The organism is Ponticaulis sp., from assembly GCF_029210165.1.
In the GTDB taxonomy this organism is placed as follows: Bacteria; Pseudomonadota; Alphaproteobacteria; order Caulobacterales; family Hyphomonadaceae; genus Ponticaulis.
Window position 1 is genome coordinate 26,502 of record NZ_JARGNT010000001.1, and the last position, 55,839, is coordinate 82,340.

General features: G+C 55.0%; 62 protein-coding genes and 1 tRNA gene (1 of these 63 cut by a window edge). 28 read left to right on the plus strand and 35 right to left on the minus strand.

All coding sequences use genetic code 11. The features are described from left to right. Nucleotides 1–461: cold-shock protein (locus P1U45_RS16620; protein WP_366144954.1), on the plus strand; the 461-nt coding region annotated here is incomplete at its 5' end. A gap of 77 nt (nt 462–538) precedes the next feature. Here the strand turns inward: P1U45_RS16620 and P1U45_RS00140 are convergent. The 3 genes from P1U45_RS00140 to P1U45_RS00150 form a co-directional block, all read right to left on the minus strand. Beyond that, nucleotides 539–1,267 (minus strand): RDD family protein, encoded by a 729-nt coding sequence (locus tag P1U45_RS00140; RefSeq protein ID WP_301056929.1) that lies wholly within the window; start codon nt 1,265–1,267, stop codon nt 539–541. 100 nt (nt 1,268–1,367) lie between these two features. Beyond that, nucleotides 1,368–2,003: a class I SAM-dependent methyltransferase gene (locus P1U45_RS00145; RefSeq protein WP_301056930.1), complete on the minus strand. Its 636-nt coding sequence runs from the start codon at nt 2,001–2,003 to the stop codon at nt 1,368–1,370. 36 nt (nt 2,004–2,039) lie between these two features. Beyond that, on the minus strand, nt 2,040–3,653 hold the full coding sequence (locus P1U45_RS00150; RefSeq protein ID WP_301056931.1) for an ABC-F family ATP-binding cassette domain-containing protein: 1,614 nt from the start codon (nt 3,651–3,653) through the stop codon (nt 2,040–2,042). A gap of 327 nt (nt 3,654–3,980) precedes the next feature. On the opposite strand from P1U45_RS00150, the gene P1U45_RS00155 reads away from it, so the two are divergent. The 3 genes from P1U45_RS00155 (at nt 3,981) to P1U45_RS00165 (ending at nt 5,860) form a co-directional block, all read left to right on the plus strand. Beyond that, nucleotides 3,981–4,421 carry a hypothetical protein gene (locus P1U45_RS00155; RefSeq protein ID WP_301056932.1) on the plus strand — a complete coding sequence of 147 codons (441 nt, stop codon included), beginning with the start codon at nt 3,981–3,983 and terminating at the stop codon, nt 4,419–4,421. 107 nt (nt 4,422–4,528) lie between these two features. After that, nucleotides 4,529–5,467 (plus strand): LysR family transcriptional regulator, encoded by a 939-nt coding sequence (locus P1U45_RS00160; RefSeq protein ID WP_301056933.1) that lies wholly within the window; start codon nt 4,529–4,531, stop codon nt 5,465–5,467. An 87-nt stretch (nt 5,468–5,554) separates the two neighbouring features. Beyond that, entirely contained in the window at nt 5,555–5,860 is a 306-nt protein-coding gene (locus P1U45_RS00165; protein ID WP_293607184.1) for a hypothetical protein, read from the plus strand. Between the two features lie 43 nt (nt 5,861–5,903). Here P1U45_RS00165 and P1U45_RS00170 read toward each other — a convergent pair whose 3' ends face one another. From P1U45_RS00170 to P1U45_RS00190, 5 genes are all read right to left on the minus strand, one after another. After that, nucleotides 5,904–6,509, minus strand: coding sequence for a hypothetical protein (locus tag P1U45_RS00170; protein WP_301056934.1), 606 nt, complete (start codon nt 6,507–6,509; stop codon nt 5,904–5,906). Nucleotides 6,510–6,597: 88 nt separating this feature from the next. Further along, a complete protein-coding gene (locus P1U45_RS00175) occupies nt 6,598–7,116 on the minus strand; it encodes a hypothetical protein (RefSeq protein WP_301056935.1) in 519 nt (172 codons plus the stop codon). Further along, entirely contained in the window at nt 7,100–7,453 is a 354-nt protein-coding gene (locus P1U45_RS00180) for a DUF1428 domain-containing protein (RefSeq protein ID WP_301056936.1), read from the minus strand. The genes P1U45_RS00175 and P1U45_RS00180 overlap by 17 nt, the downstream gene beginning before the upstream one ends. Nucleotides 7,454–7,533: 80 nt before the next feature. Continuing rightward, complete coding sequence (locus P1U45_RS00185; protein ID WP_293617111.1) at nt 7,534–8,037, minus strand: YbjN domain-containing protein; 504 nt, start codon at nt 8,035–8,037, stop codon at nt 7,534–7,536. Between the two features lie 120 nt (nt 8,038–8,157). After that, nucleotides 8,158–8,403, minus strand: coding sequence for an accessory factor UbiK family protein (locus tag P1U45_RS00190; protein WP_293608858.1), 246 nt, complete (start codon nt 8,401–8,403; stop codon nt 8,158–8,160). Between the two features lie 91 nt (nt 8,404–8,494). Here P1U45_RS00190 and lgt point away from each other — a divergent pair, with 91 nt between their 5' ends. The 3 genes from lgt (at nt 8,495) to P1U45_RS00205 (ending at nt 12,312) form a co-directional block, all read left to right on the plus strand. Beyond that, nucleotides 8,495–9,517 (plus strand): prolipoprotein diacylglyceryl transferase, encoded by a 1,023-nt coding sequence (gene lgt / locus P1U45_RS00195; protein WP_301056937.1) that lies wholly within the window; start codon nt 8,495–8,497, stop codon nt 9,515–9,517. A gap of 4 nt (nt 9,518–9,521) precedes the next feature. Continuing rightward, the gene (locus P1U45_RS00200; protein ID WP_301056938.1) at nt 9,522–10,589 is read left to right on the plus strand and encodes an SAM-dependent methyltransferase; all 1,068 of its coding nucleotides are present in this window, start codon (nt 9,522–9,524) and stop codon (nt 10,587–10,589) included. A 115-nt stretch (nt 10,590–10,704) separates the two neighbouring features. After that, nucleotides 10,705–12,312: a SulP family inorganic anion transporter gene (locus tag P1U45_RS00205; protein ID WP_301056939.1), complete on the plus strand. Its 1,608-nt coding sequence runs from the start codon at nt 10,705–10,707 to the stop codon at nt 12,310–12,312. Nucleotides 12,313–12,367: 55 nt separating this feature from the next. Here P1U45_RS00205 and P1U45_RS00210 read toward each other — a convergent pair whose 3' ends face one another. Then, on the minus strand, nt 12,368–12,679 hold the full coding sequence (locus P1U45_RS00210) for a hypothetical protein (protein WP_301056940.1): 312 nt from the start codon (nt 12,677–12,679) through the stop codon (nt 12,368–12,370). 158 nt (nt 12,680–12,837) lie between these two features. On the opposite strand from P1U45_RS00210, the gene pgeF reads away from it, so the two are divergent. The 6 genes from pgeF (at nt 12,838) to pth (ending at nt 17,372) form a co-directional block, all read left to right on the plus strand. Continuing rightward, nucleotides 12,838–13,629, plus strand: coding sequence for a peptidoglycan editing factor PgeF (gene pgeF / locus P1U45_RS00215; RefSeq protein WP_301056941.1), 792 nt, complete (start codon nt 12,838–12,840; stop codon nt 13,627–13,629). 99 nt (nt 13,630–13,728) lie between these two features. Then, on the plus strand, nt 13,729–14,661 hold the full coding sequence (locus P1U45_RS00220) for a ribose-phosphate pyrophosphokinase (protein WP_022695960.1): 933 nt from the start codon (nt 13,729–13,731) through the stop codon (nt 14,659–14,661). Nucleotides 14,662–14,686: 25 nt separating this feature from the next. Next, nucleotides 14,687–15,262, plus strand: a complete 576-nt coding sequence (locus tag P1U45_RS00225; RefSeq protein WP_301056942.1) for a GNAT family N-acetyltransferase — start codon at nt 14,687–14,689, stop codon at nt 15,260–15,262. A 51-nt stretch (nt 15,263–15,313) separates the two neighbouring features. Beyond that, nucleotides 15,314–15,889 (plus strand): NnrU family protein, encoded by a 576-nt coding sequence (locus tag P1U45_RS00230; protein ID WP_301056943.1) that lies wholly within the window; start codon nt 15,314–15,316, stop codon nt 15,887–15,889. A 122-nt stretch (nt 15,890–16,011) separates the two neighbouring features. Beyond that, on the plus strand, nt 16,012–16,632 hold the full coding sequence (locus tag P1U45_RS00235) for a 50S ribosomal protein L25/general stress protein Ctc (protein WP_293608866.1): 621 nt from the start codon (nt 16,012–16,014) through the stop codon (nt 16,630–16,632). Nucleotides 16,633–16,763: 131 nt separating this feature from the next. Beyond that, complete coding sequence (pth, locus tag P1U45_RS00240) at nt 16,764–17,372, plus strand: aminoacyl-tRNA hydrolase (RefSeq protein ID WP_301056944.1); 609 nt, start codon at nt 16,764–16,766, stop codon at nt 17,370–17,372. 420 nt (nt 17,373–17,792) lie between these two features. Here pth and P1U45_RS00245 read toward each other — a convergent pair. Both P1U45_RS00245 and P1U45_RS00250 read right to left on the minus strand, forming a co-directional pair. Next, nucleotides 17,793–17,868: transfer RNA gene (locus P1U45_RS00245), tRNA-Ala, on the minus strand. Nucleotides 17,869–17,949: 81 nt separating this feature from the next. Then, a complete protein-coding gene (locus P1U45_RS00250) occupies nt 17,950–18,453 on the minus strand; it encodes an FYDLN acid domain-containing protein (protein ID WP_301056945.1) in 504 nt (167 codons plus the stop codon). 107 nt (nt 18,454–18,560) lie between these two features. On the opposite strand from P1U45_RS00250, the gene aroA reads away from it, so the two are divergent. Continuing rightward, nucleotides 18,561–19,880, plus strand: a complete 1,320-nt coding sequence (gene aroA, locus P1U45_RS00255; RefSeq protein WP_301056946.1) for a 3-phosphoshikimate 1-carboxyvinyltransferase — start codon at nt 18,561–18,563, stop codon at nt 19,878–19,880. 48 nt (nt 19,881–19,928) lie between these two features. Here the strand turns inward: aroA and P1U45_RS00260 are convergent, their stop codons facing one another. Next, nucleotides 19,929–20,723 (minus strand): crotonase/enoyl-CoA hydratase family protein, encoded by a 795-nt coding sequence (locus P1U45_RS00260; protein ID WP_301056947.1) that lies wholly within the window; start codon nt 20,721–20,723, stop codon nt 19,929–19,931. 194 nt (nt 20,724–20,917) lie between these two features. Here P1U45_RS00260 and P1U45_RS00265 point away from each other — a divergent pair, with 194 nt between their 5' ends. Next, a complete protein-coding gene (locus P1U45_RS00265) occupies nt 20,918–22,318 on the plus strand; it encodes a S41 family peptidase (RefSeq protein ID WP_301056948.1) in 1,401 nt (466 codons plus the stop codon). An 11-nt stretch (nt 22,319–22,329) separates the two neighbouring features. Here the strand turns inward: P1U45_RS00265 and P1U45_RS00270 are convergent, their stop codons facing one another. Beyond that, nucleotides 22,330–22,983, minus strand: a complete 654-nt coding sequence (locus P1U45_RS00270; RefSeq protein ID WP_301056949.1) for a hypothetical protein — start codon at nt 22,981–22,983, stop codon at nt 22,330–22,332. 170 nt (nt 22,984–23,153) lie between these two features. Between P1U45_RS00270 and P1U45_RS00275 the strand changes: the two genes are divergently transcribed. The 6 genes from P1U45_RS00275 to P1U45_RS00300 all read left to right on the plus strand — a co-directional run bounded on the left by P1U45_RS00275 (nt 23,154) and on the right by P1U45_RS00300 (nt 28,481). Further along, complete coding sequence (locus P1U45_RS00275) at nt 23,154–23,459, plus strand: hypothetical protein (protein WP_301056950.1); 306 nt, start codon at nt 23,154–23,156, stop codon at nt 23,457–23,459. 99 nt (nt 23,460–23,558) lie between these two features. Next, a complete protein-coding gene (gene cmk, locus P1U45_RS00280; RefSeq protein WP_301056951.1) occupies nt 23,559–24,707 on the plus strand; it encodes a (d)CMP kinase in 1,149 nt (382 codons plus the stop codon). A 133-nt stretch (nt 24,708–24,840) separates the two neighbouring features. Next, nucleotides 24,841–26,532, plus strand: a complete 1,692-nt coding sequence (rpsA, locus tag P1U45_RS00285; protein WP_293608874.1) for a 30S ribosomal protein S1 — start codon at nt 24,841–24,843, stop codon at nt 26,530–26,532. 84 nt (nt 26,533–26,616) lie between these two features. Next, the gene (locus tag P1U45_RS00290) at nt 26,617–26,916 is read left to right on the plus strand and encodes an integration host factor subunit beta (protein WP_293607241.1); all 300 of its coding nucleotides are present in this window, start codon (nt 26,617–26,619) and stop codon (nt 26,914–26,916) included. A gap of 364 nt (nt 26,917–27,280) precedes the next feature. After that, on the plus strand, nt 27,281–27,982 hold the full coding sequence (locus P1U45_RS00295) for a Crp/Fnr family transcriptional regulator (RefSeq protein ID WP_301056952.1): 702 nt from the start codon (nt 27,281–27,283) through the stop codon (nt 27,980–27,982). A gap of 121 nt (nt 27,983–28,103) precedes the next feature. Then, complete coding sequence (locus P1U45_RS00300; RefSeq protein WP_301056953.1) at nt 28,104–28,481, plus strand: hypothetical protein; 378 nt, start codon at nt 28,104–28,106, stop codon at nt 28,479–28,481. Here the strand turns inward: P1U45_RS00300 and P1U45_RS00305 are convergent. From P1U45_RS00305 to P1U45_RS00350, 10 genes are all read right to left on the minus strand, one after another. After that, complete coding sequence (locus tag P1U45_RS00305; RefSeq protein WP_293607238.1) at nt 28,478–29,284, minus strand: response regulator transcription factor; 807 nt, start codon at nt 29,282–29,284, stop codon at nt 28,478–28,480. The two genes, P1U45_RS00300 and P1U45_RS00305, sit on opposite strands and share 4 nt — an antisense overlap. Beyond that, nucleotides 29,281–30,099 (minus strand): histidine kinase dimerization/phospho-acceptor domain-containing protein, encoded by an 819-nt coding sequence (locus P1U45_RS00310; RefSeq protein WP_301056954.1) that lies wholly within the window; start codon nt 30,097–30,099, stop codon nt 29,281–29,283. Before P1U45_RS00310 ends, P1U45_RS00305 begins: the two co-directional genes overlap by 4 nt. Nucleotides 30,100–30,102: 3 nt before the next feature. Then, nucleotides 30,103–33,108 carry a PAS domain-containing sensor histidine kinase gene (locus P1U45_RS00315; protein ID WP_301056955.1) on the minus strand — a complete coding sequence of 1,002 codons (3,006 nt, stop codon included), beginning with the start codon at nt 33,106–33,108 and terminating at the stop codon, nt 30,103–30,105. 127 nt (nt 33,109–33,235) lie between these two features. Then, nucleotides 33,236–33,706, minus strand: coding sequence for a PTS sugar transporter subunit IIA (locus P1U45_RS00320; protein WP_301056956.1), 471 nt, complete (start codon nt 33,704–33,706; stop codon nt 33,236–33,238). 38 nt (nt 33,707–33,744) lie between these two features. Continuing rightward, nucleotides 33,745–34,329 carry a ribosome-associated translation inhibitor RaiA gene (gene raiA, locus P1U45_RS00325; RefSeq protein ID WP_301056957.1) on the minus strand — a complete coding sequence of 195 codons (585 nt, stop codon included), beginning with the start codon at nt 34,327–34,329 and terminating at the stop codon, nt 33,745–33,747. A 270-nt stretch (nt 34,330–34,599) separates the two neighbouring features. Continuing rightward, the gene (gene rpoN, locus P1U45_RS00330) at nt 34,600–36,099 is read right to left on the minus strand and encodes an RNA polymerase factor sigma-54 (RefSeq protein ID WP_301056958.1); all 1,500 of its coding nucleotides are present in this window, start codon (nt 36,097–36,099) and stop codon (nt 34,600–34,602) included. 10 nt (nt 36,100–36,109) lie between these two features. Continuing rightward, nucleotides 36,110–36,844, minus strand: a complete 735-nt coding sequence (lptB, locus tag P1U45_RS00335) for an LPS export ABC transporter ATP-binding protein (RefSeq protein ID WP_293607232.1) — start codon at nt 36,842–36,844, stop codon at nt 36,110–36,112. 108 nt (nt 36,845–36,952) lie between these two features. Beyond that, nucleotides 36,953–37,483, minus strand: a complete 531-nt coding sequence (gene lptA / locus P1U45_RS00340) for a lipopolysaccharide transport periplasmic protein LptA (protein ID WP_301056959.1) — start codon at nt 37,481–37,483, stop codon at nt 36,953–36,955. A 2-nt stretch (nt 37,484–37,485) separates the two neighbouring features. After that, complete coding sequence (gene lptC / locus P1U45_RS00345) at nt 37,486–38,127, minus strand: LPS export ABC transporter periplasmic protein LptC (protein WP_293607230.1); 642 nt, start codon at nt 38,125–38,127, stop codon at nt 37,486–37,488. Nucleotides 38,128–38,286: 159 nt separating this feature from the next. Continuing rightward, nucleotides 38,287–38,904 (minus strand): ribonuclease D, encoded by a 618-nt coding sequence (locus P1U45_RS00350; protein ID WP_301056960.1) that lies wholly within the window; start codon nt 38,902–38,904, stop codon nt 38,287–38,289. Nucleotides 38,905–39,076: 172 nt separating this feature from the next. Between P1U45_RS00350 and P1U45_RS00355 the strand changes: the two genes are divergently transcribed. After that, on the plus strand, nt 39,077–40,309 hold the full coding sequence (locus tag P1U45_RS00355; protein ID WP_301056961.1) for a hypothetical protein: 1,233 nt from the start codon (nt 39,077–39,079) through the stop codon (nt 40,307–40,309). A 2-nt stretch (nt 40,310–40,311) separates the two neighbouring features. Here P1U45_RS00355 and P1U45_RS00360 read toward each other — a convergent pair whose 3' ends face one another. Next, complete coding sequence (locus tag P1U45_RS00360) at nt 40,312–41,061, minus strand: metallophosphoesterase (protein ID WP_301056962.1); 750 nt, start codon at nt 41,059–41,061, stop codon at nt 40,312–40,314. Between the two features lie 50 nt (nt 41,062–41,111). Then, nucleotides 41,112–41,255 (minus strand): DUF2256 domain-containing protein, encoded by a 144-nt coding sequence (locus P1U45_RS00365; protein WP_301056963.1) that lies wholly within the window; start codon nt 41,253–41,255, stop codon nt 41,112–41,114. A 106-nt stretch (nt 41,256–41,361) separates the two neighbouring features. Here P1U45_RS00365 and rmuC point away from each other — a divergent pair, with 106 nt between their 5' ends. From rmuC to truA, 6 genes are all read left to right on the plus strand, one after another. After that, nucleotides 41,362–42,900 (plus strand): DNA recombination protein RmuC, encoded by a 1,539-nt coding sequence (gene rmuC / locus P1U45_RS00370; RefSeq protein WP_301056964.1) that lies wholly within the window; start codon nt 41,362–41,364, stop codon nt 42,898–42,900. A 31-nt stretch (nt 42,901–42,931) separates the two neighbouring features. Next, the gene (gene def, locus P1U45_RS00375; protein WP_293617081.1) at nt 42,932–43,456 is read left to right on the plus strand and encodes a peptide deformylase; all 525 of its coding nucleotides are present in this window, start codon (nt 42,932–42,934) and stop codon (nt 43,454–43,456) included. A 4-nt stretch (nt 43,457–43,460) separates the two neighbouring features. Then, a complete protein-coding gene (locus P1U45_RS00380) occupies nt 43,461–43,649 on the plus strand; it encodes a hypothetical protein (protein WP_301056965.1) in 189 nt (62 codons plus the stop codon). A 4-nt stretch (nt 43,650–43,653) separates the two neighbouring features. Beyond that, complete coding sequence (gene fmt, locus P1U45_RS00385; protein ID WP_301056966.1) at nt 43,654–44,583, plus strand: methionyl-tRNA formyltransferase; 930 nt, start codon at nt 43,654–43,656, stop codon at nt 44,581–44,583. Next, the gene (locus P1U45_RS00390; RefSeq protein ID WP_301056967.1) at nt 44,583–45,086 is read left to right on the plus strand and encodes an N-acetyltransferase; all 504 of its coding nucleotides are present in this window, start codon (nt 44,583–44,585) and stop codon (nt 45,084–45,086) included. The genes fmt and P1U45_RS00390 overlap by 1 nt, the downstream gene beginning before the upstream one ends. Nucleotides 45,087–45,184: 98 nt before the next feature. Next, on the plus strand, nt 45,185–45,922 hold the full coding sequence (gene truA / locus P1U45_RS00395) for a tRNA pseudouridine(38-40) synthase TruA (protein ID WP_301056968.1): 738 nt from the start codon (nt 45,185–45,187) through the stop codon (nt 45,920–45,922). Here the strand turns inward: truA and P1U45_RS00400 are convergent. The 10 genes from P1U45_RS00400 to rnpA all read right to left on the minus strand — a co-directional run. Further along, a complete protein-coding gene (locus tag P1U45_RS00400; RefSeq protein ID WP_293607219.1) occupies nt 45,916–46,437 on the minus strand; it encodes a hypothetical protein in 522 nt (173 codons plus the stop codon). The two genes, truA and P1U45_RS00400, sit on opposite strands and share 7 nt — an antisense overlap. A 135-nt stretch (nt 46,438–46,572) precedes the next feature. Further along, nucleotides 46,573–48,384, minus strand: coding sequence for a WD40 repeat domain-containing protein (locus tag P1U45_RS00405; RefSeq protein WP_301056969.1), 1,812 nt, complete (start codon nt 48,382–48,384; stop codon nt 46,573–46,575). A 223-nt stretch (nt 48,385–48,607) separates the two neighbouring features. Further along, nucleotides 48,608–49,753 carry a succinyl-diaminopimelate desuccinylase gene (dapE, locus tag P1U45_RS00410; RefSeq protein ID WP_301056970.1) on the minus strand — a complete coding sequence of 382 codons (1,146 nt, stop codon included), beginning with the start codon at nt 49,751–49,753 and terminating at the stop codon, nt 48,608–48,610. Continuing rightward, nucleotides 49,746–50,576: a 2,3,4,5-tetrahydropyridine-2,6-dicarboxylate N-succinyltransferase gene (dapD, locus tag P1U45_RS00415; RefSeq protein ID WP_022695919.1), complete on the minus strand. Its 831-nt coding sequence runs from the start codon at nt 50,574–50,576 to the stop codon at nt 49,746–49,748. Before dapD ends, dapE begins: the two co-directional genes overlap by 8 nt. Nucleotides 50,577–50,599: 23 nt before the next feature. Next, nucleotides 50,600–51,304 (minus strand): pyrimidine 5'-nucleotidase, encoded by a 705-nt coding sequence (locus P1U45_RS00420; protein ID WP_301056971.1) that lies wholly within the window; start codon nt 51,302–51,304, stop codon nt 50,600–50,602. After that, the gene (locus P1U45_RS00425; RefSeq protein ID WP_301056972.1) at nt 51,301–52,353 is read right to left on the minus strand and encodes a DUF1036 domain-containing protein; all 1,053 of its coding nucleotides are present in this window, start codon (nt 52,351–52,353) and stop codon (nt 51,301–51,303) included. The genes P1U45_RS00420 and P1U45_RS00425 overlap by 4 nt, the downstream gene beginning before the upstream one ends. Beyond that, nucleotides 52,313–53,221, minus strand: coding sequence for an acetylglutamate kinase (gene argB, locus P1U45_RS00430; protein ID WP_022695917.1), 909 nt, complete (start codon nt 53,219–53,221; stop codon nt 52,313–52,315). The genes P1U45_RS00425 and argB overlap by 41 nt, the downstream gene beginning before the upstream one ends. A gap of 15 nt (nt 53,222–53,236) precedes the next feature. Beyond that, nucleotides 53,237–53,872 carry a ribosome biogenesis GTP-binding protein YihA/YsxC gene (gene yihA / locus P1U45_RS00435; protein WP_293607213.1) on the minus strand — a complete coding sequence of 212 codons (636 nt, stop codon included), beginning with the start codon at nt 53,870–53,872 and terminating at the stop codon, nt 53,237–53,239. Continuing rightward, nucleotides 53,869–55,680, minus strand: coding sequence for a membrane protein insertase YidC (gene yidC, locus P1U45_RS00440; protein WP_301056973.1), 1,812 nt, complete (start codon nt 55,678–55,680; stop codon nt 53,869–53,871). The genes yihA and yidC overlap by 4 nt, the downstream gene beginning before the upstream one ends. A 45-nt stretch (nt 55,681–55,725) precedes the next feature. Continuing rightward, nucleotides 55,726–55,839, minus strand: the 3' end of a protein-coding gene (rnpA, locus tag P1U45_RS00445) for a ribonuclease P protein component (protein WP_301056974.1). The gene runs 234 nt beyond the window's last position; only the last 114 of its 348 coding nucleotides appear in the window; its start codon lies beyond the right edge, outside the window; it ends in the stop codon at nt 55,726–55,728.

The window sequence follows — 55,839 nt, forward strand, 5'->3', positions numbered from 1 at the left end:
GCGGCGGCGGCGGTGGATACCGTGGCGGCGGCGGTGGCGGCGGCTATCGCGGCGGCGGTGATCGTGACGGCGGCGGCGGCGGTGGATACCGTGGCGGCGGCGGTGGCGGCGGCTATCGCGGCGGTGGTGATCGTCCAGGCGGCGGTGGTTTCCGTGGCGGCGGTGATCGTCCTCCTCGTCAGCCAATGCAGATCGAAAAAGAAGGTCTCACAGGCACGGTTAAGTTCTTCAATCAGGAACGTGGCTTCGGCTTCATCACACCTGACGAAGGCGGCGACGACGTGTTTGTACACATTTCTTCCGTCGAGCGTTCCGGTCTGCCGGGTGTTGAAGACGGCATGAAGCTGATCTTCGACCTCGCAGCTGATGCGCGTGGCAAAGGCCCGAAAGCTGTGAACCTGAAACCGATTGATGGCGCAGCTGATGCTGGCGAAGAACCATCTTCCGGTGAAGAAGAATAGATCCGGCTTTCCAACCGAATAAAGAAAAGGCCTGCTCAGACGAGCAGGCCTTTTTTCTTTGAGAGCGGGAGTTTGCCTCAGGCAAAAACCTGAGAGAATGTCTCGCCTGGCGCAGTGCCCTTCGTGCAGACAAGCGTTCCGCCCATCATATCGTGAAGGCCTTTCTTCTGCGGATTGAATGCAAGCATCCAGTATCCGATGGAGAACGGGATCACATTCAGAACGAGGCGCCCTAATGTGTTGCGCATGATGACGCCGCCAAGAGATGGCTTCCCCATCTGCTTATTAGTTACAACCAAACCACACATCATTTTCCCGAAGGTCGCCTGTAGCGAGGACGATTCAAGCGCGATTGAATAGATGCCGCGCAGCACTGAATACATCAGCAGGTATTTCCAGATCACCAGCTCACCCGCAGCACTTCCGGCGACCTGACCGACGACCTTTCCACCCGGACCAACCATTGGTGCGTCCATCTCAGCAACGAATGCAGGCCATGCGATCATCGCAAATGGCAGACCGACAATGAGGCTGTCGATCAGGTACGAGACAATCCTGATCCAGGCGACCGGCTTGTCTCCGTATTTCTCAGATCCTTTTGAAGCAGAGGCGCCGCCCGTTAAGTCCAGCGAGCCTGATGGCCTTTCGGACTTTATACCTAGCTGTGCTTCCAGAAAGGCCATTGCTGACGGCGAAAGCTCTTCCTCGCGACTCATGCGAGCCGCCTTTGGACGCCCGCCACCCTGAAATCCGGATGTACGCTTTCCGAAATGTGAGCGCGCTTGCGCACTACCAAACTGACTCATCCCATCTCCCCAAGGAATTTTTCCCGCAAGAAGTTAAGACAGAATACAATTTTTAAATGCTGATCGTGTTTAGAAGAATTTTCAGCAAAATTCTGAGGCTCTAGTCGGGCGACTTTCGACACACAATGAAGCATGAGCCCTTTGCAGGTTGCCAGAAGCGGTCAATCCGAAAGCCAGTCTCATCAAGCTTTTGTTCAAGCTGGTCAGTTGAAAAATGGGTTGTAGACGGCGCTTTACCGATTGCGCGCATAACTGGAATAGCGAACTGCGTCACAGCACCGTAATCTGAAAGGCAAGGCGTGCTTTGAATGAACACGCCACCCGGCTTCAACAGATCATGGATTTTAGCGATGACCGCCCAGGGGTCTTCACACAGGTGGAGCAGGTTAAGCGCGAGCACAGCATCAAAAGACTCGTCTTCCGCTTCGAAATCCTCAACGCTTGTATGCTGGAACGTTATGTTCTCAATGCCGCCAGCATCCGCTTTGAGTCGACCGTGTTCCAACATGGCGGGCGATAAGTCAGTCGCCAGAATGTGCTGAACAAAGGGCGCGTGCAATAAGGCTGTCGAACCAGTACCGCAACCGAACTCCAGCGCCTTCATCTCCGGGTTCAGATATGCCTGCGTCAGTGTGACCTTTTCCTGATACACCGCTTCGTCATCAATTTTTTTCGCGGCATAACGGTCTGCGATTTTATCCCAAAACCGCTGGTCACGCGTACTCTCAGCCTGCATTGTCAGATCCACTCCCCTAAAAACAATACGGATATGTTATTGTTTTTCGATATTATCGTCAATCGATAATTTCTTGAGATTTATACCTTGTTTACAGCCAATGGCCTTCAGGAAGCGATCATCATGACTTACCGCCAGAATGCCGCCTTTGAAGCCCGCCAGAGCATGCTCGAGAATCTCGATTGAGTCGATATCCAGATGATTAGTGGGTTCATCCAGAATAAGCAGATGAGGCACTTCTTTGCCTCCCGTCATCATTGCAAGACCGGCCCGCATCCGTTCGCCGCCACTCAGGCTCCCCGGCAGACGATGGGCATCGGAGTTCCTGAACGCGTATCGCGCGAGCAAGGCGTGCGCATCGTTCACCGTTATGGCGGAATGCACTTCAAGCAGCTGATCGATCAGCGACACATGCGGTTTCAGTATGGATACATGCTGGTCCAGCATAGCAATGCGTATGTCACCGAGTTCGATTTGTGGGGGGATTTCAGCGTCCACTGCCCCGAGTATTGTGCGCAGAAGCGTAGATTTACCCGCCCCGTTTTCACCGCGCACGACCAGCCTGGCTGGTCCTCGCATTTCAAAAGACACAGGTTCAGAAATCGGCCGGCCCCTCACGCTGGCTTGAAGCTCTGCAACCGAAAGCAGCCTCTTATCAGCCCCAACCTTCGGATCAGGCAGGTCTATCGTAAGCGGGGTCAGTATCTCGATCTGTTTTCGTGCCGTCTCAAGGTCGGCTTCAGCCTCATCGCGCTGGCGGGCAGCCAGACCGGCATCACGCGCCGCCGTACCCTCTGCCCGCTCTTTCTGAGCATCCAGAAACAGCTTGGACTGAGACCTCGACCGACGGGCGGCTTTTCCAACCGCCTCTCGACGCGCCTTGCGTTCGGCCTGTTGCTGAATGCCGCGATTGGTCTGAGCAAGCTTCTTACCTGCGCGCTCGACATCACTTTGCGCACGTTCTAACTCTGCAGCGCGCGCGGCTTCGAACGCGCTCCATCCCCCCGCATGTATGCTCACACCCACAGGCGAGAGATGGATGATACGATCCATGCCCTCCAGCAATTGCCGGTCATGACTGGCAATAATCGCGCCGCGTTTCCAATCCGCCAGGAAAGCGGCAACAAGGTCTCGCCCCGCAGCATCGAGATTATTGGTCGGCTCGTCTAACAACAGGATATCGGGCTGATCGAGGATAAGCCGCGCGAGGTTTACCCGCGTTGCCTCCCCTCCGCTGAGCGTACTGGTTGATCGGGTGAGCGGCTGATCGCTCAGCCCGACCTGATCAAGCGCGAGGTCCAGTCGCGCCGGCAGGGTCCAGTCAGCATTAGCAAAATCATCCTCAGTGCCCTGACCGCTTTCAATACGGGTCAGGCATGCGAGTGCGCTTTCGACACCTAATAGTCCGGCAAGACTAGTGGCATGCCCTTTCGGCGTCTGGTGCAGAATACCGACGCGCCCGGACACGGCGATATGCCCTTGCGAGGGCACAACCTCGCCCGACACCATACGAAACAGGGTCGACTTGCCAGAGCCGTTCCGGCCGACAAGGCCAATGCGCTCGGAACCAAGAGAAAAAGAAAGATAGGAAAACAGGCGATGGCCGTCGGGCGCGACGGCAAAAACAGCCTGCAATGTAAGGAAAGACATGCGTGAACACTATGCAATTGTGGGAAGGATTTATGGTGCTTCCTAGTTGTTCACGTGTGCCTCCAACAGTTGGTATGCCGTTCAAATATATCGAAAAACGGAAAACATCAACCCTTAAATTTATATGGGTATTTGCGAGAGACGTGAAATAGCGTATGGCACGGTTATGAGTACGCACCGCGCCACACAACAGATCCAGACAGGAAAGTCGCTTTCTTCTGCGAAGGTGCGCGCGTGTGTGATTGCGGAGCTGATCTAGCTCCAACTTCCCTCCCCGCCTTTCCGGCGGGTCTTTGTCAGGTTCGTCGGCCCAACAGGACCACTGACATGTACACATCCGAAAAAGACATTCTTCATATTGCGCATGGCCTTCGCGATCGAACGCTGCCCAAGCCAGATTGGACGCATGAAGCCCATTTTGCTGCTGCGGTCTGGCTGATCCGCTCTCCCCTCCATGATGCAGAGCGCGACATGCCTGACATGATCCGGCGCTATAATCTGGCCTGCGGTGTCGCAAATACTGACACTGAAGGCTATCACGAGACGATCACCCTCGCCTCGATCCGCATGGCATCTCTCGCGCTAACAGGCTTCGAGGCGCTAAGTCTTTATAAGGCTGTGAACCATGTACTGAAGTCAGGTCTCGGCCGGTCCGACTGGATTTTTCGATACTGGTCCAGACCGGTTCTGTTTACACCAGAGGCACGCAAAAGCTGGGTCGAACCTGACGTTGAGGCATTGCCAGTTTACGCAGCAGGCCCCAAATAAAGACGCGAATTGTTATTTGTGACGATTTGACTACGCTGTGAAACTTTGTAACAGGCACGAGTCCTGATAATCTTTTCAGTTGTATACTTTTTTGGAAGCACTCTCAGATGAATCTTGCAGGCGTTGATCTCAATCTCCTCGTCGTATTTGACGCACTCATGGTTGAGCGGAACACGACACGGGCCGGTGAACGCATTGGTATGTCACAGCCAGCTGTTTCCAAAGCACTGAACCGCCTGCGCCATCTCTGCAAAGATGACCTCTTCATTCGCTGCGCTGAAGGCATGAAACCAACGCCGCGCGCCATCGAACTGGCCATGCCGGTACAACAGGCTCTGCAGGAACTGTCCAACGCGCTAGAGCCTAACGTGTTTGATCCAGCAACTGATGCTCGCGTCTTCCGCATTCTCACAAACGACCTCATCACCCGTCTGATGATGCCTGCCGTCATGGAACGCCTCGACAAGATCGCGCCGAGCATCGAGCTGCACCTCTTCCCGGATGTGTCCAACGCACTCAACCGAGTCGAGAAGAACGAAGTCGACATGGCGCTGATTACGCACGGTCCTCTTAGCGATCCGTTTGAGTCGGAAGTCCTGATCGAGGCGAGTGAAAGCGTTGTGCTGATGCGCGAAGGCCATCCGCTGAGCGAGGGCGAACTGACCCTCGACCGTCTGACAGACGCCCGCCACGTTGTGGTGACACGCGCCGACACAGACGACAGCGTGATCGACAGCTATTATGAGCGCTACAATATTCCGCGCCGTATCGGCATCACGATCACCCAGGTGATTGCGGGCCCGGCGATTGTTGCAGCATCCGACCTCGTCATGCTGGTGCCGCGTCGTCTCGCGGCCTACCAGGCAAGCTTCCAGAATGTTGTCTATCGCGAAGTACCAAAAGAAATGCCGAGCTTCGATCTCAATGTGAGCATGATCTGGCATAACCGCCTGACTGCTAACCCGGCTCACCGCTGGCTGCGTGAGCTGTTGAGCGATGTGGCCAAGGAACACCCTAAATATTCCAGCAGAGAATACTCTCAATAAAATCTATTCATTAGACGAATAATGGGGCGTCGCCTAGTTTGATCATGTGGCCAACGAGACCACGGAAATCATTCAGGAGATGTTCTCATGAAAACGAAACTTGCTTGTGTTGCTATCGCCCTTACTGCTCTCGCACCTGTAGCTGTTGCTCAAGACGCAACACCAGTCCGTGCAGAATTCAAGTTCGAGTCTAACCTCTCCACCGAAGACAATTACGAAGCGATTGAGACGCGCGCAAACACAGTTTGCCGTAACGCTGCTCGTCGTTCCGACACTTTCGCACCAACGGATACAGCTGAAACAGTTGCTAACTGCCGTTCAGAACTCGTTGACGCAGCAGTCGCTGCACTCGGCGTAACTGAACTGAGCGACATGCACGAAGCTCGTTCGTAACACCTTTTCCTCAGCGTCCCGATTTGGGGCGCTTCCTCCCTACCTAAACAGCCGCTGAGAAATCAGCGGCTTTCTTTTTGCCGAAAGGTCCGAAGCTGAAAGAGCTGAAACGCTCCACCCAGCCATCGATATCGCGAAGGTCGCGATCAAGCTGAGCCATTGTGCGCGTAAAATCTTCGCCCTCTTCCTTGCGCCAGGCCTGTTCGGCCCGGAACAGAATACCACTCAGTACAACCGATTTCGGCTTCAGGAAGACATCCTGCTTCTCACCAGCCAGCGTCAGTATCCATCGAGCCGATTTCACACGTCGCTTTGCGGCTTTCGCGCGCTTGAGCGGGTTCATCAGCCAGCTATCCTGCCACGCCATTGCGCCGTCACGGTGATCCTCCATCGCCTCGAAGCGAAGCATGGCGATATCAAACAGGCGTTCGCGCAGGCTCTCTGTCTCATCAACGGGTTCAGAGGCGCAGGCGCGATCCAGATAATCGACAATCAGCGCGTTGAAGTGCGGCAGGTTCAGAAAGTCACTGACAGGCCGGTCCATGCGGTCAGCAAGCTTTGGGAGCGTGATCTCAGAGAACGCCATCTCTCCGGCAAGCGACAAAACAGCCTTTGCAGCATCATCGTGAAAAGCAGTGTCCTGGGTCATATTCGGCCTCCTGAGGGATAGAGCGTATCACACATTAAATGAGATGCGCGCCTGACGGGAAATATCAAGCGCTCTACCCTGCGCTATTTCAGCCCTGCCCTTGTGCCCGAACGCCGCGCCAGACAAGCGCAATGAGCGCCGTCAGCGCGATCAGGGCTGCTAGCGCATAGAGCCCGAACTTCAGTAAAGTCACAGCCGTTTTGATGCCGACAAGACCATCCGTTCCCAACAGCATGAATGTCTGAATGATATTTTCCAGAATGTCTGAAGCAAAAGCCGCGCGAGGTACCCAGATCAATATCCTCGCCTTTGAAGGCAATCCGCGAACGATCAGCCCGCCAAACAGGCCCCAATAGAACAGCGGGTATGGCAGATCGAGCAACCAGCTCGCCCAGATATGAACTTCCTTCTGGCCTGGCGTCATTGCAGCAAGCGCCGCGCGAACCTCTTCCGGCGCGATCAGCGTATCAAGGAAGACAAACTCCCAATGGGCCGCGACCGGCAGGAAGGCATACCCAACCAGAAGAACGCCAAGCGCGCAGATAATCAGATATAGAGCGCGCGTTCGCAGTAGCGTCGCTTTCGAACCGTCAGGCGCGTTTGTCATAGATTGTCTCAAAGCCGCCGAAGATGAGACGCGTTCCGTCAAACGGCATTGGCACGTTTTCCATCTCAGGGTCTTCCATCATCAGGGCTTCAGCTTTGTCGGCTTCTTCTTTTGACACCCATTCAGCCCACGAGAAGACAACCACCTCGCCGTCTTCCTTCTTCACGGCGAGTGGAAATGAAGTGTTTTTGCCGTCCGGCACGCTGGCGCCCCAGTTTTCGACAACCCGCGTTGCGCCGTATTTCAGCATGAGCGCGCCCATAATTTCGGCCGCCTTCATGTACTCATCCTTAGCGCCCTCAGGCACAGGAATTACGTAACCCGTAACGTAAGACATGGCTTTCCCTCCCACCAATCTGGACGAAGGGTACACCAAAAATGAGGCTGATTATATGGGGCGCGACGCGCGGCTGCGGATCAGGCTTCGCCGATTGTCTCGAACATTGCCATGTCCATGGCGTCAATGGCGCTCTTACCTGCCCAGATGACATAGTTCATGGATGGCACAAACTTTTCGGCTGAAGCGCAGGCCGCGTCGATAACCGCAGAGATTTCAGTCGCTTCCGGCCCGATACGTCCCGTCATGGAAATCGCGTGCCGGAAGGTCACCAGATCATCGCCCGGCCAGTAATCAAAATGGCCGAGAGACATTTTGTCATTGATGAGAATGACCAGATCAGCCAGCTCTTCACGGCGCGATGGCGTCGGCTTCACGTCCAGTGTCAGCGAGAACTGGAGAGACTGATGTGGCTCACGGATCGAGAAAACAGCGCCCATATCACCCCATCGCGTCGGCACAATGCAATGCACTGTGTTGCGTGAATCGCGCTCATAGGACCAGTCCGCGTCTTCGAGAACGCGTTCCACCTGTTCCATGGAGTTTTCGGCGATATCACCTTGAGATGAAGCGTTTAAAGGCATGTTTCCCCTTGAATATAAAAGACCCCTGTCAGCCCCGACTAACACGAGTCAGCCCGCCCTACCAAAGGGGTAAGGCAGTAAGTTGTGAGTTTTCTGGGACCTGTGTTGCGTGAGACGCAGTCAGTCTTTGCCGGATTCCAGCTCGGCAACGCGCTTTTCAAGCGCCTCAACACGCGCCAGCGCGGACTGTGCGAGAGCTTTCAACGCTTCAACCTCATCACGGCGTGCAAGATCCATTTCAGCAACAAATTTGTCGCCTTGTGCGCGCATGGCTGTTTTGGCTTCTTCGCCTGCAGACTGCGCGGCATCCATCATTCCTGTCATGACTTTCGCCATGTCATCTAGGAGTGGATTTCCATGTGTCATTCGATTACTCCTTCAGGCAGCAAACGCGGTTTACCGCGAATTGTTCGAGTTGGCTATGTGACCTCTCAACAAGGTCAGGAAAAGGGGACAAATGACCGCCGCTTTCAATTTTCCGGAACTTTATCCGGCCGTCATATCGATTCCTCAGTTTTCGATAGGCGGGCTGACACTCGGACCGATCAATATTCTCTGGTACGCGATGGCCTATGTTCTGGGTCTTGTGCTGGGTTGGCGCTATGCGGTGGCGCTGGTCAAACGCCCTCGCCTGTTCGGCGGCACATCTCCCGCCAGCGTAGAAGTCATTGACGACTTTCTCTTCTGGGCAACGGTGGGCGTTATTCTCGGCGGTCGCTTCGGTTATATTTTGTTCTATCAGCTCCCATACCAGTTTGATGCACTGGCCGCAGACCCGCTCATGATCCTGCGCGTCTGGGATGGCGGCATGGCTTTCCATGGCGGGCTGATCGGCGTGGGCCTTGCCACATGGCATGTCTGCCGCACGCATAAAATTCCGCTTCTGCGCATGACAGACATTGCAGCAGCGGCAACGCCAATCGGCCTTTTGCTTGGCCGCTGCGCGAATTTCATCAATGCCGAGCTCTACGGCCGGCCAACCGAATCCGGTTGGGGCGTGATCTTCCCGCAAGGCTATGGCTCAGGCGGTCCGCCGCAAGCTTTCGACTGGGAAACGAAAGAGTGGCAATACATCTGCGACCCTGATGTCGTGCCGCTTGCCGAGCGCACAGTTGAAAACTGCAGCGTTCGCCTCTCTGACGGTTCGATCATCTCAGAAGTGCCGCGCCATGCCAGCCAGCTGTATGAAGCCGGTATGGAAGGCCTCATCCTGTTCATCATCATTGCGATTGGCGTATGGGCATTCGGCGCACTGAAACGCCCTGGTTTCGTCACAGGCATCTTCCTGCTTGGCTATGCTGCCGGTCGCTCGATCGCAGAACAGTTCCGCCTGCCGGACGCCTTCGTCGAAGGTCTGCCAGACTGGCTGACCATGGGAACGCTGCTCTCCGTGCCAATGGTACTGCTGGGCGCTTACCTTGTATGGCGCGCCATGAACAAAAAGTCGGGCAATCCATCCGACATGGCAGCGGCGGAGTAGTCAGGTGAGGCTGAAAGACCGCCTTATCCGCATGATCGAAACAGACGGGCCAATGCCCGTCTCGCTCTATATGCAAACCTGTCTGCATGATCCGCAGCACGGATACTACGCGACCCGGCCCGGTGTTGGCGAAGACTTCACCACCGCACCGGAGATCAGCCAGATATTCGGAGAACTTCTCGGCCTTTGGGCGCTGCACGAATGGCAGGTGATGGGCATGCCCGCACCGTTCACCCTGATGGAAGTCGGCCCCGGTCGCGCTACGCTCATGCGCGATGCGCTGCGTGCTATTTCCGGCGTGAAGGCAGGCGATGCATTCCTCAAAGCGATGAAGCTGAAACTCGTAGAGGCGAGCCCTGCCCTGCGAAAGGTTCAGGCCGACACGCTCTCGGATTTCGCGCCTGAATTTCTCACCCAGATTGATGATGTCGAAGACGGCCCGCTTATTCTGATCGCCAATGAATTGCTCGACTGTCTGCCTGTCCGTCAGTTTATCCGTGACGCAGAGAAGAACAGCTGGGCGGAGCGCAAAGTTGGTGTTGCTGAGGGCGAGTTGATCTGGGGCGCTGAGCCTCTGGATGACCTGCCGTTTTTCACGCCCGACCTGAACCGCCTCAAAGGCTTCGAGCTTCAACCCGGCCTTGAAACCATGGCCCTGACGCTTGCCGGCATTGCCGAGCGCGGACATGCGATGCGCGCCTTGCTCATAGACTATGGCCCCAACCATTTGCCGCCAGAAGACACGCTTCGCGCCTTCTATAAAGGCGAGCAAATCGATCCGTTAGCAATGCCCGGCGAATGCGATCTGACTGTGGATGTAGATTTCGCGCAGTTGCGTCATCAGGGCGAGAAAGCAGGCCTGACAGTGCACGGGGCAGTCCATCAGGGGCCGTTCCTTCTAAGCCTTGGCGCTGAAGCGCGCATGCAGCAGCTCACTCAGGCAAATCCAGAAACTGCGCAGACAATATTCGAAGCAGCTGCCCGGCTAGTCGACCCGAAAGATATGGGTGACCGGTTCAAAGTCATCTGCTTTTCATCGGGCGATCTGCCCGCCCCCGCGGCCTTTTTCTAGGCCCAGACTTGCTGCACTGCAAAATTGCCCGTATTAGAGCGCGGGGAAATCGAAGTCGCGCTGCCAGATAATGCGCGTCCTAAAATCACAACAGACTGATCCAGTGGAGAGAACCTTGACCGCTCGCGCCGAGGAAAAGACCTCTTTTATTCCGGTTAAGCTGACACCTGACCGCATCAAAATCGAACTTCTGGCTGGCCTGACGGTTGCGCTGGCTCTCGTTCCTGAAGCCGTAGCTTTTGCCTTTGTCGCAGGCGTGAACCCGCTCGTCGGTCTTTATGCTGCATTCTTTATCGGTCTGATCACCGCTGTGTTCGGCGGCCGTCCAGGCATGATCTCGGGCGCGACCGGCGCTCTTGCGGTCGTTATGGTCAGCCTTGTTGCCGACCATGGCGTTGAATATCTGTTCGCGACCGTCGTCCTCATGGGGATTATGCAGGTGATCTTTGGCGCGATGCGCTGGGGTAAGTTCATCCGCATGGTCCCGCACCCCGTCATGCTGGGCTTTGTGAACGGGCTCGCCATCGTGATTTTCCTTGCCCAGCTGGGGCAATTTCAGATTGGTACAGGCGACGCTTCTGGCGGTCATGGCCCGGGCCTTGGCGGCGAATGGCTGCCAGCGCCGGACCTTATCATCATGCTGGGCCTCGTAGCCCTGACCATGCTGATCATCTGGGGCCTGCCAAAATTCACGAAAATTATTCCCGCACCGCTCGCGGCCATTCTTGTCGTTTCATTTATCGTGATCGGCTTCGGCGTTGAGACGCGCTCTGTAGGTGACCTTGCCTCTATCTCAGGCGGCCTGCCGCAATTCCACATTCCGATGGTGCCGCTGAATTTTGAAACACTGGAAATCATCTTCCCTTATGCGCTGATCCTGTCGGCTATTGGCCTGATCGAGAGCCTTCTGACGCATAACCTCGTCTCTGACATGACAGGCACAAAAGGCGGTGCGTCTAAAGAATGTGTCGCTCAGGGCGCTGCGAACATCGTCACCGGCTTCTTCGGCGGCATGGGTGGTTGCGCAATGATCGGCCAGTCCATGATCAATGTGAAATCCGGCGCGCGTACCCGTATCGCGGGTATTGCGGCCGCGCTTTTCCTTCTGTCATTCATCCTGTTCGCCTCCCCGCTGATCGAGCAAATTCCGGTTGCAGCACTGGTCGGCGTTATGTTCATGGTGGTCGTCGGCACATTCGCTTGGCGCTCATTCCGCATCATGCGCAAAATCCCGCTAACGGATGCTATCGTGATCATTGTCGTGACAGTCGTCACAGTCTTTGCAGACCTCGCCGTCGCGGTTGTTGTTGGCGTCATCATGTCGGCCCTCGCCTATGCATGGAACGCCGCCAGCCGCATCTACGCAGGTACTGGCGTCAGCAAGGAAGGCTGGAAAGTTTACCGTATCGAAGGCCCGCTCTTCTTCGGTTCGTCTACCGGCTTTGTTGACCTGTTCGATCCTGAAAATGACCCAGACGACGTGGTTGTGGACTTCATCAACTCACGCGTTGTCGACCATTCCGGCATTGAAGCCATTGAGTCCATCGCTGCGAAATACCGCGCGGTGAACAAGCGCCTTCACCTTCGCCATTTGTCTCCGGACTGCGAGCGCCTGCTGGAGAAGGCTGGTGACATGGTGGAAATCTCGGTTCTGGAAGATCCGGACTATTCCATCGCCGTCGACTATGGCGACCGCTTCAAAGAAAAGCGCCTGACCTCCTAAACAAAAAAAGCCCGCCGGATTGGCGGGCTTTTCTTTTGGGCCGAAGCTCGGATGCCTAGTGCGCGAGGTGCGCGAGACCCGCATCAATTTCGGCTAGTTTCTCATTCGTTAGCTGGTCCGGCGCATACATTTGAATGTCGTGCAGCGTCATGCCCGCAGCCATGCTGATCTGCGGATTGTTGACGATCTCAGGGATGTGCTCGTTCAGAACGGCCAGTGCGGCTTCATCAGCCATCAGCGCATCAATCGTTGTGTTGGATGTTGTCATGACGTGCCCTGCTTCACCTTCTTCATGACTATTGGCAAACGCAGGGGACGCTGCGCCCAGAGCCGCGCCGATAATAAGTGTCGTGATAATTTTCTTCATGGCTTCCTCCTGATGGATATATTTTTATACAGCGTAAACTAGCTGAGAATGACCTGGTGTCAAAGTCGGATTTCAGTAGGTAGATCACATTTACCAGTGCCCGAAATTTGCTATGGTTTCCGCTGGCTCTCCTGCCGACACCATCAGAAAGTCCGCTCATGACCGCTCACCCGCCATACATTCAGTCCAGCCATTTTTCGCCGGCCGGGCGCGTATCGCATGGCTTTTTCGGGCGCGAAGGCGGCGTGTCCTCGGGCGATTATGACAGCCTGAATGTAGGGCCGGGTTCTGACGATAGCCGCGCCAATGTTGAAGAAAACCGTGCACGTGTCGCCCATGCTGCGGGCGCGCCATCCGAACCGCATCTCGTGTCACTCTATCAGATACATTCACCCAACGTGCTGGAGATTACAGAGCCCTTCTCTTGGGAGGATCGCCCGGAAGGCGATGCAATGGTGACCAAAGTTGAAGGCCTTGCGCTTTGTGTACTCACCGCCGATTGCACGCCCGTACTGATCGCAGACGAGACAGCGGGTGTAATCGGTGCGGCGCACGCAGGATGGAAGGGCGCGCTTGGCGGTGTGATCGAGAACACTGTTGAGGCTATGGTCCGGCTTGGTGCTGATACTGACAATATGATCGCAGCCATCGGACCAAGCCTGTCTCAAACCTCTTTCGAAGTTGGCCCTGATCTTCGCGCCCCCTTTCTTGAAAAACACAGCTGGTGTGAACCGCTGTTTCAGCCCGGCGAAGGTGACCGCGCCTATTTCGATATCTGGAAATTCTGCGAAGGCATTCTGCTGCGCGAAGGGGTGAAATCTGTCGAATGTGTTGGCGAGGACACGTTGAGCCAGCCAACGCGTTATTTTTCAAACCGGTATAGAGTAAAAAACGGACTATCCGATTACGGACGAAATGCCTCTGTGGTGATGCTGAAAAAGAATCTCTGATTCACTGGTTGCGCCACGGCGTTAATGTCCTAAAAGGCCAGTAAAACCCCAAGGCAAAAAGAGAATCCTTTCAGGGGTATTGGGCAATGGCGGGTCATCATGAAACTTATCACCGGTAATGCGAATCCGAACCTTGCGGCGGACATCGCGAAGTATCTCGATATTCCTCTGACAGACACAGAGTTCCGACGTTTCGCAGACAATGAGATTTTCGTTCGCATCAACGAAAACGTTCGCGGCGAAGACGTCTTCGTGATCCAGTCTACCTCCTATCCGGCAAACGACCATCTGATGGAACTCCTGATCGCCATGGACGCACTGAAGCGCGCGTCTGCCAAGCGCATCACAGCGGTCGTTCCTTATTTCGGTTATGCACGTCAGGACCGCAAAACAGATGGCCGTACGCCAATCTCTGCCAAGCTCGTAGCAAATCTGGTCGCGACCTCAGGCGCTGACCGCGTCCTGACAATGGACCTGCACGCCGGCCAGATTCAGGGCTTCTTCGATGTCCCGACTGACAACCTGATCGCAACGCCGGTTATGGAACGCGATATTCGCGAAAACTACGGCGCTGACAAAGTGATGATCGTATCGCCGGACGTTGGCGGCGTGGTTCGTGCACGCGCTCTGGCGAAACGCCTCGACTGCGACCTCGCTATTGTCGACAAACGTCGTCCGAAAGCCGGTGTGGCCGAAGTTATGAATATCATCGGCGACGTTCAGGACCGCGCATGTATCCTTTACGATGACATGTGTGACTCCGGTGGCACGCTCTGCAACGCGGCAGCCGCTCTGATGGAACAGGGCGCAAAATCTGTTTCAGCATACGTCACGCACGGCGTTCTGTCCGGTTCTGCAGTTGAGCGCATCGAGAAGTCCGTCCTGAAAGAGATTGTTATCGCAGATACAATTGCTCCGGACTCCAACGCTGCAAAATCCAAAGCAGTCCGCGTTCTCAGCGTCGCGCACGTTATCGGCGAAGCGATCCGCCGTATCGCGAACGATGAGTCCATCTCCAAGATGTTCGACTAAGACATCAGATTGCGGGAAGCTGGTCATGTATTTGCTTCCCGCGCTCAACCCCGACGCTATCCCCGTCATCGAGGCCGACAGGTTTCGCTTGCGTGCGAACACGCTCGACGACTTTCAGCCTATGTTCGACATGTGGCAGACGCCCGCATTTTACGAGCATATTGGCGGCAAGCCCCGCCCGTCCGGCTATCTCTGGTCACAGTTACAGAAAAACATCGGCAGCTGGGCCATGTTCGGCTTCGGCTACTGGACCATTGCCGACCTAGAGACCGACCGCTTCATCGGCGAGTGCGGCTTCACCTTGTCCAAACGCTCGGAAATCGATCCGCCGCTAAAGAATATTCCGGAGGCTGGCTGGGGCATCCATCCTGACTATTGGGGCCAGGGCTATACCAAAGCCGCCATGAGAGCCGCATTAGGCTGGGCTCTCGCTCAGGCCCCGGACTTTCCCTGCCAGTGCATTATCAATGAAGGTCATCGCGCGTCTGAAGCCGTGGCCCGATCGCTCGGTATGGCGATCGTGCGAACGGTTGCATTTGACGGCGATGAAGACGAACCGGTCAATGTCTGGGAGAACGTCACAGCGGCGCGAGCGAGCTAGTCGGCCCGTCCTATCTGTGCTTCTCTGCCCGCAAAACTTGCGGGGAAAGACATGACATTGTTTCTGATTGGTCTGATCGGCTTTCTGGGCGTCCATTTGATACACGCTTTTGCGCCAGGATTGCGCGCGGACATGATCGCCAAACTGGGCGCGATGCCGTGGAAAGGCCTTTACGCCCTTCTCTCGCTGATCTTCTTCGTGCTCATGATCCTCGGATATCCCGACGCGCAAGCCTCGACGATATACTTCGGTGAGCCGCCACAGGGCATGAAGCATATCAACTCTATCCTGATCCCGATTGCGCTCGTCCTTGCCGTCGCAGGCAGCCTGCCACGCGGTTTTATCGCAAAGACGTTCAAACACCCGCAGCTGGTCGGCGTGAAAATCTGGGCGCTTGGTCACCTTCTGGTGAATTGGGACCTGACTAGCTTCCTCTTCTTCGGTGCTTTTTTGGCGTGGGCAGTGATCGTTCGCATCTCCATAAAGAAGCGTCCCGCGACAGAGCCAAAAGCGCCCAGCGCGCTATGGGACGGCATCGCCGTTATCGGTGGAGTCGCGATTACCGGCTGGATGATGATGGGCGGCCACGCTGCTCTGTTCAACGTGTCGCCAATTCCCGGCATGTAGGCAGGTTGCCAACCCCGCCATTATCCCGTATAGCCGCCGCTTCCGCGCCGTAAGAAGCGCGTGTCGGTCAGGTTATCACTCGGATGGGCCGGGCGGATTCCAGGACAAAGGATATTTAAATTATGGCAGATCTCACTCTCACAGTAGAAGTGCGCGAGCGCACAGGCAAAGGCGGCGCACGCGAAGCTCGTCGTAACGGCATGATCCCGGGCGTACTGTACGGTGGTGGCCAGGACCCGGTTGCGATCAACCTCAAGAACAACGAAGTCGTCAAAGGCCTCAACAACGGCAAACTGCTTGGTCACATGATCGAACTCGATCACGAAGGCAAAAAGCAATCTGTGATCTGCCAGGACATTCAGTTCCACCCTGTTACAGACATTCCAGAGCACATGGACCTTTACCGCGTTGATGCGAAGCAGGTCATCTCTGTGGAAGTTTCAGTCCACTTTGTTGGCGAAGAGAAATCTCCGGGCCTCAAAAAAGGCGGCACGCTCAACGTTGTTCGTCACGAAGTCGAACTAAACGTTCCAGCTGGCAAAATCCCTGAGTTCCTCGAAGCAGACGTGTCTGCTCTGGAAATCGGTGACAATGTCAAAATCTCTGACATCAACCTCCCAGAAGGTGCGTCTCCAACCATCACAGACCGCGACTTCACAATCGCTACAATTGCAAGCCGTGGCGGCGCCGTTGAGTCTGACGATGGTGAAGAAGAAGCGGAAGGCGAAGAAACCGAAGAATAGGTTTCTGGCACAATCAGAATTCAAAAAGGGTCAGGCTCACGTCTGGCCCTTTTTTCTCATCTGCTTTCACGCCATAAGCTCATCTTATGTTCGGATTCTTCAAACGCTCAGGCGACAGGAAATTTTCACCCATGCTTATTCTGGTTGGACAGGGTAACCCCGGCGACAAATACGCAGGCAACCGTCACAATATCGGCTTCATGGCCATAGATGAGATCGCCAGCACGCATGGTTTTGGCCCGTGGAAATCCAAATTTCAGGCGCAGATCGCCGAAGGCAATATTCTGGTAGACGGGCGTCCGGTGAAAACGCTGCTGATGAAGCCGCAGACTTTCTATAACGAGACCGGCCGTGCCGTTTCTGAAGCCGCCCGCTTCTACAAGGTGGACGCAGAAAACATCGTCGTTTTCCACGACGAAATCGATCTGGCGCCCGGTCGTTTTCGAATGAAGCAAGGCGGCGGCCATTCAGGCAATAACGGCATGCGCTCCATTATAAGCCATATGGGTCAGGACGTGCGCCGGGCGCGTATGGGCGTGGGCCATCCGGGCGACAAATCACGCGTCATGAACTATGTGCTCGCCGACTTCCCTAAAGCCGATCAGGAGTGGATGAAAGCGCTTCTGGACGCGTGTGCCCGCGCGGCCAATTACTTGGTAGCCGGAGACGACGAACGCTACCAGACAGAAGTCCTGCGCCTCGCACCAGCGCCAAAAAACGACCCGCGTAAGGCAACATGAAATTTTGGTTAGTTTGAGCGAGTTATAGTTAACGTAACTGGGGCGAGTCAACTCCCTCAAGAATAGATTCTTTAAGTATATACAATTTAAGGGAATTATTCGCGCATGAGGCGAGTTGGCGTGTTTTTCAAACAAAAACAATGCCCTGAATAGCACAAGGGCGGCCCAGAAGGACCGCCCCGCACTCAACACTACTCTACACATCAAGTGCATCTCCATACAGGAGCTCACCCGATTTGGTGATAATTAGCACAAATGTATTAACAAAGAAAGAGTATGACGCAGTCGTCACGAAATGATCATAAGCGTTTCTTTAAACAGAAACTGCGTGAATTCTTGTCTGTTTTGGTCATTTATTTGCGGGATGAAACCGCGATCATTCAGACCATTTGAGCGTCAATTTTCGGGAAAACAGAAAACTGGTGGAGCTAAGCGGAATCGAACCGCTGACCTCTTGAATGCCATTCAAGCGCTCTCCCAACTGAGCTATAGCCCCAGTTTTCAGAGGGGCGAGGCTTACGCTGAAATCCGGTCGTTTTCAAGACCAAAAAATTCTGCGAAGCCCCGGCCGTAAGTCTTAGATTTTGTCGTCGTCTTCGTCGTCAACATCGTCGTCGACATCATCGATGTCCACGTCTGCATCGAGGTCGAAGTCTTCTTCTTCATCGTCGAGCACGACGTCATCATCATCATCGTCGATTGAATCTTCTGAGAAGCCTTCCGGAACAGCACCTGGTGTGTCGTCGTCGTCATCATCGTCGCCAGTTGGAATTGGCGCATCCTGATCTACTTCGTCGATCTCAGGTGTATCATCTTCTTCGTCATCGTCATCATCGTCAGACTTGGACTTTTTGACATCCTCGATGTCATCTTCGTCTTCGTCCTCGTCATCATCTTCCGGATCTTTCGGCTTAGCTGCACCGCGTGGCGCTTTAGCCGGCGTGATGTCGACTTCTTCGAAGAAAGACAGCGGGTATTCCTTACCCGTGTACGGAGAGACGATCGGATCCTTGCTGAGGTCGTAAAAGTTCTTTCCCGTTTCCGGGCAAGTACGTTTGGTTCCCAAATCTTTTCTTGGCACAGCGGCCCCCTTAGGCGATCTATTTGTTTTCGTTTGGGGCGAGCGCTTGCCATGATCAACTCGCCCTGTCAAAGCAGTTTTGTAACCAATAACAGGTCGACAAGTTTATGGTCTGGATTTCCACCCCTGTAAAACGCATTTCGGGACAAATTGTACCTCCCGGTGATAAAAGCTGCTCCCACAGGGCAATTATGTTCGCTGCAATGGCAGAAGGCACCTCAAATATAACGGGTCTTCTGGAAGGTGATGACGTTCTGCGAACAGGTGAAGCCTGCCGTCAACTCGGGGCAACCGTCACTAAAACCGGCAAAGGTGCGTGGACGGTTCAGGGGCTTGGCCGTTTTCAGCAACCTGAAAATGTGATCGACTTCGGAAACTCCGGAACGGGATCACGCCTGATGATGGGCGCCATGGCTGGCTATCCGATTCGCGTAAGCCTGTGCGGTGATGAAAGCTTGTCGTCGCGGCCGATGAACCGCGTTTTGAACCCGCTGCGCGACATGGGCATGCAGGTCACACAGATCGGACCGCATGAAGGTCAGCTTCCGCTGGCTATCACCGGATCGTCCGAACTGAACGCAATCGACTACACACCACCCGTCGCATCCGCTCAGGTAAAGTCTGCTGTCCTGCTGGCAGGCCTAAATGCCAAAGGCACGACAATCGTCCGTGAGCCGCGCAAAACGCGGGACCATACAGAACGAATGCTGGAAGGCTTCGGCGCTGAACTTCAGTCTGCAGACGAAGGCGAAGGCCAGCGCGTATCCATCGTGGGCGGCCAGAAACTGCGTGCTGGTGACTTTGTCGTGCCTTCCGATCCGTCCTCTGCTGCTTTCCTGCTGGCGGCAGGTCTCATCTCTCCGGATGCAGACGTGACTATTGAAGGCCATATGACCAACCCGACACGCTCAGGCTTTCTCGAAGTCATTAAGGGCATGGCGGATCTCGACATCACCAACCAACGCCTCGTCAGCGGCGAAAAAGTGGTTGATGTGCGCATTCGCGGCAAAGACCGGCTGGTCGCAACCAACCCGCCAGAAGAGCTTGTGCCCGCAATGATCGACGAGTTCCCGATCTTTGGCGTGCTGGCGGCATTTGCCAAAGGCGAAACACACATTACTGGCGCAGAAGAGCTGCGGGTGAAGGAAAGCGACCGCATCCGCGCGACTGTGGACCTGCTGCGTGTGAATGGCGTGGAAGTCGAAGAACTGGAAGATGGTTTCATCGTTCAGGGCTGCGACGGCAAAGTGCCGGGCGGCGGCACCGTTGAGACCCGTCATGACCACCGCATTGCCATGTCGGCGCTTGTTATGGGCATCGGTGCGCAAAACCCTGTCGCGGTGGATGATGTGGCGATGATCGCAACGAGCTATCCCGAATTCTTCGACCATATGGCCCAACTCGGCGCGGACATTCGCCAGAGTTAGAACAAATAAAAAAAAGGCAGAGGCCCACGCCTCTGCCTCTTTCTGTACTTAACGCCCTTTCCAGACAGGGGCGCGTTTTTCAAGGAAGGCGCGCGGCCCCTCCTTGGCATCTTCACTCGAGAAGACGACCGCAGAGGCTGCATTTGAGGCCTTCCAGAGCTCTTCTTCAGTTCCGTCATAGGCCTGACGGGCCACTTCCAGACTTTTACGAACGGCCAGCGGCGCATTCGCACCAATCTGCGCTGCAAGGCTTTTAGCTTCGGCCAGCACGTCTTCAGACGGCACCATGCGGTTTACCAGCCCCAACTGATACATACGCTCAGCTGGCAGTGGGTCGCCGGTCGCGACAATCTCAAGCGCGATATTGCGAGGCAGCGCACGCGGCAAGCGGAAGACCCCGCCCGCACCGGCAAAGATACCGCGTTTCACTTCAGGCAGGCCAAAGCGGGAGTTATCCGCTGCGACAATCATATCGCAGGTGAGCGGCAGTTCGCAGCCGCCTGCAAGCGCATTGCCGCGCACCGCGGCGATCCATGGTTTGGAGCGACTGGATTTCACAAAACCCGCAAAGCCACCATCTTTTGTAGAAAGAGCGCGCGCATTGCCTTTAGAGATTTCAGAAAGGTCCGCACCAGCGCAGAAGGTTGATTCAAGAGATGAGGTGAGAATCGCCACGCGCACATCATCATCGCTCTCCGCCTCTTTCACGATCCAATCCATCGCGGTCGCGACAGCTCCGTTCACGGCGTTGCGCTTGTCTGGCCGGTTCAGCGTGACCACAGCGATATGGTCTGCAACCTCATAAAGCACTTCCTGACCGACTGATTCCGGTTTGTCTGACATGTCTCTCTCCCGTCATTATTTTGGAGCATGATTGAGGGGAAAGCTGGCGCGCGCAAGATCACGCTAGGGAAGCCGCAATTGAAGCGAAAAAGGCTGCATTGGAAGTGTCCGGACAGGTTTTCCGGTTGATTGAACGCAGCGGTTTCATACAAGCGGAATAGTATTTTTCTTTTACCGAATTTTCCGGAGACATTATGCCGAGCCTGTTCAAACTGCCCACCTGCACCCTGACCGCCATCCTCGCGCTCGCGGCTTGCAATGGCGCGAACGCACCGGACGTAACCTATAGCGAACCTGCACCACTGGACGCGCAAGCGAATGGCGTTTGGTACTCGTCGGAAAAAGATTGGGTGCTGGAAATCAATGACGGCGCGGTCACGCGCTGGGAGTATAGCCCTGAATATTGCTACCGAACACCAGAGGCCAATGAAGCCACGCCCATGATGGGGCAAGTGGAATACCGGCTTTATCGCGCGGCATCGGACGGACATGCCATTCGTCTTCAATATCTTCCGGGAGATGCGTCGGCCTATTTCGAACGTATGGACGCTCTGCCCGCGCATTGCGGCAGCGAAGACCTGACCTCCGAAACAGCGCTGTTCGACATTTTCAAAAACACCATGGCCGGGCATTATGGCTTCTTTGAACCGCGCGGCGTGGACTGGTACGCCTCGGTTGAAGCCGCGCGCCTGCGTGTGAGCGACGGCATGGGCGAGGCGGCGCTCTGGCAGGTCTTCTCCGATCTCCTAATTCCGCTAGGTGATTCCCATACCAAGATGATCGGCATGGTGCATGGTGAGCGCGCGCGCATTCAGGGCGGCATGGGCACGACACTTCCTATGGTGCAGGCCGGCATGGGCGAAGGCGCCTGGGTGATGGGTCTCGTCGATCAGTTAGAGACCGATGTGCTCGACGAGGGCATGGAGCTGATTGCTGATCGCGTCGTGGTCGGTGAGATCGACGGTCGAGTCGGCTATATCCAGATCTTTACAATGGGTGGCTTCAGCTCTGGCGAGATGCCGGGAACAATTGAATGGTCGCAAGCCGAGCTCTCCGCGCTCGCTGATATCATGGATGACACCCTTACCCGCTTTGCTGATCATGACGCTGTCATCTTCGACCTCTCAAACAATCGCGGTGGTTATGACGCCGTCACGCGAGCACTGGCGGCCCGTTTCACCGAGGCTCCGTTCATGGGCTACCGTGTGACCGTCGAGGGCGAGCCGGAAGCAACGACAGAATACCCGATCGAGCCTTATGACGGCCCGCGCTTCACAGGGCCGGTCTATCTGATGACCAGTGACGTGACGGTTTCAGGCGGCGAGATTACGACCATGATGATGAAACAGCTGCCAAATGTAACGCATGTCGGCACGACGACGCGCGGCGCGTTCTCTACCCCGCTCGCAAAGCCCTTGCCGAATGGCTGGTATCTGGAACTCGCGAATGAGACCTTCCAGACGGCTGATGGAGTTGTCTATGAAGGCCGCGGCATTCCGCCGGATGTGGAGATCAACATTTATCCGGAAGACGCGCCGATTGAGGGCCATGCATCTGCTATCGGGCGAATCATGGAGATGATCGACGCAGGTTAAATGCTCACTGGCTACAACTGCTCTTCAAGGGCGGAGACAGCCGGAAAGCCATCTTTCGGCAGTGTGATTTCTGTTCCGTCTTTCAGCGTGAGGTTCAGATACTCCGCCTTACGTCCGCCATGCATAATGGCCATGCCGACGCCTCGCGGCCCGCCAAATGCAGCCAGCAGCGCCCAGCCCCAGTTTGGCATTTTGAAAACATGGGGCCTCGCTTCAACGACTTGCGACAAATGAAATTCATGTACTGTCTTTATGTCGGCCAGTTTTATATGACCGCTATCCAGCGATAGCCAGAGGCAGGCATTTCGCGTCGCCATCCAGTAAAGAACGAGCCCGGCGACAATCATGGGTGATGTAAAGATGAACACCATCCACCAGCGCGGCATGCCATCATTGCCAATCAACGAATAGACAAGCGCCAGAAGCGGCAGGGCGAGAACGCTCGCCCCGACATCGACGCCAATCACGCCCTCGCCGTAGGACATATGCTCTGATGTCGAAGGCAGCTTCTCTTTCGGCAGGAAAATGTAAGCGAGAATACCAGACGCAATCGAGATCGCGCCGAAAACAAAATGCTGGCCTTGGAATAAGGCCGCACCACCCGCGAGAACGCCCGCGACCAGCAGAACGCGGCGCATTACTTCAATGTAGAACCAGTATCTCATATCGGCCTCCGCCTGACTGTCTCACAGCAACCGACTTCGCGGAATGCGGCACAAAGACCATATGGAGTATATGGTTTTCTCTGATTAACTTTCAAACACTCCTTTTAAGGCCTAGTCTGACAACTGCGCGATCTGGAACTGTCGCGAGTTTTTTGCTGCGAGGCATTTGGATGAAAGTTTGGAGACAGTTCGTCATTTCTTCAGGTGTTGCCGGGACCTGTTTCTTCCTGACGAAATTCGGATTAATCGGCATCCCACCAGTTTTTGATTCGGCGGTATTCTTCACCGTTCAGGTCTTTGTTCACTGCGTCGTCCTTTGGCCAATATGGATCGACGATGACGAAACGTTCCTGGACGTCTGGAGAAAAGACCCGGCTTCGCTAATGCCTCTTATTTTGGGGGCCTTGGGATTATGCACAATCATCATTCCCGGCATGATTATTGTAGGAATTCAATCATTAGATGGTGCGCAATAACGTCCGGTGTACCGCAGAAACATGGCTCAAAACCGTACAGAATTTATGGTTTTATCTGATTAACTTTCAAACACCCATTTTAAGGCGTATTCTGCAGGCATGCTGCACATTTATCATGGCAATATTCTGGACCTTGAAGTCGGCGCAATCGTCAACGCGGCGAATAAGACCCTGATGGGCGGCGGCGGTGTTGATGGCGCAATCCATGCGGCTGCTGGTCCGCAGCTCAAAGACGCCTGCCGGCCACTTGCGCCCTGCCCGACCGGAGAGGTGCGCGTGACAGAAGGGTTTGGGCTCGGGCCCCGGCTCATCTTTCACACCGTTGGCCCGATTTTTCATGATGGCCAGCAAGGTGAAGAGGATGATCTTGAAGCCTGTTATCGCAACTGCCTGCAGGAAGCGCTCCGCCATGGCGTAAAATCTATCGCCTTTCCTGCCATCTCGACAGGCGCATATGGCTTTCCGGCCTTTGAAGCCGCCGAGATCGCGGTTGAGACCTGCGCGAACCACGTTAAAGAGCATGGCACTGAAATCTATCTGGTAGCGTTCGATCCCGACACCACTGCTGCCCTAAGAGAGGCCTATTCAGAATTCATGGCTCAGAACCGTTTAGTCATTGCCGTTGATGGCACACTTGCTTCCGGCAAAGGCACACTTTCGAAAGGCCTCGCGGCAGACTTAGGCCTTCCTCACCTTGATACGGGTCTTCTCTACCGCGCGACGGCGAAAGCTTGCCTTGATGCTGGCGTCTCGCCCGATGATGAAGCTGGCGCTGCAGAACTGGCAACCACGCTCGATATCCACGCCATGAAGCCGGACGAACTGCGCACTGTAGAAGTTGGTCAGGCCGCTTCGCGCGTTGCAGTGCATCCGGATGTTCGCAAAGCCCTGTTCCAGCTGCAGCGCGATTTCGCTGCTCAGGCAGGCGGTGCCATACTGGACGGACGCGATATCGGCACGGTTGTCTGCCCTGACGCTGACATCAAATTCTGGATAGACGCCGATGTTGAGGTCCGCGCGGCGCGGCGCGTAGCTGAACTCAACGCCAAAGGCGACCCGATCACGCAGGACGAAATGGTCACCCAGCTCAAAGAACGTGACGAGCGGGACAAGAACCGCGCCGTCGCGCCGATGAAACCGGCAGAAGATGCCCACTTGCTAGATACGACTCATTTGTCTATAGACGCGGCACGAGAACACGCCCGGCTCATTGTCGATCAGGTCAGGGCACGCATCGCAGGTCGTTAGCCAGCCCCCGGGCAGCTAAAATCCACCGGCCCGCACCTTGATCGGCTGAATTCACATCAACTTTAACCGACACTCGCAGTGTCATTTGTCCTATGGCGCAATCCATGGGGCTCGCAGAAATTTTGGAGTCTCAATGTCTGCTGAAACTATGAACCCATCTACGGACGATTTTGCGTCCATGTTTGAATCCAGCTTTGCTGGAAGCAATATGCAAGAAGGCCGCGTTGTACCGGCTACTGTAATTTCCGTCGAAAACGACGCAGTGATCGTTGACGTCGGCCTGAAAACTGAAGGTCGCGTTCCACTTCGCGAGTTCGGTCAGGATGCGACACCTAGCGCTGGTGATATCGTAGAAGTTTACCTTGAGCGCATCGAAAACGCGCTCGGCGAAGCTGTTCTTTCGCGCGACAAAGCACGCCGCGAAGAAGCATGGACACGCCTCGAGAAACTTCACGAGAAAGAAGAGCCTGCAGAAGGCGCAATCGTTGGCCGCGTTAAAGGTGGCTTCACGGTTGACCTCGGTGGCGTCAACGCGTTCCTCCCGGGTTCTCAGGTTGATATCCGTCCAATCAAAGACGTCGGCCCACTCATGGGTGTTGCTCAGCCGTTCGCGATCCTCAAAATGGACCGCCCACGTGGCAACATCGTTGTATCCCGCCGTGCCGTTCTCGAAGAGAGCCGTGCAGAGCAACGTGCAGAGATCGTCGGCGAACTGGCTGAAGGTGACGTTCGTGAAGGCGTCGTCAAGAACATCACCGATTACGGTGCGTTCGTTGACCTCGGCGGCATTGATGGCCTCCTCCACGTCACAGACATGTCCTGGAAACGTATTTCTCACCCAAGCCAGGTCGTGAACGTTGGCGAGACTGTCAAAGTTCAGATCATCAAGATCAACCCGGACACACAACGTATCTCTCTCGGCATGAAGCAACTCATGTCCGACCCATGGGATGGTGTTGAAGCGAAATACCCACTGGGCGCTCGCTACACTGGCCGCATCACGAACATCACTGACTACGGTGCGTTCGTTGAGCTGGAAGACGGCGTTGAAGGCCTCATCCACGTGTCTGAAATGTCCTGGACTAAGAAAAACGTCCACCCGGGCAAAATCGTCTCTACTTCTCAGGAAGTTGACGTCATGGTCCTCGACGTTGATGCAGACAAGCGTCGCATCTCTCTCGGCCTCAAGCAGTGCATGGACAACCCATGGGATGCGTTCCTCGTTGACCACCCAGTCGGTTCTGAACTCGAAGGCGAAGTTCGCGGCATCACCGAATTCGGTATGTTCGTTGGCATCGGCCCAGACCTCGACGGTATGGTTCACATCAACGACATCGACTGGAACCGCCAGGGCGAAGAAGCAATCGAAGACTACAACAAAGGCGACACCGTCAAAGTTAAGGTCCTCGAAGTTGACGTTGAGAAAGAACGTATCTCTCTCGGCATCAAACAACTCGGCGACGACCCAATGGCTGGTGGCGACGTACGTAAGGGCTCGACCCTCACCGTTACTGTCACTGAAGTTGCTTCCGGTGGTATCGAAGTTGAGCTTCCAGAAGGCCTCAAAGCCTTCATCCGTCGCTCTGACCTTTCCCGTGACCGTTCAGAGCAGCGCCCGGAGCGTTTCGCTGTTGGCGACACAATCGACGCGAAAGTCACAAACTTCGACCGCAACTCTCGCCGCGTAACGCTCTCCATTAAAGCTCTGGAGATCGAAGAAGAGAAAGAAGCAGTCGCTCAGTACGGCTCTGCTGACTCTGGCGCGTCCCTCGGTGATATCCTTGGTGCGGCCCTCAAAGGTGATGAGGAAGAAGGCAAACAATAGAAATTTTGCCTTCATAGTAAAAATTCAATCACAAATTCGCGGCGAAGCCTTTGGTTTCGCCGCGAAAACGTATATGGTGGGGGAATGCTACGCTCAGAACTCGTTCAGAAACTGACTGATGAAAACCCGCATCTCCGTCCACAGGATCTGGAGAAGGTCGTCGATGTTATTCTGGAAGAGATCACCTCCGCCCTTGAAAGCGGGTCTCGCGTAGAACTCAGAGGTTTCGGTGCATTTTCAGTGCGTAAGCGCGATGCTCGCGTTGGCCGCAACCCGCGTACAGGCGAAACTGTACAGGTCGAAGAGAAGTTCGTTCCATTCTTCAAAGCCGGTAAAGAACTGCGTGCGCGCCTCAATGACGGCGTCGATCCTGAAGACCGCTAAACACGTACATCCCTGTCTTGGTGTTCGGCCCACAACACTATCAAAAATAGAAAACTGGATTTGCCGCGAAAAATTTCCCTATTCAGGCGAATGGACGCGATAAACCCCATATTTCATAGCGCCGCATGGCCCGTTCGGCCCCCTTAAATCGCGCAATTTTCAAAATATGGCAACTTTTTCGTCAATCAAAACAGCGGCCTAATGTTCAACTGCAATTGATATGCAGAATTCTGTCACACTTTAACCTAGGTTATGGCGGAAACTTCGAGCTGGCGATACGCGTTTCCTCCTTATGGATATGCCTGTTTATACATTCGAAGGCCGTGAGCACGCGCAGACAGCATCTTGTCTTGCCGCAAAGCTTATGAAGCTTACGCATCTTAGCAGCCGCCATGTTGAGCTGCTTGCGCGTCTGGAGACCAATGCTGTTGGCCTCCCACGTGGCCATGTTCTTCTGTCTGAAGGTCAGCCCGCTAATGAACTTGTCATCCTGAAATCAGGGTGGGTGAGTTCCGGTAAACTTCTCAAAGACGGCGGATCAAGCATCGCGCAAATTCACCATCCAGGTGACGTTGTCGGTTTCGAGAATATTGCATTCTCCACCGTCAAAAATACCTGTGTGGCTGAGTCCGACCTGATCGCATGTAAAATCCGCACCGGCGATCTGAATGAAGTATTCAGCGAAAGCCCTCGCCTTGCGGCGCTCATAACGGCGCTGGGTGCGATCGAGCATGCAATAATTTCGGATCGGGTAATGATCTCGCGTCGTAACGACGGTGAGATGCGCGTGGCGCTTTTCCTACTGCAGACGCTCAGCCGCCTCAGATTGATGAACGATACCGCTCAGAACGGTTTCATGTGCCCGCTGAGACAACAGCAGATTGGCGATGCGACCGGTCTGACAAGCGTTCACGTAAGCCGTATGCTCAAGCGTCTTGAGGATGGAGGCTTTATCCGCAGGAGCCGTCAGTTCATCGAAATTACCGATGAAGAGGGTCTTTCGCAGATGATTGACTATGTCGACCGTTATCAGGACCTCAATTTGTCATGGTTACCGGAGGACTGATCACAGTCTGCAGTTGCTTTAATCTCGATCAAATACGCAGCGTCTCAAGTACGTTAAGCTGTGATATACAACCGTACCCGCAACACTGAACGCCCGAGCGGGCGAGGATCGGAGCAATGCTATGACCGGTCCCTTCTCCGGACACGCCTTATTGGTCGAGGACAACACAATCATCGCACTGGATGTCGCTGATATGCTTGAAAGCATGGGCGCGGCACAGGTGCATGTCGCAAGTAACTGCGACGAAGCAATGGATATCCTCAGCAGATACCCCGTCGCCTACGCGGTCGTAGACGTCATGCTGGACGGCCAGACATGCGAGCCAATCGCTTTAAGCCTGAGCCAGCAGGCTATCCCGTTTATTTATGCATCGGGAATGAACGAGCTTCAGGCAAACCTGCCTGAAGCGCCGAACGTTGCTAAACCCTATTCGCCGGATGCGCTTTTGAGCGCATTAGAAAACAGCATCCGGCAGGGATGGGATTTAAAGCCAGCTTAGATGTAAGCGGAGATTGTTTCCTCAATGTCCGCTTCAGTCGCGCGATCCAGTGAGATCACACGAGTAAACTTGTCCCAATAGCTCATATCCTGAGCTGCCTTGGAATCTTCAATCAGCAGGAATTTTGGAATACTCAGCTTAGCAAACTGCTGGCTGCGTTTCAAAATTGTGAGAGCCGTCTGATCGTTCGTGTTCTGGGACAGGATGACAGCTGAGTATGCCTTCTCAGCCAGATAGCCGTCGATCTGTGATCCACGATGATGAACGATGAACGGGACGCCCATCTTCCGAAGCGAGCTCTCGATATCGTCGATATCCTGCCATTCAGCAGCAATGATCAGCGCAGGTTTAACGCGGCGCTCCTGCTCAGGCTGCGCCATAAAGGAGTGGTAAAGCTTGACCATCTGCTCTTCTTTTTCAGCGGTCATGCGCTCGACTTCACGAAGACGCGCCTCAACCGTGGCCAGAAGCAGCTCAAAGTCGATCGGCTTGGTGACATAGTCATCCACGCCCATCTTCTTCCCCTGAATGATATGACGGCGATCCGCCAGAGCACTCAGAAAAACGATCGGGGTAGACGAAAACGCCTTCAGCTCACGAAGGCCTTCCAGCATGCCATAACCGTCAAGCACCGGCATTGTAATGTCAGACAAGACAAGTTGCGGCTTGAATTCCTGAATCAGTTTGAGGCCTTCAGCACCGTTGCCGGCGCAAGCCACTTCATATCCCTCGTCTTCCAATTCTTCGACGATCAGGGACCTGATTTCCGCCTCGTCTTCTACGACTGCGATACGCGCGCTCATTTCACAGTTCCTTCTTTCTGAGAGTCTGAGTTGTCTTCAGGCAGGTAGAGCAGCGGTTTCTCGCACTCCTCATCATGCCCGGTAATCGGAAGCCGTATCTCGAACTCGATACGGTCTTCACAATCTTCTATGTCGAGCTCACCTTCATGCTGCTCTACGAGCAGACGGATGAGCTTCAGGTTCACGCCATCAGGCAGCACGGTCGTGGCCTGATTGCGGTCTGCTTCCAGTTTCTCTGAAAGGTCGCGAACATCAACGAGCGAACGCGCCTCAAAAATAGCTTTCAGAGTGATATTGGCCCAACGGCCCTCCGACCACATAACGAGGTCCAGTCGGCCACGGTTGGTGATGAGGTCGCCGCCAATGGTAAGAAGCTTGTCGAGGATCAACTCAACGAGCCTGCGATCACCAACGACCAGATCAGGGCATTCTGTGAGCCAAGCCACCAGATTGACGTCAGGGCGTACAGCCTGATGTTCACGGGTAATGCCTTCCACGAGTTCGTGCAGCATGACGTTCATCACCGGATCCGGCTTGATGCAGGCCGCCATTTGCGTAAGCTCGATAGAGTGCTCCACCAGCTCAACCATTTTGTCGACTGTCGCGCGGATGATCTCGGTTCGTGCCTTGACCTCTTCGGCTGACACCTGCCCCGCAAATCGTTCCAGGCGGCGTGCATTGCCATCAATTACAGTCAGCGGCGTGCGCAGGGAATGGCGCGTGAGTTCCGAGAGTCGTTCCCTCAGCTCCTGCAATTCCTGACTGGCAATGTCCGACATTTTTGGCGATCCAATATCGTGTTTGAAATTTTGCATAATTTATCCCCCGGTGCCCGTCGCAGCTTCAACAACTGCTCCCCCGAGCTCCCCGTCTTCTTCATCCAGCTCCGACATCATCACCCCTGTCTCCAGCGGTGACTGCAGCGGCAGCCGGATCGTAAATTCAGTCCATTCACCCTCTACGCTATCCAGCTCCACCTTGCCGTGGTGCATATCAACAAGGCTTTTCACGAGGTTCAGGCCAATGCCTGTACCCGGAATACCTGTTGACGTGCTGGCGCGGAAAAAGCGCTGGAAAATCTTCGGCAACTCATCTTTCGGAATGCCGATGCCGGAATCGCGAACCCTGAGAACGGCGTAATTACCTTCAGTCGTGCCAAGGACACTGACATGTTTGTTCTCACCGGAATATTTCACGGCATTTGAAATCACATTAGTGAAAACGTTATCCATCAGGCGCGCATCGCCGAAGAGTTCTTCCGGATAGTCGTTCACATCCAAATCGATCTTGTGAGCTGACGCGACTTCACGCTGACGGGCACACACTTCATTGACCAGATCGCGAAGCTTGAAGGTCTCTGGCGTCAGTTTGATACGCCCCGAGGAGAGACGCGACGCGTCCAGCGTACGCTCCACAAGCATTGTCATACGCTTCACAGTCGCGCGCAGTGTCTGAGCCTTTTCGCGCACATCATCTGGCGTAAACTTATCCGCGCGCTTGTCGAGGCGGCGCGCAATACCATCAATAATGGTCAGCGGTGTGCGGAACTCATGGCTGGCCATGGACACAAATTCAGTCTGCATGCGGTTGAGCTCGCGCTCGGATGCGAGCGCTTTTTCAAGCTCCAGCGACTGGTTCATAATCGTCTGCGTACGCTCCTCAACGCGCGCAGCAAGCTCGTCGCGGTTGGAAATCAGAGCGAGCTCAAGCGTCTTACGTTCGGAAATGTCGCGGTGAACCACGATATACCCGGTAAACACGCCGCCTTCGTCGAAGAACGGAGACAGAATAGCCTCGATCCAATACTCCGAGCCATCCTTGCGATAAGCCAGAAACTCTCCCGAGAATGGTTCACGCAGGCGTACGGTAGAGAGCATGTCCGCCACGTCTTCGGCATTAGTTTCGATGCCGCGCAGCAGCTCGTGCAGAGAGCTTTCCTGAATTTCTTCAAAGGTATAACCGGTCATTTTTTCGAGTGACGGGTTCATCCAGTCGAGTTGCATCTCAGCATCAAGAAGCGCGATGCCGTCAGATGCGTGCCGCACAACCAGCGCCAGACGCTCTGCTTCGGCCTGAGCTGTCGCGAGGCGGTCGCGCATTTCACGTTCTTCAGTCACATCGTTCAGGACGTGGACGACTTTGCTGAGGCGCCCATTTTCGACAACCGGCGTAATCGATCCGCTCATCCAGAAGTCAGAGCCATCCTTACGGAGTGCCAGGACCTCAATATCAGTCGGTTCCGCATTTCGCAGCGAGATGAACGCCTTGCTGATCACGCGCTGATCCGCATCCGGATTGCGGGTTTTCTGAAGCAGCGTATAGCCCTCAAGTTCGCTGAAACGATAACCGGTCATGTCGCAAAACGCGTCATTGCACCAGGTGATCTGGCCGCGGCCATTGGTAAGGACGATGCCCTTCGTCGTGTGCTCAGCACACAGCGCGAGCTTGTAAATACGCGCCTTCTCGGCCTCCAACGCATCCAGCGCCTGAATGGTTGAGCGGTGCGCAGGAAGGAATACGCCCAGCGCAAGAAACAGGACGAGGAAGAACCCGCCGAGCAGCGCCATATCGCGGATAAGCTCTTGAGATTCAGACGCGCCCCGCGCCGACGCAATGATCAGGTTGGAAAATTCGTTGAGGCGGCGCTCAAACATGATCTGATCGACATCACTGATCTCAACCGGAGACACCTGAAGGCCGAATTCCGACTTCATGAACTGGTAGAAGCGGTCGATTTCATCAGCCAGAGTTACGGCGTCATGATCATGACCGTCATGGTGAATGTCCTCGCGGTAGAAGGTCTCTATACCATCCTGAACATTGCTGCTCCCCATCAGCCGGTCGATGCGGCCAGCCGCTTCGTAATAGGTTTCAAGGTTGCGAAAGACATCAGAAGGAACGGACTGACGCATCGTGCCGTCTTCGCGCTCTTCATACTGAAGATACTTCACGTACAGCGCAGAACGATTGCCGTTCAGCGACTCAACCAGGCGCGCCAGCTCGAAATGCGTATTCGAGTAACGCAAAGACATCTCGTTCGCCGTGAACACGGCGATAGATGTCATGGAGACCAGAACCGCCGTCACGGCGAAACGCCGCCAGTGCTGACGTGGATTGTTACCCATCACCGCGCTGAGGCCAATGCCCAGCACGCCGATCATGAGCAGGAAAACCTCCAGCCAGAAAGCGTTCTTGCCATCATGGTTCAGACGCGACAGCTCTGACGCTTCAAAATGCAGGCTTTGGGCGATGACATACTGTGCCGTCACAACCGATGCCGTCATGACGCCAAGGCTAAACAGCGCGAGAGCTTTATTCTCTCCGGACAGTAACGTCCGGTGCAAAGTGCCATTAATTCCGACAACAGCCAGAATAGCTACGCCGATAGCGACCCAGTCGACAGATGCCGGCAGTTCGGCATGCGCAAGCATCGGAGACATAACCGCCAGAGCGATTACCATGGATGACGTGCAATATCCGGTATATGGCCTCAAGCGCTGAGCTGAACGTCCACCCGCAAGCCACACGCTCACAGCGGCGGCACAGATAGATCCCAGCATCAGGACACCGATTTCAACTTCAGTGAGACGGATCTGCTCGTGTGGATACAGCGCCAGCGTAAACAGCAAAGTATGGCTGAAGATCACTTGTCCCAGCAGGATCGTCAGAATAGCTGGGAAATCGCCAACTCCGTTCCCCGCCTGACGCAGATTGTGTCTGAACGTCATCACCATAACGGTGACGATCGCGAGGCCCATGAGGAAAATCCCCAGCATTACCGGGTCCACATAGATACGATCTGAAAAAGTCAGCAGGTCAGGCATGAAGAACTCAAGAGATTAATCCCTTAAATTCAATCACAAAGATTTTAAGAAGCGTCCTTATAGGACACTCAGGTTTTGCCGATATCGTTAACCTGCCATTAGGGGCAGCACGAAGACTTGTTTGAAATCAGGCTGCAGAGCTGGTGACGGATGCACCGAAGATATCGCGGATATCCTGCTCGGTGGCCGCTTCACGTAGCTGACTGCGAATGCTGGACTGGCGCATTACACGCGCCACTTTCGCCAGCGCACGCAAATGGTCCGCACCGTCTCCGTCTGATGCCAGAAGCATGAAAACGAGATCGCAAGGCTGCTCGTCTACCGCGTCGAAATCTACTGGCGAGATGAGACGTGCAAATCCACCGATCGGGCTGACAATACCAGGAAGGCGGGCGTGAGGTAGAACAACGCCATGGCCCACAGCTGTGGAACCAAGCTTCTCACGCTCGAGAATCGCGCGCTGGATATCGCGCTCGGACACACCTGTCTTCTCAGCCATAGCATTAGACAGTCGTGAGAAGACCTGTTTCGCGCTTGAGCAATTCAAGGCGGGCAAAACAGGTCCACCCGATAGAAGATCTGAAAGATCTCTTGTCATTTATACCTCAGTTTCGGCCGCGTAGGGCGCGATCTGGACTATTTTCCCGGATCGACCCAGCCGATATTGCCGTCATTGCGGCGGTAAACCATGTTAAGGCCGCCATGTACAGCATTACGGAACATCAATGCCGGAACTTCTGTCAGCTCCAGCTGCATGACTGCCATAGAAGCGGTCATTGTCTTGATGTTGGTCTGCTGCTCAGCGATCACCGCCGGAGCGTCTACAGTATCTACGTCGCCTGAATCAACCTCTGATTCGTCCTCATCCGCAGTTGAGAGAACGGAGTAAGCGACCATTTCCGCTGGAAGAAGGTTGCTGTCCGGGCGGTGATGATCACGAAGGCGACGCTTATATCGGCGTACACGCTTCTCCAGCTTGTCCAGCGCCAGCTCGAATGCGGCATACGGATCATTGGCTTCTGCGCTTGATTGTAGAGATATCCCTGAGGGGAGCGCGACCTGACATTCGGCCTCATACAGATGGCCATCCTTGGCCATACTCACATTACCTTCCGTCGCTCGATCAAAATACTTAGTTACTGCGTCCTCAAGCCCGCTTTCGATGCGGTTTTTGAGAGCTTCGCCAAGATCGATGTTCCGTCCAGCAATCTGAATTTGCATGATGGGTCCTCTTTATTTATCTGCCCCTACACCTAAGTGTGCAGCATTCGACGGTCTTGTGGCAAGAATGAGGGCAAATACGAATGTCCTGAAAACCTGCCGTCAGAGAAATCTCCTGCTTCTACTTACGTAATGTCGACGGCCTAGTCCGCCAGACATGTAAGAGAAGATTGTCATGAAAACATGTTAACAGGCAACCAAACTTATTCGCGCAATTTCTCACGCGATTTCGTCTGGATAGCAGCAGGAAACTATCTATTTATCAGGAATTTAGGCGGACTGACGCAGCGCCCGGCGGCGCTGGACGGACGAAGGAATACGTAAAGATTCGCGATACTTTGCGACCGTACGCCGCGCAATTTCGATCCCGAAGCCGCGCAACTCCTCAACCAGCTGGTCATCAGACAGAACCGTCGCCAGCGTCTCACCATCAATTAGTGTTTTAATCCGGTGACGAACAGCCTCAGCGGAGTGCGCCTCACCCTCACCTGTCGATGGAATAGCTGCGGAGAAGAAGTATTTCAGTTCGAACAGGCCGCGCGGGCTCGCGAGATATTTGTTCGATGTGACACGCGAAACAGTAGATTCATGCATGCCAATCACATCGGCCACCTGCTTCAGATTCAGCGGGCGCAGATGCGCAACGCCGTGCACGAAAAACGCATCCTGCTGGCGCACAACTTCCTGAGCGACCTTCAAAATTGTGCGCGCGCGCTGGTCGAGGCTTTTGATCAGCCAGTTCGCATTCGCGGCGCAATCTTCGATAAATTCCTTATCTTTGTCGCGCATCGGCATTTGAGAGACTTCAGCGTAATACGTACGGTCCATTAGGACGCGCGGCAGCGTATCGGAATTCAGCTCGACGCCGAATGCGCCATATGCAAGCTCGCGGACAAACACGTCCGGCTGAACGGCCTGAGCCGCATCACCCGCAAAAGAAGCACCCGGACGCGGCGTGAGCGCTTTGATCTCCGCGATCATGTCCAGCACGTCGGCGCGGTCGACACCGCAAATCTGCGCAAGACCTGACAAATCATGCTTGGCCACCAGGGCCAGATTGTTCAACAGCGCTTCCATAGCCGGGTCAAACCGGTTTTGCTCTTTCAGCTGAAGCGCCAGACATTCTTCCAGAGAGCGCGCCATAACGCCAGTTGGCTCAAACCCCTGACACACATCAAGAATGCGCAGCACGCGTTCTTGCTCAACGCCGAGCGTCTGGGCGGTCTGCTCAATATCCCCGCGCATATAGCCGCCATCGTCCGTCTCTTCGATGAGCTGGGATGCAATCAACTGATCGACCTCATCAAGGCCGGACATGGCCAGCTGATCTTTCAAGTGCTCACGCAGGGTCTTTTCCGATGATAGAACAGACTCAAAGTCAAAGTCTTCACCGCCGCCACCGCCAGAACCGGACTGCGTGCTACCGGCGCCAGATCCTGCGCTCGCGGAACCGTGCGCTTCTACAGCATTCTCAGACGGGCTATCGGCTTCATAAGCATCTTCGCGCGGCGCATCGAGATTGTCCTGCGCATCAGCGAGTTGGGAGTTTTCTGCAGACGAACCGTAGTCATCAGCCGTTTCTGATGCAGAGTCGTCATTGCTGTATTCGGAATCATCACGCTGGAGGAGCGGGTTCTTTTCCAGCTCCTGATCAACATATTCAGCGAGTTCAATATTGGATAGCTGCAACAGCTTGATTGCCTGCTGCAGTTGGGGGGTCATGACCAGGGACTGGCCCTGTCGTAGTTCTATCCGCTGTGAAAACGCCACCGCGTGCCTCCTAGGCCGCGAACCTTTCACCCAGATAGACCCGGCGCACTTCCTCGTTTTTGAGGATATCTTCAGGTGTGCCTTCGAAAAGAACTCGGCCATCATAAATGATGGAGGCGCGGTCTACGATCTGCAAGGTCTCACGGACCTGGTGATCTGTAATCAATACGCCGATGCCGCGCTCTTTAAGATAGCGCACCAGATCGGAAATATCCGATATGGCCAATGGGTCGATCCCGGTGAACGGTTCGTCCAACAACATGAAACTCGGCCTTGATGCAAGCGCGCGTGCAATCTCTACCCGGCGGCGCTCACCACCTGACAAAGACATAGCTGACTGCGATCTGATATGCGTGATGTTCAGCTCTTCCAGAAGACCTTCAACCGCCTGTTTCCGCGCTTTCTTGTCTTTCTCGATCAGCTCAACAACACTCATCACGTTCTCTTCTACGGTCATACCGCGGAAGATTGATGTTTCCTGTGGCAAATACCCCACCCCGAGACGGGCACGCTGATACATTGGCAGGGAGGTTACGTCCTCACCGTCAATCTCAATATGCCCCTCATCGGCCGTGATAAGCCCCATCATCATATAAAAGCAGGTTGTTTTACCTGCACCGTTTGGGCCGAGCAGACCTACCGTTTCACCGCGTTTGAGAGAGAGTGATACGTCGTGAACCACCCGTCGTTTCTTGAACGACTTGGCTAGGTTCTTAGCGACGAGACCTGACTGGTCATTGCTCACAAAAATTCTCCCGTTTCGCGCGACTTTGGTAAGGCCCGCGGCCCCAAACTTGCATACGATCATTAAAAGCCTGTTGAAGTTTCCGAAAAACTTCGGCTTCGATCAGGTTTATTCCTCTTCAGAAGCGTCCGTAATAATAACGGTTCGAACGCGCGTACCCTGCGTGCGCCCTTCAGAGGTAACAGTCGAGCGACCATTCGCCAGATCAACAACCAGCTGGTCACCGGCAATTACGTTTTCACCGCGGGTTACTGTGACGTTGCCTGTCAGTGTAATCGTATCGGCTTGATAGTCATAGACGCCGCGATCACCACGCGCACGCTCGCTAGGTGTCAGATAGTAAACCTCACCTTCAGCGACGAGGCGCTGAACGTCGCCAACGTTGCCGCCAAGCGCGGTAGCAGAGCTGCCATCTTCAGAGCGTTGCTCAAAGTAAATCGTCAGGCGCTCGGCACGGATACGCGCATCGCCCTGAATTGCATCGACATTGCCGATGTAAACAGCGCGCGCTTCGCTATCGATGAAGTCGAGCTGGTCAGCTTCAATCTGGATCGGGCCACGCTGGCCGCTGAGTTGCGCAGAGGCGCTGAAGGTCAGCGCCGTCATCAGGCCCGTGGCCAGAACAAGTGACTTCAACATTCCTACTCTCCTGTCTCCCGACTGGCTGGCTGAATTTCCGTCCAGACATTCCCCCTGAACGTCACCCGGTCACCACCGTCATTAATCTCATAACTGTCTGCGCGCAAACGTCCGAACGGGCCTTCGCCTTCGAGAGGCTCAAGACCGACAACGCGGTTTTCCTGAACATACATACGCGCATGAGTCGTCACAAATCGATTCCCGCTCGCATCCATCAGAACCACGTCTTCAAAGAGTTCCAGATGCTGGGCGTCCTGATCGAACACGCCCCGCGGCGCCTGAACCGTACCATTAAGGCCATCATCTAGCGCAGGGTTCTGCAACTCGATGAGAGAGGCATTTGCACCGTTCCGCTGGGCCGTATCAGCTGTGATCACATAAGGCTGACCGTTTGCATCGCGCCCCGTAAAGCGCGGGTTCAGCATGGTAACGACCTGTGTCGCGGTATAATCCGCGCGCGGGCCATGGCCGTTCACGATGCTGACGATAAAGCTGCCGAGCAGCGCACCAGCTGACAGCGCGGCCCCCGTGATAAACAGCATCCGCAACAGACCAACGAGATCAGACCGCGACCGCGCCTGTTTCAGAGACAGGCGGCGCTTTGGGGCCCAGATGTCATTCTGTTGTGCGGACAGGCTGCTCATGATCGCCGAGTGTGGTCTCCGTGTACGAATAAATCACCTAGCGAAAGCTGTGAGGCGAAACTAGGGCAAATCTACGATACACGATGTTTTATCAGATTATTTAGCCGTGAAGCCCACTTTTAACGCAAGCTGTCACCGCCAAACCTCGCACCAGCCGGACTAGCTGTGCGCAAAGATATCCGTGTCCGGCCAGCCTTCCAGATCGAGTCGCGCACGTGTCGGAAGGAAGTCGAAGCACTGACGCGCCAGATCCAGACGGCCTTCACGGTCCAGCATTCCAGTAAGGCGGTCACGAATTTCGTGAAGGTGAAGCACGTCCGATGCAGCATAAGCGAGCTGCGCTTCGCTAAGCGTTTCTGCGCCCCAGTCAGAGCTTTGCTGTGCTTTTGACATGTCGACGCCGACCAGCTCGCGGGACACATCCTTCAGGCCGTGACGGTCTGTGTAGGTTCGCGCCAGCTTGGAGGCGATCTTTGTGCAGAATACAGGTGCACATGTGACACCGAACCACTTCTGGATCATGGCCACATCAAAGCGTGCAAAGTGGAAGATCTTCTCAACGCCCGTGTCAGCGAGCAGAGCTTTCAGGTTCGGTGCATCATATGAAGAGCGGTCCAGCTGCACAACGTGGGCAGTGCCGTCGCCAGACGACAGCTGGACGACACAAAGCTTATCGCGCACCAGAGACAGGCCTAGCGTTTCAGTATCGACCGCTACGCTATCGCCGAATGTTACACCTGCAGGCAGATCGCCCTTGTGAAGCCGGATTTTGGTCATGGCCGTATCTCTCTTCTGACCTGTCTGTTGAGTAAACTGTTACGGGTGTTTTCCTGCGCACGCAGCCGAAGTCAAGCCAAGCGCCATGCCGAACGCAATCTATTGAATTTATTAATCGGACTTGGCCCTGAATTTACCTTTTCGCGTCAGAGTTGGTGGAAAAGGACTGAATATGGTCTCGGGAGTGGATACCTCCTCTGCAAATGACGGCAACCGATCCGGCGCTATTCGCCTGGTCCGTCTATCTGTGCCCAACAGTCTGGAAGCCACCCAAGAGCTGAAAAGCACGATCGGTCAGTATTCCAAACGTTTCCTTGAAAGCACGGTCCGTCTACCATTCAAGTACCATATGCTGGAAGCGACTGCCTTTCTGGTCTCCGGCGAAGGTCATGAAGACGAGCTGGACGAGTATGTCATTTCACTGCAGATGCGCCTCAGAGAGTTTCTGTTCGGCACGCAGGTCGAAGATACGGGCGGGCTCGAAGTTCTGAGTTTTGCCGGAACCATGAACGAAGTTCACGAGTTCCTGTCAGCTGATCCCGAAATCGCCTTCCGAATGTCCCAGATCTTCCGCGAAACAAATGAAGCGGAAAACCGCAGCCATTTGCGCGGAAAGAAAAACTGGCGATACAACTGGCACACACAAACCCAGTTCGCGGATGAACGCTTCCGCTTCCGCGGCATTCTTCACTGCAAACAGCGTATCGTGATTGCACACGCCCTTACCGCGATGGACATGTATGGCTCTGCCGGCTTTGACGACATCCCGCTCGGCAAGTTCCTGAAGGTTCGCGAACCGAACACGATCGACTTCGAGATCACCGCATTTCAACACGCGCTAGAGCGGGTAAAGATAGCGCGCGAAGCCAGCCAGCCCATGGTGCTGTTTGCACCGGTGACCTATTCAACGCTCCTGTCCTCAGACGCGCGCAAGAAGTATCTTGCCGCCGTGAAAGACGCACCGGAATGGTTGAGTGATCATATCGGCATCATGGTATTCTGCGGACCGGATGCCCCAAGCTTTGACGCTGTTTTGCATCTGGCGACTGATTTCAAACAATATTTCCGGTTCATGGACTGGCAGGTCACGTCCGCGAACGTCTCTACGTCGCGCTTCATGAACAGCGGCCTGCACACAGTCACCTTCGATATGCACCAGATCATCAACGACCGCGTCGGGGAAGTTGAACGCTTTGGCGACCATATCTCCGATCTGCGTAAGATGAAAATTCGCGGCGCCATTACAGGCATAAAGACGCGTGATGAACTTCTCGCCGCTATCAGAGTTGGCGTGTCGTTTGTCTCCGGGCCTTTTGTCACAACCGCCTTGAGAACTCCGCTGCAACCGAGACAGATTTCTCCTGCAGAGCTGCCGCTATCAGATATGGAGCTGGAACCTGCCTGAGGTCAGGCCGGTATCTGGAGAAACGTCGGCTCACCAGCCGGCGGCAGCGCCACAGCCGTTAACGGGCCACCATAACACGCACCGAGGTCCACATTGATACGCCGCGCACCATTGTGCTCCACGATTTTCGTTTCCTCTACCGGGGTATGGCCATGAACAACCGTATAGCCAGCCAGTTTGGGTCGTTTGGACCAGCGCGTCACGTCAAAGAAACGTTGCGACCTTGTCCACAGATGCGGCTCCTGCCCGTCATCCGGAAACATGGCAGGCTCGACGCCGGCATGAACGAAAACAAGCCGTCTGTCCTCAACAACGAAAATATCAGGCAAGCCGGACAACCAGTTCAGATGGTCCTTCGGCATGTTCAGCATAATCTCGTCGAGGTCTTCATCGCCCTTACGATAGCTTTCCAGCGTATCGCGGCCGCCATTGCGCAGCCAGGATACAAGATAGGACGTATCTCCGCCAAGCGCCTCAAGCATCATCTGCTCATGATTGCCCAGAATCGACTTCACGGTCAGCCAGTCAGTCTCTTCAGCTTTCGCTTCAAGCGCCCAGATCGCCTCAATGACGCCTTTGGAGTTGTTCCCCCGGTCGACGTAATCGCCCAGATGGACGATGCATGCCGACGCTCCGTTATGATGCGTAGCATGGTGATTGAATATTTCTGTGTGGAGAGCACTCAGCCGATCGGCAAGTCCGTGGATGTCGCCAACTGCATAGAAAACAGTCGCGTCAAAATTATCTGGCATAGGGCAAAGGATCGTCTGAAAAATTTTGGAAAACGGACCGTAACACAAAGTCAGCGCACTGACTTCTTCTCACGCCGACATTTTTCAGAACAATACACGACTTCATCCCAGACGCGTTCCCACTTTTTGCGCCAGCTGAACGGCCGGTCACACACGGGGCAGGTTTTCTCGGGCAGGTCTGACTTCTTGCGCATGTGCTCAAACTGGGGTGAACCCCATCCCGTTCAATAGTCGTTGATCGCCGAATATGTTTATGTTTTGTTCTGAGAATTCGAATCCGGGTATGCTGAAATGATGACAATGTCTGTAATTACCATCGGCGATGCGCAGTTTGATCTGCTGCATGTAGCGCTTTTCGCTGCCCTGTTTCTCAGCGGCCTTCTGATTTATTCGCTCTGGCCGCACCGCAAGCGTGCCAATGAGAGCAATGAGAGCCTCAACCAGATGAATGGCCGGTACGCGGCCCTGCTGACAGAGAATGCCACCAACCTCTCTCGCGTAAAATCGCTGGAAGAGACGCTGGAGCACGAGCGTAAACAGGCCGAAGTGCGCGCCGACTATGTCGAGCAGCAGCGTAGAACTCTACAGGCGCGTCTGGAAGAGGCTGAAACCAAGCTCAGCCGCGAAGAAGCCCGCACCGAAGAGCGCGACCGCGCGATGAAGGAAGAACGCGAACAGCTGACCGCACTACGTCAGGAAGTTGAAGACCGCTTCAAAGAGATTGCACACTCTGCCCTCAAACAATCCCAGAGCCTGTTCCTCGAAACCGCCAACGAGACCTTCGGCAAGCAGAAGGAAGCGGCAGAGGGTAATATCAAATCCCTGATGAGCCCGATCCGTGAGGCTATTAGCAAATTCGAACAACGCGTCGAAGGCATGGAGAAAGTCCGCGCCGAAGATAAATCTGCGATTTTCGAGCAGGTCAAAAACATCGGCGAAATGCTGAACCGCAATCAGGCGGTTACATCCAAACTCGTCTCTGCCCTCTCCTCTCCGAAAGGCGGCGGTCGCTGGGGCGAGGAGAGCCTTCGCAATGTTATGGAAATGGCTGGTCTCTCAGAACATGCAGACTTCAAAGAACAGGATGGCAGCGGCGGCGACGGCCTGCGCCCTGACGTCATCATCCGCATGCCGGGCGGCCGCGAAATCGTGGTCGACTCCAAAGTCAGCATTGATGACTTCCTGCAAGCGGCGGACGAGCCGGACGAAACACGTCGCAACACTTTCCTGGCTGCGCATGCGCGTAAGATGAAAGACCATGTGAAACGTCTCGCCAGTAAGGAATACTGGAAAGCCTTTGAAAGCCGCGTGGACTTTGTCGCCATGTATGTGCCGGGCGAGAACTTCTATGCCGCAGCGCTCCAAGTGGAACGAGACCTGTTTGATTATGCAGCCCGCAACAAAGTTTTGATTGTCACGCCGTCAACTCTGATCGCGCTCGCCAAAGCCGTTGCCTATGGCTGGCGTCAGGAAGAAGCGGCAAAGAACGCGCTCGAAGCTGCCCAAATGGGCCGCGACCTTCACAAGCGGCTTGCAACCTTCACCAATCATATGGAACGCGTTGGCACGAGCCTTGGCCGTTCGGTCAGCGCCTTCAATCAGATGACCGGCTCGTACGAGCGCATGGTCATGCCACAGGCTCGTAAATTCGAAACGCTGCAGCTCAGCGATAGCGGCACCGAGATTAAAGACCTCACCCGTATCGAGGAATTCCCGTCGAACACAAATCCGGGGCAGTTCGAAGAACCTGATCTGACAACAGAAACTCCGGAAATCGCAACTGAGGACGAGTCTGATACCTCACCTCAATTGCCACTTGATAATGATCAGGAATATTGACGAAACGGCGCTCTGACCATACTTACAGACCATGGCTATTCGTGAAATTCTGACTATTCCAAATCCTATCCTCAAACAGGTCTCAACCCCTGTAGAAGGCGGCGTGACTGATGAAATCCGCGCGCTGATGGATGATATGCTCGAAACCATGTACGCAGCGCCGGGCATCGGCCTTGCTGCAGTACAGATCGGTGTCCCGAAGCGCATCATCGTAATGGATCTGGGCGGCCCGAATGACGAGAAGCAGCCAAAATACTTTGTGAACCCGGAAATCGTTGAAACGATTGAAGAGACCCAGCCTTACGAAGAAGGCTGCCTTTCCGTGCCGGACTATTATGACGAAGTAGAGCGCCCTGCGCGCTGCCTCATCCGCTATCTCGACTATGATGGTAATCAGGTCGAAGAATGGGCAGAAGACCTTTATGCCGTGTGCATCCAGCACGAGATGGACCATCTTGAAGGCACGCTGTTCATCGATCACCTCTCACGCCTGCGCCGTCAGCGCGCCGTCGAGAAAGTGAAGAAGGCCAAACGCCAAAAAGAACGCGTCGCTTAAGCAGGTGTCAGCCTGGAAACGCTGGTTGTTCGCGCTGCTCGGTTCTGCAGTGATTTGCGCTTTAGTGCTCGGCGTCTTCTTTCTGGCAACCGAAATCGGCGAAAGCTCTGCACGCTCCACCTGTCTGGAAAATGACGGCGAGTGGGACTATACCGCTCGCGACTGCCAATTTTCCGTCCCGGAGGACCTCTGACCCTATGCGCCTAGCCTTTATGGGATCGCCCGACTTCGCTGTACCGTCTCTGAAGGCGCTGATTGCAGCAGGCCATGACATTGTCTGTGTGTACTCCCAGCCGCCTCGCCCTGCCGGTCGTGGCAAACAGCTGCGCAATACGCCAGTCCATGACGCGGCGCTTGAGGCAGGTATTGAAGTCAGACATCCAGCCTCTCTCAAACCTCAGGAAGAAAAAGACGCTTTTTCGGCTCTCGATCTGGATGCTGCGATTGTTGCCGCCTACGGACTGATCTTGCCGAAAGCCGTGCTGGCTGCGCCGAAATATGGCTGCATCAATCTGCACGGCTCGCTTCTGCCACGCTGGCGGGGCGCCGCACCTATGCAGCGCGCGATTATGGCAGGCGATCTGGTGACAGGCGTGCAGACCATGCAAATGGAAGCCGGCCTTGATACAGGCCCTGTCTATCTGACGGCAGAGACGCCCATCACCCGAAAAGACACCGCAGGCTCGATCCATGATCGCCTCGCTGAACTGGGCGGCCCGCTTCTGATCGAAACGCTGGCGGGCCTCGATGCTGGCACGCTTCAGGCCGAAGCTCAGGCCGAAGATGGCATCACCTACGCACATAAACTCGGCCCTGAGGACACCCGTATCGACTGGACCAAGCCTGCCGCAGAGATTGATTGCCAGATACGCGGCCTTTCGCCCTTCCCCGGCGCATGGTTCGAGATCGAACAAAACGGCAAGCGTGTGCGCGTTAAAGCGCTGATGTCAGAGCTGACGGACGTTAAGGGCAATGCAGCCAGCGTGACCGATGACCAGCTGACGATTGCCTGCGGCGATGACTATGCAGTGCGTCTCACCCAGGTGCAGAAAGCCGGTAAGAGCGCCTGCAGCGCTGAGGACTTCCTGCGCGGAAATCCGCTTAAAGCTGGCGATGAGGTATTTTGATGAGCGAAGATATCACACTACGTCTGGCCAGCGAGGCCGACCTTTCGGCGATCAAAAGCCTGAACGACCTTGCCTTCGGGCAGGACGATGAAGGCCTGATCGTCGAGCGTCTCTACGAAAATGACGAAGCCCTTCTCGCATTGGTCGCGGAGCGTGATGGCGCGATCGTCGGGCATATCCAGTTCTTCCCGATCGATACCTCCGGCATGCTGCCCGCGAAATTCGCGGGGCTCGGCCCGATGTCTGTCCATCCGGACCTTCAGGGCACAGGCCTTGGCGGAGAGCTGATCGGTGCTGGCCTGAAAGAGGTTAAAGCGCTCGGCTTTCAGAAAGTCTTCGTGCTGGGTCATGCCGAATACTATCCACGTTTTGGTTTTTCCGTGGACGAAACCGCAGGCATGGCAGCGCCATGGGGCGGACCGCATTTCATGGCAATCGAGCTCAATCCGGGTAGCCCGCCACTTGCCGAGCTCCACTACCCGTCTGCATTCTTCGAGGGTTAGATCAATGCTCGACGTTTGCGCTCGTCCCTGCGCAGGCAGGGAACTCGAACACTACAACCAGTTTCCCGCCTTCGCGGGAATGAGCGAAGGTACATCGCATGCCGCGCTATAAGCTCACCATCGAATATGACGGACGGCCTTATGCAGGCTGGCAACGTCAACCGGACCAACCGAGCGTTCAGCAGGCATTGGAAGATGCTGCCGCGAAGGTAAACGGCGCGCCGGTACAGGTTCAAGGCGCAGGCCGCACGGATTCAGGCGTGCATGCTACCGGGCAAGTCGCACATATCGACATGCAAAAGGACATGCCAGCCGAGAAGGTCATGGATGCCATCAATTTTCACCTGAAGCCTAACCCTGTCTCCATTCTGAAATCGATCGAAGTGGACGAGGACTTCCACGCACGTTTCAGCGCGAAGGAACGGTTCTATCTCTACCGCATTTCAAATCGTCGCGCGCCGCTGACACTGGACAGAGGCTTTTCATGGCGGGTTGGTGCAAAGCTCGACGCCGATGCCATGCATGCTGCGGCGCAGGCGCTTGTCGGCACGCATGACTTCACGACATTTCGCGACAGCCAGTGTCAGGCCGAAAGCCCGGTGAAATCGCTCAATGCTATTTCAGTGACCCGTCTTGGCGAAGAAGTCCATGTGCGCTGCCGCGCCCTCTCCTTCCTACACCGTCAAGTCCGCTCTATGGTTGGCACGCTGGTCGAAGTGGGACGCGGCAAGGAAGATGTACGCTGGGTGGGCAAGGTGCTCGCTGCCGCAGATCGCGCGCAATGCGGGCCCGTCGCCCCGCCCGATGGCCTGCACCTCACACGCGTGGATTACTGATCATCACTGCAGATCAGGTCTGCCAGTTCTACACCCTCAACGTTGAGGACTATATTCCAGGCTGCAAGGCTGTCAGCATCGGTCATGTCCAGCATGGTCGAGAAGAGATGCACATAGTCTGCGCCTTCCTCGCCGCTCGTTTCAACGAGCAAATGCGTCATGCCAGACTGGCTCTCAGTCGCCTCGGAACGCCCCATCAGAACTGAGATATCATCCCGCTCGCAGGCTTTACGCGAGGCTGAGGTCAGGTTGAGTTCGTCGATTGTGCTGCCGTGATAAACGCCAAACACCTCGACGGGATTAGCCGGCGCAGAGATACCATCCAGGACCTGGTAAATAACGAAATCGCGGAAATGATAGGAGTTCACACGCCAGCCGACAGGCATCTGCCCGGCAAATGCGTCATTGCCCACCCTCTGCAGTGCAGGGGCGCTCTGGTTCGCCTGAGCCGCACTCATTCCGGTCAGGAGAAGTGCCGCCACACAGGCCGAAGATATGATTTTTGAGACCTTCATTATCAAATAGAATCCCCGCGTCGGGGTATTCTACTTCAAACAGAGATAGTCAGGAAACCAGATTCAACAGTTACGGGTAGATTTGACGCAAGGGAAAGATACAAGCGCAGTATTCAAGCCCTGTATCTCTGGTAATTATTCCGCCTCGAAATGGCTTCTACATGGCGAAACCAATGCCGTTTCGTTCGAGATCGGCTCACCCCGTAAGACGGGAAACCTTTCAATGTCTTCGATCATAAAACTCATCGGCGCGCCCAGATTTCGTAGGTAACTACATGCAGTTTGCGCGGCTTCTGGTAATGACGCCCGAGCGATATCCGGAACATTCCAAAGCCGCATAGTACCATCATAAGACCTCGTCACAATGCGTGTTTCATCTGGCGAAAATGAAAGTGACTGGATGTTTTCTTCATGGCCGAAGAATTCATTCAAAAAGGTGCCTGATGCTGTGCTCCACAACCCAAAGCCACCTCGCCCCGTTCCGATAACAAACCGTCCAGATGGAGAGAATGCGATCTGGCTACCCCAGTTTTCAGGCTCAAGAGTGCGAATTATCGTGCCTGTTTCTGCATCGAAAATATGAACTGGCATAGGAGAGCCTGGCGCAGCAGCAAGCATTCTACCATCAGCAGAAAACGCAATATCGTACGTATCGTAAGTGCCCTCCATTTTGAAATCAAAAATTGGGTTTTCCGAATCCAGAGAGCAAACACGAGGTATAAAATCTGGAAACGCTATCTGATTGCCTGCTGGTGAGATGGCTATGAGGTCATGCAATTCGACTACACCGCAGTTCACCGTACCGTTTGGAACCACTTCTCCAGTATCGCTATCGAATAATGTAAAGAGACCCTCTTCATCGCCGATAACATACAGGCTTCCATCTTCGGCAATAGCGCGAATTCTGGCTGTGCGGTGCTCATCCATTGCCGCATCGAGGATATCGTAATTGGTCGCCCACCACACTGGCATCGTTGCCCCAAGAGACAAAAACGGTCGAATGGAAATTTGTTGCGGAGAAACCGAATGCTGTGACCGAAGTTCATGAATGGAAATCAAAGTTTCTTCACTCAGATCAAAGCCGTTCAAAACACGTACCTGCTCCTGCGATATTCCTTCAAACAGTAGACTCCCATCGGCACTAAAAACGATAGAAAAACCCGCTTGCTGGAACACCTGTCGGGAGACTCCGGCCGTATGGTCCTGCAATGCCCAGACACGAATATTTCGGTCTGACGTCCTGACAGCGACCTCCGACGCGTCGGGCGAAAATGCAATGTCCACGATTTCGCCGCTCAACGGCTTGAAGCGAAGGAACTCTTCATTTCTAGAGGCACTGAAGACCACCACTTCTTGGCGGTTCCCAAGCGCCAGAATATCATCATCTGGCGAAAAATGAGGCCACCAGCTTTCTCCAGTCAGATCCACGTGTTTACGCTGCAGAACCTCACCCGTCGAAACGTCACGAACGGCGATAATATGTGTGAGATATCCATTGTTCTGGGGGAATCTACGAGTCTCTGTTATTTGAGCCAGAAGATTTCCGGACTCAGAGAGCGCAGGCTGCCGCTCAGTTGAACTGAAATCTGCAACAGCTTCTTCACTGTCGACATGGCGAATTCTGAGTACGCGATCATGGCCAAGTACCGCCATCCATTGACGATCTCCCGACAGTGCGACGCGGGCATTGTCCCACAACACTCTCGTGTCTTGAAGCTCACGCCTACGTGCCCATACGCTATCCCACCCCAGATCGTCGCTAATGGGCAGATTTTTATGAGACACGATCCACCGCTGAACCGGATTCTGTAACGTTGCAGCAGCGATACGCCCGGAAATGGCTGCTTCGAGCTCAGGATCAAGCAACCCCATGCGATCTACATAGTCGGCTGCCTGAAGCGCCATGAGCAGAGATGCAGAATGATCCCCCTGTTCTGCAGCGAACATTTCGTTCGCTTCGCTCAACATCACTCGTGCGATGCGGTGTTCGGCCTCTGCCGTGAGTGCAATGTCAGTAGAGGAGACGGGACGGCTTGTCTGGCACGCAGATAGTAAAACGCAGAAACCGAGCATCAGCCCAACGTTTCGAAGTTTGAAATCTGTTACCACGATTACAGCCCGATCACTTAGTGAAGGCCACCAGTTAAAGCTGTAATCACATCAGACGCAACTATCCGAAATAACGGGCCAGAATGCCGGTGTAGATGTCGGCGAGCTGTTCCAGTTCGGAGACTTCGGTGAACTCGTCCACCTTGTGCGCGGTATCGTTTTTAAGACCGAGTTCGGCCACCGGACAATAATCCTTGATAAAGCGCGCATCAGACGTACCGCCGCCCGTGGTGAGTGCCGCGTCCACACCGGTAACGTCTTTCACCGCATCCACAATCATGGAGGTGAAGTCGCTCGGCTGGGTGTAAAAGCTCTCGCCGGTGACTTTGAGATCCAGATCAATGTCGCAGCCTGCCGTTTTACTTTCGACGGCGAGACGGGTGATCTCGTCTTTCAGTGCCTGACCGGTATGGTTCGTGTTGAAGCGGATGTTGAACTTCGCCTCAGCGCGCGCGGCGATCACATTGTGCGCAACGTTGCCCACATCCACGCTGGTGATTTCGAGATTCGTCGGCTGGAAGCCCGGCGCACCATCATCCAGATGCCAGCTTTCCAGCTTATGCAGGAATTTCAGGAGCGCGGGCACAGGGTTTGCCGCCTTGTCCGGATAGGCAACATGGCCTTGCTTGCCAGTCACAACGACTTTCGCATTCAGGCTGCCACGACGGCCGTTTTTAATGACATCGCCGAGCGTTTGCTCTGATGTTGGCTCGCCGACAAGGCAATGAGACAACGTCTCGCCGTCGGCCGCGATGGCTTTGAGAAGCTTGATCGTGCCGTTGACCGCAGGGCCTTCTTCATCGCCTGTGATCAGGAATGAGATTGAGCCCTTTGGCTTTCCGTGCGCTTCCAGATGACGGGCAACGGCTGTCACGAATGCAGCGATCTGGGATTTCATATCCACCGCGCCGCGCGCAATCAGCTTGCCATCGCGGACTTCTGCGCCGAACGGATCAACGCTCCACGCGGCGGCATCGCCAACCGGCACAACATCCGTATGCCCTGCAAAACAGAAGTTCGGTTCTTCCGTTCCGAGACGCGCATAGAGATTGTCGACATCTTCAAACGGGTAGCGTTTGCAGTCGAAGCCAAGCGATGTCAGCGCCTCTTCCAGCACGCCGAGCGCGCCAGCATCTTCCGGTGTGACAGAAGCACACCGGATCAGGCTTTGCGTCAGGCCAAGCGGGCTGGAGGTCAGATTAGTCACGAAGCAGCTCGTTGATGGACGTTTTCGCGCGTGTGCCTTCGTCGACCGTTTTCACGATCACAGCACAAGCCAGAGACGGGCCGCCTTTAGGATCTGGCAGAGTGCCCGGCACAACAACAGAATATGGCGGGATGCGGCCATAGCTGATTTCGCCTGTCTGGCGATTTACGATTTTCGTAGACTGGGTAATGAACACGCCCATTGCGATAACCGAGCCTTCGCCAACAATCACACCCTCAACGACTTCCGAACGCGCGCCGATGAAGCAATTGTCTTCGATAATGGTCGGGTTTGCCTGCAGAGGCTCCAGAACGCCGCCAATGCCTGTACCGGCAGAGATATGGCAGTTCTTACCAACTTGAGCACAAGAGCCCACAGACGCCCATGTGTCGATCATTGTACCTTCACCGACATATGCGCCGATATTCGTGTAAGACGGCATGAGAACCACGCCTGGCGCGATGTATGCGCCGCGACGGACAGCTGCCGGAGGAACTGCGCGAAGGCCAGCTTTCTGGAAGTCTTCAGCCGTCCAGCCCTGAAACTTGGATGGCACCTTATCCCACCAGACACCGCCATTGACGCCATCGGTCATGATTTCGTTCGGGTTGAGGCGGAAAGACAGGAGAACCGCTTTCTTCAGCCACTGGTTCACAACCCACTCGCCATCATCGCCCTTTTGCGCCACGCGAGCCGTACCGGCATCAAGCATAGCGAGCGCTTCGTTGACAGCATCACGGACTTCGCCGGTTGTTTCTGTGCTGATAGTGTCACGCGCGTCAAAAGCGGCTTCGATCACGGACTGGAGATCGGTAGAGGTCATGTTTTTCAGGTCCTGAACTCGGTTTAGTTTTTAGGTTTCGACGTTTTCGCCGCCTTTAGAAACGTTGTCAGGCAATCCGTCAAATGATGAATGTGATCTGCGGCATCCTGCGCCCCTGCAGGACGGGCGCCTTCAGGCTCATGGCTCCAATCTTTTTCAGAGTGAACCAGTACTGTGGTGTAGCCCATATCATAGGCGGTTTTGAGATTGCGCGGCAGATCTTCAAACATCACAGCCTCATCGGGTGTGATGCTGAAACGCTCATGCATGCGGTCGAACGCAACGCGCTCCGGCTTTGGCAGGAACCCGGCGTCTTCAATGCCGAAATAACCGTCGAATACACCTGTGAGGCCAAGCTTCTCCACGACGCGGTCAGCATGTTTCTGCGAACCGTTAGTGAACACGATCTTGCGTCCCGGCAGATCCTGAATGGCAGAGCGCAGCTCTTTCAGTTCCGGAATGGGCGTCAGATCAATGTCGTGGACGAAATCGAGGTACGGCATGGGATCAATGCCATGCACGCTCATCATTCCGTTCAGCGTCGTGCCGTGCTCTGCATAGTATTTTTTCTGCAGGCGTCGCGCTTCATCATCTGGAAGCTTCAGTGTGTCGGCGACGAACCGCGTCATACGCACATCAATCTGCGCGAAGAGATCGCATTCGGCTGGATAGAGGGTGTTGTCGAGGTCAAACACCCATTGGTTTGCATGCGATAGGTCTGCGCTCACTGGTTTTCGTCTTCCGTTTCTACGTACTCGAAATCTCGGTCGAAGAACTCGTAAATCAAGAGGCCATCTTCGGGAACATCTGTCTCGATGAAACCGGCTTCTTCGTAGAAATTGGCTTCGCAGGTTTCACGGCCCAGAATGGCGAACTGGGAGTGTGAGATACAGAAACGGTCAAGGCCGCCTGTGAGAACTTTCCGGCCCCCATCTGTATCCATTTCTGCGTAAACAAAATGGGAGGCAGAAATCAGGTCCTGATCAATCACACGTTCGCATGTATCAGAGGCCAGCGCCCACCAGCCGCGGCTTTCCCAGCCTTCACCACGACGGCGGCCAATCGCTGCCCAGATGCGTTCTTCGGTGCGGTTACAGATCGTGAAACCAAGATTGCGGGACCGCTCAATGGCGATCTGTTCAAGATAGTCAATCAGCTCTTCATCCGTCGCGTCGCTGGGCAGGTTCTGCTCGGAGAGAAAGGTTCGGATGGCCGCGCGCGTCCGCCGCCCGATATAGCCGTCGATGGAACCAGACTCGACACCCGCATCACCCAGCAGCCGCTGAATGCCAGCGGCCTGCGCGTTCGACTGAGGCCAGCGCGCCGTCTCGCGCAGGGTTGTGGTCCAGCTTGTGCGGTCTTCAATCGTAATCGCCTGAAAGCTACGTGTTTCGAGGCCCATTGCTGCACAGTCAGGAGGGCTTTCTACGGAGAATGTACCCTGCCCGTCGACGCAGAATTCATAGTCACCTGTCCAGGACTGCTGCCCGCCTCGGTGTGCGCGCGAGGTGCGGCCGTAGAGGAAATAAGGCGTACTGACCCGCAATGGCGCCTGCAGCACGACGCGGCACTCGCCCGGGCGCACGCGGTTCCAGCCTTCAATGACGACATCATTATTGACCTGACGGCCTGTCGCGAGCTCTGCAATCATGCTGGTCTCGTTGCAGATTGACCAGCCTTCCTGCTCCTGAGCGCTCGCCGCAGCGGCACCTAGAAAACCGGAAATCAGAAAGAAACTAAGCGTTGGCAGAATTCGAGATAAGCGTGCCTGCACCATGATCCGTGAACAACTCCACCAGTAGGGCATGAGGTTTGCGGCCATCCAGAATGACGGCGGCTTCAACACCATTGCGAACGGCTGATGATGCCGTCTCAAGCTTTGGAATCATACCACCTTTTGCAGTGCCATTGGCAATAAGCTCGCTGACATTTTCCGCGGTCACAGAGCGGATAAGTTCACCCTGTTTATCCAGTACGCCAACCACGTCTGTCATCAGAAGTAGACGCTTGGCACCGAGTGCACTGGCGATAGCACCGGCAGCGCTGTCAGCGTTGATATTGTAGCTTTCATGGTTCGGCCCGACGCCTAGCGGCGCGATAACCGGAATGAAGCCTTCAGCGGCTGTCGAGAGCGTCTTGATGATATCAGGATTGACGCTGTCCGGCTCGCCAACAAAGCCGAGATCGACCACGCGCTCAATCGCAGAATCCGGATCGCGGACAGTCCGTTCAAGTTTCTTGGCACGCAGCAGATTACCGTCAGCGCCGGAAAGACCTACGCCCTTGCCACCTGCCAGATTAATAGACCGGACGATATGCGTGTTGATCGATCCACCAAGCACCATTTCCACAACAGAGAGGGTCTTCTCGTCCGTCACGCGCTGGCCGTCTTCAAACGCAGACTTGATGCCGAGCTGGTCCAGCATGCCGCCAATTTGCGGGCCGCCGCCATGCACAACAACCGGGTTGAGGCCAAGCTGCTTCAGTAGGACCACATCGCGCGCAAAGCCTTTGGCCAGCGACGGGTCGACCATGGCATGGCCACCGAATTTGATGACAACAGTCTGGCGATGATAGCGCTGGATAAACGGAAGCGCTTCGGACAGTGTTTTGGCAGACAGATAGCCCGGATCATTATCAGTCATTGGCTCATCCTCGGATCAGCGAAGTGTTGCAATTTCGGCGCGAAGCTCGGCAATGCCGATGCCTTTCTCGCTCGATGTTTCCATTACAATCGGGTGAAAGGCAGGACGCTTGATCAGGCGGGCTTTAACCTTCTCCACCAGACCTTCACGCTCTTTGGCTTTGAGCTTGTCCGTCTTGGTCAGCACAACCTGATAGACGACAGCTGTTGTATCCAGAAGCGACATGATCTCTTCGTCGGATTCCATAACGCCTCGGCGTGAATCGATCAGAAGGAAAACGCGCTTAAGCGTTGGACGGCCCTGAAGATATTTCAGCGTCAGCTTCGTCCAGCGTGCAATGTCCGTCTTCGACGCACGCGCATAACCAAAGCCCGGAAGGTCAACGAGGAACAGTTCTTCATTGAGGTTGAAATAGTTCAGCTCACGCGTACGGCCCGGCTCGTTCGAAGAACGGGCGAGGTTCTTGCGGTTTGTCAGCGCGTTGATCAGGCTGGACTTGCCCACATTAGATCGGCCGGCGAAACAGATTTCAGGATAGTCCGCAGGCGGCAGGCTACGCATGTCCGTAACCCCCATAACGAAATCAACAGGAGCGGCAAATAAAAGCCGCCCCTGTTCAATTTGTTCGTCCGTGTATTCGACGTCGCTCACTCGCTCGCTTCACCTTTTTTGCTGAACAGACGTTTGATCAGCTTATCAACCTGGGTTTCCTGACCGTGGCGACGCATGATCACGTATTGCTGTGCGATCGAGAGAATGTTCGACCAGCACCAATAAATGACCAGACCAACCGCGAAGCTTGAGAAGACGAATGTCAGGATGATTGGCATCATGCCGAAGATCAGCTTCTGAGTGTTGTCTGTCGGCGGCGGGTTCAGAGACTGAAGCGCCCACATTGTGATGCCGTAGAAGATTGGCAGGAAGCCAACCGTCAGGATCATTGGGCCAATCAGCGGCACGCTTTCCAGCGCGGCATTGGAGAACGGCAGCAGACCGAACAGATTACCGAGCGCGGTTGGGTCCGGCGCGGACAAATCCTGAATCCATGGAAGCAGCGGGAAGTCTTCATGGCGCATTTCGATGGTCACGAAGAGCGTTTTATAAAGGCCGTAGAAGACCGGGATCTGAATGAAGATCGGCAGACAGCCCGCAAGCGGGTTCACACCGGACTTCTGATAAAGCTCAGCTAGCTGGCGCTGCTGTTCCTGCTTGTCTTCAACCGTCTCACGAATGCGCTTCATCGGCTCGGAGAGCTCGCGCATTTTTGCCATAGACTGGTACGCTTTGGTCTGGATCGGGAAGAACACAGCTTTCACGAGAACCGTCAGGATCAGAATGGAAATGCCGAAATTGCCAACAATGCTGTTGATCCAGGAGAGCAGGAAGAAGAACGGCTTGGTGAGCCAGAAGAACATGCTGCCCCAGTCAATCGCGTCCTGGAAACGGCTGATACCGAGTTCTTCTTCATAGGCGCGCAGCGTAGACGACTCTTTCGCACCACCGAAGACACGGTTCACAGATGTGATCGTTTCACCCGGTGCCAGCAGAGATGCCGCGCCATCCATACGCGCCTGCAGGACTTGTCCAGAGTCGCGGTTGATTGTGCGATAGCTGACATTGAATGGCTGGCTCTGATCCGGAATGAGCGCACCCAGCCAGTATTTGGATGTCAGGCCAATCCAGCCACCTTCTGAGCTGTCGCGGCCGAAGCTCGCGCCTTCTTCCAGCTTCGTGTACTTCTCAAGGTGAAGCTCACCGCCAGTCGCGGCGACAAGGCCTTCGTGAAGAATGTAGAAGTTTGCCAGATCATCCGGCGCACCGAACTGGCGAAGGACACCATATGGCTGAACGGAACGTTCACGGCCCGAAGTGTTCGTGACGGTGTCTGTGAATGTGAACATGAAGTTCTCATCGATAGACACTTCACGACGGATAGACAGGCCATCTGCATCATAGCCGATGACAATTGGCGTTTCCGGTGTCAGCTCATCGCCTTCAACCATTTGCCATGGCGTTTGCGCGTCCGTGATCGCGGCGCCTTCTGAGTTTGTCCAACCAAGAGACGCGTAATAACCGTCGCCCGTGCCCTGAGGCTGGAAGATAGTGACTTCACCTTCAGCGTTTTCAGCTTCGCGGTCTTCCAACGTCTCGTAATAGTTACGCAGGTTCAGCGTATCTACACGCGCACCACGCAGAAGAATGGAGCCGTCCATAGCAGGGCCGGAGAAAGGAATGCGGACATCTTCGTAGACAGGTTCCGCAGGCAGTGCGTCGGCGGCGCCTTCAGTCGCCGTCGTGTTAGCAGCCTCGACCTGCTCGTTAGCAGCCTGACGCGCTGCGAGCATTTCATCACGGGCTTCCTGTTCAGGACCCCAGAAGAAAATCTGCCAGAACAACATGATCGCGCCGATTGCCACCATCGCAATGATCAGATTGCGCAGACTGGTTTCCTGTTGCATGTGCTGCTGCCCTGTTCCTCTGAGCGCTTTCGCCCATCTAATCTACTATTGTGCGGATTTATCCCGGTGGAGCCTTATCAACGCTGTTTCCACATCGTCAAGCAAACGTTCCCATGGTGCCGCAGCTGTGCCTGCACGCGCAATGAACACATAGTCGTA

Bases quoted from the DNA above. Each gene is read 5' to 3' on its own strand.
- P1U45_RS00140 (WP_301056929.1), bottom strand. From the start codon at position 1,267: ATGAGTCAGTTTGGTAGTGCGCAAGCGCGCTCACATTTCGGAAAGCGT.
- P1U45_RS00145 (WP_301056930.1), bottom strand. From the start codon at position 2,003: ATGCAGGCTGAGAGTACGCGTGACCAGCGGTTTTGGGATAAAATCGCA.
- P1U45_RS00150 (WP_301056931.1), bottom strand. From the start codon at position 3,653: ATGTCTTTCCTTACATTGCAGGCTGTTTTTGCCGTCGCGCCCGACGGC.
- P1U45_RS00155 (WP_301056932.1), top strand. From the start codon at position 3,981: ATGTACACATCCGAAAAAGACATTCTTCATATTGCGCATGGCCTTCGC.
- P1U45_RS00160 (WP_301056933.1), top strand. From the start codon at position 4,529: ATGAATCTTGCAGGCGTTGATCTCAATCTCCTCGTCGTATTTGACGCA.
- P1U45_RS00165 (WP_293607184.1), top strand. From the start codon at position 5,555: ATGAAAACGAAACTTGCTTGTGTTGCTATCGCCCTTACTGCTCTCGCA.
- P1U45_RS00170 (WP_301056934.1), bottom strand. From the start codon at position 6,509: ATGACCCAGGACACTGCTTTTCACGATGATGCTGCAAAGGCTGTTTTG.
- P1U45_RS00175 (WP_301056935.1), bottom strand. From the start codon at position 7,116: ATGACAAACGCGCCTGACGGTTCGAAAGCGACGCTACTGCGAACGCGC.
- P1U45_RS00180 (WP_301056936.1), bottom strand. From the start codon at position 7,453: ATGTCTTACGTTACGGGTTACGTAATTCCTGTGCCTGAGGGCGCTAAG.
- P1U45_RS00185 (WP_293617111.1), bottom strand. From the start codon at position 8,037: ATGCCTTTAAACGCTTCATCTCAAGGTGATATCGCCGAAAACTCCATG.
- P1U45_RS00190 (WP_293608858.1), bottom strand. From the start codon at position 8,403: ATGACACATGGAAATCCACTCCTAGATGACATGGCGAAAGTCATGACA.
- lgt (WP_301056937.1), top strand. From the start codon at position 8,495: ATGACCGCCGCTTTCAATTTTCCGGAACTTTATCCGGCCGTCATATCG.
- P1U45_RS00210 (WP_301056940.1), bottom strand. From the start codon at position 12,679: ATGAAGAAAATTATCACGACACTTATTATCGGCGCGGCTCTGGGCGCA.
- pgeF (WP_301056941.1), top strand. From the start codon at position 12,838: ATGACCGCTCACCCGCCATACATTCAGTCCAGCCATTTTTCGCCGGCC.
- P1U45_RS00220 (WP_022695960.1), top strand. From the start codon at position 13,729: ATGAAACTTATCACCGGTAATGCGAATCCGAACCTTGCGGCGGACATC.
- P1U45_RS00225 (WP_301056942.1), top strand. From the start codon at position 14,687: ATGTATTTGCTTCCCGCGCTCAACCCCGACGCTATCCCCGTCATCGAG.
- P1U45_RS00230 (WP_301056943.1), top strand. From the start codon at position 15,314: ATGACATTGTTTCTGATTGGTCTGATCGGCTTTCTGGGCGTCCATTTG.
- P1U45_RS00235 (WP_293608866.1), top strand. From the start codon at position 16,012: ATGGCAGATCTCACTCTCACAGTAGAAGTGCGCGAGCGCACAGGCAAA.
- pth (WP_301056944.1), top strand. From the start codon at position 16,764: ATGCTTATTCTGGTTGGACAGGGTAACCCCGGCGACAAATACGCAGGC.
- aroA (WP_301056946.1), top strand. From the start codon at position 18,561: ATGGTCTGGATTTCCACCCCTGTAAAACGCATTTCGGGACAAATTGTA.
- P1U45_RS00260 (WP_301056947.1), bottom strand. From the start codon at position 20,723: ATGTCAGACAAACCGGAATCAGTCGGTCAGGAAGTGCTTTATGAGGTT.
- P1U45_RS00265 (WP_301056948.1), top strand. From the start codon at position 20,918: ATGCCGAGCCTGTTCAAACTGCCCACCTGCACCCTGACCGCCATCCTC.
- P1U45_RS00270 (WP_301056949.1), bottom strand. From the start codon at position 22,983: ATGAGATACTGGTTCTACATTGAAGTAATGCGCCGCGTTCTGCTGGTC.
- P1U45_RS00275 (WP_301056950.1), top strand. From the start codon at position 23,154: ATGAAAGTTTGGAGACAGTTCGTCATTTCTTCAGGTGTTGCCGGGACC.
- cmk (WP_301056951.1), top strand. From the start codon at position 23,559: ATGCTGCACATTTATCATGGCAATATTCTGGACCTTGAAGTCGGCGCA.
- rpsA (WP_293608874.1), top strand. From the start codon at position 24,841: ATGTCTGCTGAAACTATGAACCCATCTACGGACGATTTTGCGTCCATG.
- P1U45_RS00290 (WP_293607241.1), top strand. From the start codon at position 26,617: ATGCTACGCTCAGAACTCGTTCAGAAACTGACTGATGAAAACCCGCAT.
- P1U45_RS00295 (WP_301056952.1), top strand. From the start codon at position 27,281: ATGAAGCTTACGCATCTTAGCAGCCGCCATGTTGAGCTGCTTGCGCGT.
- P1U45_RS00300 (WP_301056953.1), top strand. From the start codon at position 28,104: ATGACCGGTCCCTTCTCCGGACACGCCTTATTGGTCGAGGACAACACA.
- P1U45_RS00305 (WP_293607238.1), bottom strand. From the start codon at position 29,284: ATGAGCGCGCGTATCGCAGTCGTAGAAGACGAGGCGGAAATCAGGTCC.
- P1U45_RS00310 (WP_301056954.1), bottom strand. From the start codon at position 30,099: ATGCAAAATTTCAAACACGATATTGGATCGCCAAAAATGTCGGACATT.
- P1U45_RS00315 (WP_301056955.1), bottom strand. From the start codon at position 33,108: ATGCCTGACCTGCTGACTTTTTCAGATCGTATCTATGTGGACCCGGTA.
- P1U45_RS00320 (WP_301056956.1), bottom strand. From the start codon at position 33,706: ATGACAAGAGATCTTTCAGATCTTCTATCGGGTGGACCTGTTTTGCCC.
- raiA (WP_301056957.1), bottom strand. From the start codon at position 34,329: ATGCAAATTCAGATTGCTGGACGGAACATCGATCTTGGCGAAGCTCTC.
- lptA (WP_301056959.1), bottom strand. From the start codon at position 37,483: ATGTTGAAGTCACTTGTTCTGGCCACGGGCCTGATGACGGCGCTGACC.
- lptC (WP_293607230.1), bottom strand. From the start codon at position 38,127: ATGAGCAGCCTGTCCGCACAACAGAATGACATCTGGGCCCCAAAGCGC.
- P1U45_RS00350 (WP_301056960.1), bottom strand. From the start codon at position 38,904: ATGACCAAAATCCGGCTTCACAAGGGCGATCTGCCTGCAGGTGTAACA.
- P1U45_RS00355 (WP_301056961.1), top strand. From the start codon at position 39,077: ATGGTCTCGGGAGTGGATACCTCCTCTGCAAATGACGGCAACCGATCC.
- P1U45_RS00360 (WP_301056962.1), bottom strand. From the start codon at position 41,061: ATGCCAGATAATTTTGACGCGACTGTTTTCTATGCAGTTGGCGACATC.
- P1U45_RS00365 (WP_301056963.1), bottom strand. From the start codon at position 41,255: ATGCGCAAGAAGTCAGACCTGCCCGAGAAAACCTGCCCCGTGTGTGAC.
- rmuC (WP_301056964.1), top strand. From the start codon at position 41,362: ATGTCTGTAATTACCATCGGCGATGCGCAGTTTGATCTGCTGCATGTA.
- def (WP_293617081.1), top strand. From the start codon at position 42,932: ATGGCTATTCGTGAAATTCTGACTATTCCAAATCCTATCCTCAAACAG.
- fmt (WP_301056966.1), top strand. From the start codon at position 43,654: ATGCGCCTAGCCTTTATGGGATCGCCCGACTTCGCTGTACCGTCTCTG.
- P1U45_RS00390 (WP_301056967.1), top strand. From the start codon at position 44,583: ATGAGCGAAGATATCACACTACGTCTGGCCAGCGAGGCCGACCTTTCG.
- truA (WP_301056968.1), top strand. From the start codon at position 45,185: ATGCCGCGCTATAAGCTCACCATCGAATATGACGGACGGCCTTATGCA.
- P1U45_RS00400 (WP_293607219.1), bottom strand. From the start codon at position 46,437: ATGAAGGTCTCAAAAATCATATCTTCGGCCTGTGTGGCGGCACTTCTC.
- P1U45_RS00405 (WP_301056969.1), bottom strand. From the start codon at position 48,384: ATGTTCGCTGCAGAACAGGGGGATCATTCTGCATCTCTGCTCATGGCG.
- dapD (WP_022695919.1), bottom strand. From the start codon at position 50,576: ATGACCTCTACCGATCTCCAGTCCGTGATCGAAGCCGCTTTTGACGCG.
- P1U45_RS00425 (WP_301056972.1), bottom strand. From the start codon at position 52,353: ATGGTGCAGGCACGCTTATCTCGAATTCTGCCAACGCTTAGTTTCTTT.
- argB (WP_022695917.1), bottom strand. From the start codon at position 53,221: ATGACTGATAATGATCCGGGCTATCTGTCTGCCAAAACACTGTCCGAA.
- yidC (WP_301056973.1), bottom strand. From the start codon at position 55,680: ATGCAACAGGAAACCAGTCTGCGCAATCTGATCATTGCGATGGTGGCA.